Origin of the sequence: Gorillibacterium sp. CAU 1737, from assembly GCF_039888655.1 — a bacterium.
GTDB lineage: Bacteria > Bacillota > Bacilli > Paenibacillales > NBRC-103111 > Gorillibacterium.
This window is the reverse complement of the sequence record NZ_JBDQQO010000003.1, coordinates 230,687-288,105: the sequence shown is the minus strand read 5'-3', so window position 1 is coordinate 288,105 and position 57,419 is coordinate 230,687. Positions and strand designations below refer to the sequence as shown.

General features: G+C 56.2%; 50 protein-coding genes and 1 riboswitch (2 of these 51 running past the window's edge). Of the genes, 24 read left to right on the top strand and 26 right to left on the bottom strand.

From position 1 onward, the window contains the following. The 6 genes from AAFN83_RS08695 to AAFN83_RS08670 all read left to right on the top strand — a co-directional run. A protein-coding gene (locus tag AAFN83_RS08695; RefSeq protein WP_347768600.1) for a methionine ABC transporter ATP-binding protein crosses the window boundary here: on the top strand, positions 1–942 show its 3' portion. It extends 72 nt beyond the left edge of the window; 942 of the gene's 1,014 nt are visible here — the last part of the coding sequence; its start codon lies off the left edge, out of view; the stop codon is at positions 940–942. Then, a complete protein-coding gene (locus AAFN83_RS08690) occupies positions 939–1,631 on the top strand; it encodes a methionine ABC transporter permease (RefSeq protein ID WP_481810493.1) in 693 nt (230 codons plus the stop codon). Before AAFN83_RS08695 ends, AAFN83_RS08690 begins: the two co-directional genes overlap by 4 nt. A gap of 86 nt (positions 1,632–1,717) precedes the next feature. Next, positions 1,718–2,506, top strand: a complete 789-nt coding sequence (locus tag AAFN83_RS08685) for a MetQ/NlpA family ABC transporter substrate-binding protein (protein WP_347768599.1) — start codon at positions 1,718–1,720, stop codon at positions 2,504–2,506. A 377-nt stretch (positions 2,507–2,883) separates the two neighbouring features. Then, positions 2,884–3,066 (top strand): hypothetical protein, encoded by a 183-nt coding sequence (locus AAFN83_RS08680; protein WP_347768598.1) that lies wholly within the window; start codon positions 2,884–2,886, stop codon positions 3,064–3,066. A 428-nt stretch (positions 3,067–3,494) separates the two neighbouring features. Continuing rightward, on the top strand, positions 3,495–4,109 hold the full coding sequence (gene udk, locus AAFN83_RS08675) for a uridine kinase (protein WP_347768597.1): 615 nt from the start codon (positions 3,495–3,497) through the stop codon (positions 4,107–4,109). Positions 4,110–4,375: 266 nt separating this feature from the next. Continuing rightward, positions 4,376–10,630 carry a 5'-nucleotidase C-terminal domain-containing protein gene (locus AAFN83_RS08670; RefSeq protein ID WP_347768596.1) on the top strand — a complete coding sequence of 2,085 codons (6,255 nt, stop codon included), beginning with the start codon at positions 4,376–4,378 and terminating at the stop codon, positions 10,628–10,630. 173 nt (positions 10,631–10,803) lie between these two features. Here AAFN83_RS08670 and AAFN83_RS08665 read toward each other — a convergent pair whose 3' ends face one another. The 3 genes from AAFN83_RS08665 to AAFN83_RS08655 all read right to left on the bottom strand — a co-directional run bounded on the left by AAFN83_RS08665 (position 10,804) and on the right by AAFN83_RS08655 (position 12,695). Continuing rightward, entirely contained in the window at positions 10,804–11,208 is a 405-nt protein-coding gene (locus AAFN83_RS08665; RefSeq protein WP_347768595.1) for a DUF2500 domain-containing protein, read from the bottom strand. Positions 11,209–11,307: 99 nt separating this feature from the next. Next, a complete protein-coding gene (locus tag AAFN83_RS08660; protein ID WP_481810497.1) occupies positions 11,308–12,198 on the bottom strand; it encodes an SPFH domain-containing protein in 891 nt (296 codons plus the stop codon). A 68-nt stretch (positions 12,199–12,266) separates the two neighbouring features. Beyond that, positions 12,267–12,695, bottom strand: coding sequence for an NfeD family protein (locus AAFN83_RS08655; protein WP_347768593.1), 429 nt, complete (start codon positions 12,693–12,695; stop codon positions 12,267–12,269). A 137-nt stretch (positions 12,696–12,832) separates the two neighbouring features. Between AAFN83_RS08655 and AAFN83_RS08650 the strand changes: the two genes are divergently transcribed. Then, on the top strand, positions 12,833–13,171 hold the full coding sequence (locus tag AAFN83_RS08650) for a L,D-transpeptidase (RefSeq protein ID WP_347768592.1): 339 nt from the start codon (positions 12,833–12,835) through the stop codon (positions 13,169–13,171). Between the two features lie 30 nt (positions 13,172–13,201). Here AAFN83_RS08650 and AAFN83_RS08645 read toward each other — a convergent pair whose 3' ends face one another. Then, on the bottom strand, positions 13,202–13,735 hold the full coding sequence (locus tag AAFN83_RS08645; RefSeq protein WP_347768591.1) for a VanZ family protein: 534 nt from the start codon (positions 13,733–13,735) through the stop codon (positions 13,202–13,204). Positions 13,736–13,903: 168 nt separating this feature from the next. Between AAFN83_RS08645 and AAFN83_RS08640 the strand changes: the two genes are divergently transcribed. Next, positions 13,904–14,125: a DUF378 domain-containing protein gene (locus tag AAFN83_RS08640; protein WP_347768590.1), complete on the top strand. Its 222-nt coding sequence runs from the start codon at positions 13,904–13,906 to the stop codon at positions 14,123–14,125. Positions 14,126–14,293: 168 nt separating this feature from the next. Here AAFN83_RS08640 and AAFN83_RS08635 read toward each other — a convergent pair whose 3' ends face one another. Further along, positions 14,294–14,755, bottom strand: coding sequence for a hypothetical protein (locus tag AAFN83_RS08635; RefSeq protein WP_347768589.1), 462 nt, complete (start codon positions 14,753–14,755; stop codon positions 14,294–14,296). Positions 14,756–14,910: 155 nt separating this feature from the next. Beyond that, complete coding sequence (gene lepB / locus AAFN83_RS08630) at positions 14,911–15,465, bottom strand: signal peptidase I (protein WP_347768588.1); 555 nt, start codon at positions 15,463–15,465, stop codon at positions 14,911–14,913. 230 nt (positions 15,466–15,695) lie between these two features. On the opposite strand from lepB, the gene AAFN83_RS08625 reads away from it, so the two are divergent. The 4 genes from AAFN83_RS08625 to AAFN83_RS08610 all read left to right on the top strand — a co-directional run bounded on the left by AAFN83_RS08625 (position 15,696) and on the right by AAFN83_RS08610 (position 20,140). Continuing rightward, complete coding sequence (locus AAFN83_RS08625; RefSeq protein WP_347768587.1) at positions 15,696–17,279, top strand: glycosyltransferase; 1,584 nt, start codon at positions 15,696–15,698, stop codon at positions 17,277–17,279. Next, the gene (locus tag AAFN83_RS08620; protein WP_347768586.1) at positions 17,276–18,274 is read left to right on the top strand and encodes a polysaccharide pyruvyl transferase family protein; all 999 of its coding nucleotides are present in this window, start codon (positions 17,276–17,278) and stop codon (positions 18,272–18,274) included. The genes AAFN83_RS08625 and AAFN83_RS08620 overlap by 4 nt, the downstream gene beginning before the upstream one ends. Before the next feature lie 273 nt (positions 18,275–18,547). Beyond that, positions 18,548–19,642, top strand: coding sequence for a glycosyltransferase family 2 protein (locus AAFN83_RS08615; RefSeq protein WP_347768585.1), 1,095 nt, complete (start codon positions 18,548–18,550; stop codon positions 19,640–19,642). Between the two features lie 156 nt (positions 19,643–19,798). Further along, positions 19,799–20,140: a hypothetical protein gene (locus AAFN83_RS08610; protein WP_347768584.1), complete on the top strand. Its 342-nt coding sequence runs from the start codon at positions 19,799–19,801 to the stop codon at positions 20,138–20,140. Positions 20,141–20,337: 197 nt separating this feature from the next. Here AAFN83_RS08610 and AAFN83_RS08605 read toward each other — a convergent pair whose 3' ends face one another. Together AAFN83_RS08605 and AAFN83_RS08600 are read right to left on the bottom strand one after the other, a co-directional pair. Beyond that, positions 20,338–20,997 carry a hypothetical protein gene (locus AAFN83_RS08605; protein WP_347768583.1) on the bottom strand — a complete coding sequence of 220 codons (660 nt, stop codon included), beginning with the start codon at positions 20,995–20,997 and terminating at the stop codon, positions 20,338–20,340. A 71-nt stretch (positions 20,998–21,068) separates the two neighbouring features. Next, a complete protein-coding gene (locus AAFN83_RS08600; RefSeq protein ID WP_347768582.1) occupies positions 21,069–22,262 on the bottom strand; it encodes an MFS transporter in 1,194 nt (397 codons plus the stop codon). A gap of 193 nt (positions 22,263–22,455) precedes the next feature. Between AAFN83_RS08600 and AAFN83_RS08595 the strand changes: the two genes are divergently transcribed. Genes AAFN83_RS08595 through AAFN83_RS08585 form a run of 3 tightly spaced genes read left to right on the top strand, consistent with a single transcriptional unit; the run spans position 22,456 to position 24,345 of the window. Beyond that, a complete protein-coding gene (locus AAFN83_RS08595; RefSeq protein WP_347768581.1) occupies positions 22,456–22,836 on the top strand; it encodes a GntR family transcriptional regulator in 381 nt (126 codons plus the stop codon). Next, the gene (locus AAFN83_RS08590) at positions 22,833–23,699 is read left to right on the top strand and encodes an ABC transporter ATP-binding protein (protein WP_347768580.1); all 867 of its coding nucleotides are present in this window, start codon (positions 22,833–22,835) and stop codon (positions 23,697–23,699) included. Before AAFN83_RS08595 ends, AAFN83_RS08590 begins: the two co-directional genes overlap by 4 nt. Then, positions 23,692–24,345 carry an ABC-2 transporter permease gene (locus AAFN83_RS08585; RefSeq protein ID WP_347768579.1) on the top strand — a complete coding sequence of 218 codons (654 nt, stop codon included), beginning with the start codon at positions 23,692–23,694 and terminating at the stop codon, positions 24,343–24,345. The genes AAFN83_RS08590 and AAFN83_RS08585 overlap by 8 nt, the downstream gene beginning before the upstream one ends. An 86-nt stretch (positions 24,346–24,431) precedes the next feature. Here AAFN83_RS08585 and AAFN83_RS08580 read toward each other — a convergent pair whose 3' ends face one another. Continuing rightward, positions 24,432–27,185 (bottom strand): S-layer homology domain-containing protein, encoded by a 2,754-nt coding sequence (locus AAFN83_RS08580; RefSeq protein WP_347768578.1) that lies wholly within the window; start codon positions 27,183–27,185, stop codon positions 24,432–24,434. 353 nt (positions 27,186–27,538) lie between these two features. Then, entirely contained in the window at positions 27,539–28,213 is a 675-nt protein-coding gene (locus AAFN83_RS08575) for a uracil-DNA glycosylase (RefSeq protein ID WP_347768577.1), read from the bottom strand. Positions 28,214–28,431: 218 nt separating this feature from the next. Next, positions 28,432–28,533: riboswitch (purine riboswitch) on the top strand. Positions 28,534–28,667: 134 nt separating this feature from the next. Here AAFN83_RS08575 and AAFN83_RS08570 point away from each other — a divergent pair. Together AAFN83_RS08570 and AAFN83_RS08565 are read left to right on the top strand one after the other, a co-directional pair. Further along, on the top strand, positions 28,668–29,240 hold the full coding sequence (locus AAFN83_RS08570) for a xanthine phosphoribosyltransferase (RefSeq protein WP_347768576.1): 573 nt from the start codon (positions 28,668–28,670) through the stop codon (positions 29,238–29,240). A 23-nt stretch (positions 29,241–29,263) separates the two neighbouring features. Further along, the gene (locus AAFN83_RS08565; protein ID WP_347768575.1) at positions 29,264–30,580 is read left to right on the top strand and encodes a nucleobase:cation symporter-2 family protein; all 1,317 of its coding nucleotides are present in this window, start codon (positions 29,264–29,266) and stop codon (positions 30,578–30,580) included. A 237-nt stretch (positions 30,581–30,817) separates the two neighbouring features. Here the strand turns inward: AAFN83_RS08565 and AAFN83_RS08560 are convergent, their stop codons facing one another. Both AAFN83_RS08560 and AAFN83_RS08555 read right to left on the bottom strand, forming a co-directional pair. Next, positions 30,818–31,507 carry a metal-dependent hydrolase gene (locus AAFN83_RS08560; RefSeq protein WP_347768574.1) on the bottom strand — a complete coding sequence of 230 codons (690 nt, stop codon included), beginning with the start codon at positions 31,505–31,507 and terminating at the stop codon, positions 30,818–30,820. A 280-nt stretch (positions 31,508–31,787) separates the two neighbouring features. Further along, positions 31,788–32,552 (bottom strand): sulfite exporter TauE/SafE family protein, encoded by a 765-nt coding sequence (locus AAFN83_RS08555; protein WP_347768573.1) that lies wholly within the window; start codon positions 32,550–32,552, stop codon positions 31,788–31,790. Positions 32,553–32,951: 399 nt separating this feature from the next. On the opposite strand from AAFN83_RS08555, the gene AAFN83_RS08550 reads away from it, so the two are divergent. Next, the gene (locus tag AAFN83_RS08550) at positions 32,952–33,620 is read left to right on the top strand and encodes a DNA-binding response regulator (RefSeq protein ID WP_347768572.1); all 669 of its coding nucleotides are present in this window, start codon (positions 32,952–32,954) and stop codon (positions 33,618–33,620) included. Positions 33,621–34,153: 533 nt separating this feature from the next. Here the strand turns inward: AAFN83_RS08550 and pflA are convergent. The 3 genes from pflA to mobA form a co-directional block, all read right to left on the bottom strand. Then, entirely contained in the window at positions 34,154–34,978 is an 825-nt protein-coding gene (gene pflA / locus AAFN83_RS08545; RefSeq protein ID WP_347768571.1) for a pyruvate formate-lyase-activating protein, read from the bottom strand. A gap of 246 nt (positions 34,979–35,224) precedes the next feature. Next, on the bottom strand, positions 35,225–37,489 hold the full coding sequence (pflB, locus tag AAFN83_RS08540) for a formate C-acetyltransferase (RefSeq protein WP_347768570.1): 2,265 nt from the start codon (positions 37,487–37,489) through the stop codon (positions 35,225–35,227). A gap of 1,025 nt (positions 37,490–38,514) precedes the next feature. Beyond that, positions 38,515–39,153, bottom strand: a complete 639-nt coding sequence (gene mobA / locus AAFN83_RS08535) for a molybdenum cofactor guanylyltransferase (RefSeq protein ID WP_347768569.1) — start codon at positions 39,151–39,153, stop codon at positions 38,515–38,517. Between the two features lie 201 nt (positions 39,154–39,354). Here mobA and AAFN83_RS08530 point away from each other — a divergent pair, with 201 nt between their 5' ends. Next, positions 39,355–40,080, top strand: coding sequence for a Crp/Fnr family transcriptional regulator (locus tag AAFN83_RS08530; RefSeq protein WP_347768568.1), 726 nt, complete (start codon positions 39,355–39,357; stop codon positions 40,078–40,080). 310 nt (positions 40,081–40,390) lie between these two features. Here the strand turns inward: AAFN83_RS08530 and AAFN83_RS08525 are convergent, their stop codons facing one another. After that, entirely contained in the window at positions 40,391–41,218 is an 828-nt protein-coding gene (locus AAFN83_RS08525) for a formate/nitrite transporter family protein (protein ID WP_347768567.1), read from the bottom strand. A 299-nt stretch (positions 41,219–41,517) separates the two neighbouring features. Next, on the bottom strand, positions 41,518–42,873 hold the full coding sequence (locus AAFN83_RS08520; RefSeq protein ID WP_347768566.1) for a protoglobin domain-containing protein: 1,356 nt from the start codon (positions 42,871–42,873) through the stop codon (positions 41,518–41,520). Positions 42,874–43,228: 355 nt separating this feature from the next. Between AAFN83_RS08520 and AAFN83_RS08515 the strand changes: the two genes are divergently transcribed. Beyond that, on the top strand, positions 43,229–44,185 hold the full coding sequence (locus AAFN83_RS08515; RefSeq protein ID WP_347768565.1) for a polysaccharide deacetylase family protein: 957 nt from the start codon (positions 43,229–43,231) through the stop codon (positions 44,183–44,185). Positions 44,186–44,275: 90 nt separating this feature from the next. Here the strand turns inward: AAFN83_RS08515 and AAFN83_RS08510 are convergent, their stop codons facing one another. Genes AAFN83_RS08510 through AAFN83_RS08495 form a run of 4 tightly spaced genes read right to left on the bottom strand, consistent with a single transcriptional unit; the run spans position 44,276 to position 49,182 of the window. Then, on the bottom strand, positions 44,276–45,013 hold the full coding sequence (locus AAFN83_RS08510) for a hypothetical protein (RefSeq protein ID WP_347768564.1): 738 nt from the start codon (positions 45,011–45,013) through the stop codon (positions 44,276–44,278). Continuing rightward, positions 45,010–45,618: a hypothetical protein gene (locus tag AAFN83_RS08505; RefSeq protein WP_347768563.1), complete on the bottom strand. Its 609-nt coding sequence runs from the start codon at positions 45,616–45,618 to the stop codon at positions 45,010–45,012. The genes AAFN83_RS08510 and AAFN83_RS08505 overlap by 4 nt, the downstream gene beginning before the upstream one ends. Then, a complete protein-coding gene (gene pilM, locus AAFN83_RS08500; protein WP_347768562.1) occupies positions 45,615–46,802 on the bottom strand; it encodes a type IV pilus biogenesis protein PilM in 1,188 nt (395 codons plus the stop codon). Before pilM ends, AAFN83_RS08505 begins: the two co-directional genes overlap by 4 nt. Positions 46,803–46,821: 19 nt before the next feature. Further along, positions 46,822–49,182, bottom strand: a complete 2,361-nt coding sequence (locus AAFN83_RS08495) for a hypothetical protein (protein WP_347768561.1) — start codon at positions 49,180–49,182, stop codon at positions 46,822–46,824. Between the two features lie 79 nt (positions 49,183–49,261). On the opposite strand from AAFN83_RS08495, the gene AAFN83_RS08490 reads away from it, so the two are divergent. Then, complete coding sequence (locus tag AAFN83_RS08490) at positions 49,262–49,729, top strand: type IV pilus modification PilV family protein (protein WP_347768560.1); 468 nt, start codon at positions 49,262–49,264, stop codon at positions 49,727–49,729. A 13-nt stretch (positions 49,730–49,742) separates the two neighbouring features. Further along, a complete protein-coding gene (locus AAFN83_RS08485) occupies positions 49,743–50,234 on the top strand; it encodes a type II secretion system protein (RefSeq protein WP_347768559.1) in 492 nt (163 codons plus the stop codon). A gap of 10 nt (positions 50,235–50,244) precedes the next feature. Here the strand turns inward: AAFN83_RS08485 and AAFN83_RS08480 are convergent, their stop codons facing one another. From AAFN83_RS08480 to AAFN83_RS08460, 5 genes are read right to left on the bottom strand one after another with little or no spacing between them, the layout of a single operon-like run. Next, complete coding sequence (locus AAFN83_RS08480) at positions 50,245–50,994, bottom strand: prepilin peptidase (protein WP_347768558.1); 750 nt, start codon at positions 50,992–50,994, stop codon at positions 50,245–50,247. 42 nt (positions 50,995–51,036) lie between these two features. Further along, the gene (locus AAFN83_RS08475) at positions 51,037–51,444 is read right to left on the bottom strand and encodes a prepilin-type N-terminal cleavage/methylation domain-containing protein (RefSeq protein WP_347768557.1); all 408 of its coding nucleotides are present in this window, start codon (positions 51,442–51,444) and stop codon (positions 51,037–51,039) included. A gap of 51 nt (positions 51,445–51,495) precedes the next feature. Then, a complete protein-coding gene (locus tag AAFN83_RS08470; protein ID WP_481810492.1) occupies positions 51,496–52,719 on the bottom strand; it encodes a type II secretion system F family protein in 1,224 nt (407 codons plus the stop codon). Positions 52,720–52,753: 34 nt separating this feature from the next. Beyond that, positions 52,754–53,860 carry a type IV pilus twitching motility protein PilT gene (locus tag AAFN83_RS08465; protein WP_347768555.1) on the bottom strand — a complete coding sequence of 369 codons (1,107 nt, stop codon included), beginning with the start codon at positions 53,858–53,860 and terminating at the stop codon, positions 52,754–52,756. A gap of 40 nt (positions 53,861–53,900) precedes the next feature. Continuing rightward, positions 53,901–55,568, bottom strand: coding sequence for a GspE/PulE family protein (locus AAFN83_RS08460; protein ID WP_347768554.1), 1,668 nt, complete (start codon positions 55,566–55,568; stop codon positions 53,901–53,903). Positions 55,569–56,094: 526 nt separating this feature from the next. Between AAFN83_RS08460 and AAFN83_RS08455 the strand changes: the two genes are divergently transcribed. After that, positions 56,095–56,451 carry a helix-turn-helix domain-containing protein gene (locus AAFN83_RS08455; RefSeq protein ID WP_347768553.1) on the top strand — a complete coding sequence of 119 codons (357 nt, stop codon included), beginning with the start codon at positions 56,095–56,097 and terminating at the stop codon, positions 56,449–56,451. Positions 56,452–56,697: 246 nt separating this feature from the next. Further along, positions 56,698–57,419, top strand: partial view of a cache domain-containing sensor histidine kinase gene (locus tag AAFN83_RS08450; protein WP_347768552.1) — the 5' end (the start) only. The gene runs 1,078 nt beyond the window's last position; the window shows 722 of its 1,800 coding nt (coding positions 1–722); it begins with the start codon at positions 56,698–56,700; the stop codon falls past the right edge of the window.

Genomic DNA, 57,419 nt, shown 5'->3' with positions numbered 1-57,419 from the left:
AATCTGGCGATTGAGCCTGGAGAAATCTTCGGCATCATCGGCCACTCGGGCGCCGGCAAGAGCACGCTCGTGCGATGTATCAATCTCCTCGAGCGGCCGACTGGGGGGCGGGTGATCGTCGGAGAGACTGATCTCACCACCCTGACCGCGAAGGAGCTGCAGCAGGAGCGCCGCAAGATCGGCATGATCTTCCAGCATTTCAACCTGCTCTCCTCCGCCACCGTCCAGGACAACATCGCCTTCCCGCTTCGCCTCGCGAAGCGCCCGAAGGAGGAAGTTGACCGGCGTGTGAGCGAGCTGATCCAGCTCGTCGGCCTCGAGGAGCATCGAACCAAATTCCCGGCCCAGCTGTCCGGCGGACAAAAGCAGCGGGTCGGCATCGCTCGGGCGCTTGCCGCAGATCCGAAGGTGCTCTTGTGCGACGAAGCCACCTCGGCTCTCGATCCGCAGACCACCGCCTCGATCCTCGCCCTGCTGCGGGACATCAACCGCCGCTTCGGCCTCACCATCGTGCTCATCACGCACGAGATGCAGGTCATCCGGGCGGTGTGCGACCGGCTCGCCGTCATCGAGAGCGGGCAAATCGTCGAGACCGGACGAGTGCTCGACGTGTTCCTGAAGCCGCAGCATCCGACGACCCGCGAGTTCATCGAGCAGGTCGAAGATTCAGCGGAGCTTCGGGAGGTGCTGAAGCACGAGAAAGCCGCGGGAACGCGGAACATCGTGCGCATCACCTTCATCGGCGAGAAGACCTACGAGCCGGTTCTCTATGAGAGCATGCGCGAGGCGGACGTCTCCTTTGCCATCCTGCAAGGAACGATTTCCCGCATGAAGGATACGCCGTACGGTCAGCTGGTCGTCGAGCTGAACGGCACAACGGAGCAGGTTGAAGAAGCCATCCGGCTCCTTCTTGCCCGCGGAGTGGAGGTGGAGCGCTTATGACAACCGGATTCCTCTCGGTCGGACTGGCGATTACCTTCTCGAACATTCCTTGGCCGCAGATTGGCGAGGGACTTGTCGCCACTCTACTCATGCTGCTCTTCTCGCTTCTCTTTACCATCCTGCTCGGCCTGCCTCTCGGAATTTTTCTCTTCCTGACCTCACCGGGACAGTTTCTGGAGAACAAGCCCGTTTACGCCGTACTCTCCGTCGTCGTCAACATCTTGCGCTCGGTTCCCTTCATCATCCTGATGATCGTCATCTTCCCGGTCACCAAGTGGATCGTCGGAACAACCATCGACGTCCAGGGGGCCATTCCGCCGCTCGTCTTCGCCGCTGCCCCGTTCTTTGCGCGCCTCGTGGGGACCACGCTGCGCGAGGTGGACCGCGGCGTCATCGAAGCCTCGCAGGCCATGGGGGCGAGCCGTCTCCAGATCGTCCTGCGCGTGCTCTTGCCGGAAGCGCGTCCCGGTCTGATCGCCGCTGCAACCATCACCGCCGTCAACCTGGTGTCCTACACGGCCATGGCCGGTGCTGTCGGCGCAGGCGGTCTCGGCGACCTGGCGATTCGCTTCGGCTATTACGGCTTCAAGCCCGGCATCTTGATCGTAACCGTCGTCCTGATGGTCGCTCTCGTCCAATTGCTCCAGACCCTCGGAGACCGACTGGTTCGCCGCTACAGCCGCAAATAAGCAAGATGGGTTCTTTTGAAAACAAGGTTCAAAAGGTTCTTCCTATTAAATAGCTCTACAAAACAAATCATTTGGAGGGGTTCTACATGAAAAAATGGTTGGCACTCGGCGTTACCCTGGTTCTCGCGACAAGTTTGGCCGCCTGCGGCAAATCCGATAAGACGCTCAAGGTCGGAGCGACGGCGGTTCCGCATGCGGAGATCCTCGAACACATCAAGCCCGCCCTCGAAAAAGAAGGCATCAAGCTGGAAGTGAAGGTCTTCAATGACTATGTGCTTCCGAACACCCAAGTGGCCGAGAAGGAGCTGGACGCAAACTTCTTCCAACACGTTCCTTACCTCGAGCAGCAAAACAAGGAACGCAACCTGACCCTCGTCAACGTGGCCGGCGTCCACATCGAGCCGATCGGCCTCTACTCCAGCAAGATCAAGTCGCTTGACGAGCTGGCAGACGGCGCCACCATCGCCGTTCCCAACGATCCGAGTAACTTCAGCCGCGCGCTTCTTCTGATCGCCAAAGCCGGTCTGATTGAGCTGAAGGATGGCGTTGGCTACTCCGCTACGGAAGCCGACATCACCGTGAACAAGAAAAACCTGACCTTCAAGGCGCTGGACGCCGGCATGATCCCGCGTACGCTCAGCGAAGTGGATGCCGCCGTCATCAACACCAACTACGCTCTCGAAGCCAAGCTGTCTCCGTCCAAGGACGCCCTGGTGCTGGAAGACAAAGATTCGCCTTACGTGAACATCCTCGTTTCCCGTGAAGACAACAAGGACTCCGACGCCATCCAAAAGCTGGCCAAGATCCTCAACTCCGAAGACGTGAAGAAGTTCATCCAAGAGAAATACGGCGAAGCCATCGTTCCCGCATTCTGAGTTAGCACCCAAAAGCCACCCCTCATTTCTGAAATGAGCGGGTGGCTTTTTCACTAGCTATTCTCAGAGAGACGAGACTTGGGGGCTCCGCTATGACGCTCTTTTTCGCCGTGATGTCGCTCGGCTATAGCCTAAAATAGCTGATCTTCAAGCGATTGCATCACAGCGATTCGACCGTTCCACGGGCTTGCAAACACGCTCTAGGTCATTTTCTTAATTTTCGCACAAATCCTCCACGGTCAGAATCAAATATGATACAATAGGGCCTAACGGTTTGAAAATGCCGGTTTCGGTTTAATGATTTCTAAGTCTGCCTTGCTTTGTATATCTTAGAGATACAGGCTTCATAAACTGCGACTCATGGGGAGGAAACCGTAGTGGCCAAGAAAACCGATGAAGTAAAGGAAAGCCTGATTGAACTCGCCCGCATTTATCAGCCGAAAGACGCCCGGGCCTTCGTGAACGATTTCGTTCGCAAGTACCGGATCACCAAAGGATACGAGGATGAACTCACCCAGCTCGTAAAAACGGAGATGAGCAAGCTTCGCATTCCCGTTTAAGAAGCCGGCAAGGGCCTCCCGATCGGGAGCATGCACGCCTCATCACCAACATTACAAAACCAACAAAACCGGGAGCATCAGGCGACAAGCCGTGATGCCGTCCCGGTCTTTTTTTGTTTTGTCGCGGTACGGCTCCCCTCTCCTATCCAGCAGCGGTTGTGCCGAGGGCCTTCCCCGATTTTTCCCCTTGTTCAGCTTGGTTATGTCCAATTTTCGACAGCGGCCGTGAAGCTTGCTGCAAAAGCTTTCCTTATATTGTCCCGCTTCCCTCCGCTATGTTACAATTTGAGTCATGCATGGACCTTTACAGCGCGTTTACACGCCGCTGATTTTTGCCTGCGAACGGACCGCAAGCTCCTTCCGGCATGAAGAAACTCGTCCAACCGGTTCGATACCCGGTTTCATACCAAGCTCTTAGGAGGATTTACGTGCTTATTATTGGAATTGCCGGCGGGACCGGATCGGGAAAAACAACCGTCGCCCGCTCGATCATTGAGAGGCTCGGGGAAGACAACGTCGCCTTGATCTCGCAGGACAATTATTACAATGACGGCTCCGCTCTCACCTTCGAGGAACGGACCCATATCAACTACGACCATCCGGATTCCTTTGACAATACCCTTCTGATCCAACAGCTGCTGGAGCTGAGGGCGGGGGTCCCCATCGATATGCCGACGTATGATTTTACGACCCATACGCGGTCTTCCCGCACGGAGCGCATCGAGGATCGTCCCGTCATCATCCTGGAAGGGATGCACGTCCTGGTGGACAAGGAGCTTCGCGATATGCTCGACATCAAGATTTTCGTCGATACGGAATCCGACGTCCGCATTCTCCGCCGCATTCTTCGCGACATCAACGAGCGCGGCCGGACGCTCGAATCCGTGCATGAGCAATACATGCATTCCGTGAAGCCGATGCACGATGCCTTCGTCGAACCGTCCAAGAAATATTCCGACATCATCATCCCCGAAGGCGGGGAAAATGAGATTGGGATTTCCTTCATCACAGCCCGCATCGAGCGTTACCTGTCCGACTTGTAGCCGATGCGAACCACATGGTTCGCCGGCTTGACCTTCGGTTAACCTGACTTCTCTTATTCTTAAGCGCCTCTCTGCATAGAGCGGGCATGCAACCCCCATGACGGCCGATTGGCCGGAATCCGGTTGCGTGCTCACTTCAGGCAGGAGGCGTTTTTTGACTTTTTGGTATCTTTAGATGTTCTTCACATTCCGTTGCCTCTCTCCTAACAATGCTTTAGTATACTGGACGAGCACATATCTGGATAATAAAGGAGAGAACGCGAAGAATGAAATTCGTTTGGCACAAGACGAAGAAGCCTCTCAGCTTGATGCTTGCTGTAGCCCTGCTCGCCAGTTCCCTGCTGCCTTACGGCTTGTCCAGGGTCCTCGCTTTACCGGACGGTCAGCAAGTGGTCATCAGCCAGCTTTACGGCGGCGGCGGCAACAGCGGAGCCGTCTACAAGAACGACTTCATCGAACTCTATAATCCTACTGATTCCGACATCAGCCTCGACGGGTGGAAGGTCTACTACGGATCCGCTAGCAAGAGCGGCGGCTTTACTCAATCCACAGACCTGACCGGAACCATTAAGGCCGGCAGCTATTACTTGATCAAGGAAGTCGGCAATGCCACAGCAAACGGTGCCGATCTGCCGGTCGCTCCCGATGCCGCCGGTTCGCTCGATTTGAGCGGAACGAAGGGCAAGGTTTCCCTGCGCAATGCGGCCGATTCCCTCATTGACCTGGTTGGGTATGGAACCATCACCGGCGGCGTAGACGGCGTGGACTTCGAAGCCGCTTCGGGCCCCGGCCTCGGCAACTCCACCGCCGCCATTCGCGGCGAGGCTGCCGTTGCAGGTGCTCCAGCCGGAAATCGCGGCCTGGATACCGACAACAACAGCACCGATTTCACGGCCGGAACCCCTTCGCCGCGGAATAGCAGCTATGTGCCGGAGCCTTCCAACAAGGCCGCAGCCGTCACGGCTGACCCGCAGCCGAACCGTTGGCCGGCCGGGACTTCCATCTCGCTCAGCTCCTCCACGGTCGGTTCGGTCGTCTATGCCAATACCGGCAACGGGTTCATCAAATATGACGCCCCTCTCACGCTGAACGGCTCCGTGACGATCGCAACCTATGCGGCCGCGCCGGGGTTTGTCAACAGCAACACGTCCAATCTTTCCTACAGCCTTCTGGAGAAAACCACGGTAGCGGAGGCACGAGCGTTTCAGGATGAAATCAACGTCTGGACCGAAGGGGTCATCACCCACAAGAACGGTGCTAAAACCTACATTCAAGACGGCACCGCCGGTCTTCTCCTGTACGGATTCCCGGATTTTGCCCAGGTGGGAGACCGCGTAGAAGTACAAGGCACCCTTGATTATTTCAACAACCTTCAAGAAATCAAGGTGCAGAACGATCTTGCCGCACCGAAAGTAACGCAAGCTGGCGTCGGAGCCCCGGCTCCTAAGAAAGTCAGTGCTGCCGATCTTGCCCCTGCCAAGGGCGAGAGCGTAGAGAGCCAGCTCGTCTATCTGGAGAACGTCACCATCAAGGAGAAGAACGGCTCGAACGTAACCGCCGAGGAAAACGGTCAATCGTTCATCATTTACTCCTCCCTCCCTGCCCTTCAGCCGGGAGCGACCTTCAGCAAAATCATTGGAGTGGTTGAGCAATACAACACGAACTATCAATTCATTCCGCTGAATGAAGGCTCCTTGATCAAGGACACCTTCTCCGTCATCGCAACACCCGGCTCCGGTGTGATCGTAACCGGCAACTCCGTTGCCCTGACGAGCCCAACCGTAGGAGCCGCCATTCACTACACCGTAGACGGAACCAATCCTACGGTGAACAGCCCGGTGTACAGCACCCCAATCGTCATCACGAAGAACATCACCCTCAAGGCCATCGCGGTGCTGGGGCAAGAAGTCAGCTCGGTGTACAGCTTCTCCTACGAAGCAGTCCCCTCTGAACTGAAGATCTTCGACATTCAGGGAGAGACCCACAACTCGAAATTCGCCGGTCAACAAGTGAAGGCCATTAAAGGCATCGTAACCCAATATGCCTACACCTTCGCTACCGGCGCCTACAAAGGCTTTTACATGCAGGATGCCATCGGTGATGGCAACGTCAACACATCCGATGCCATTCTCGTCTATTCCACAGACGAAGCCAAGAAACCCGCTATCGGCGATCTGGTTTCCGTCGACGGCAGTGTAACGGAATACAACGAGGGCAGCGGTGACAACCTGACCACCACTCAGCTTGTTCCCACTACCTTCTCCGTCCTCTCTCAAAAGAACGATCTGCCCGCACCGATCGTTCTCGGCAAGAATGGACGACCCCTTCCTTCTTCGATTATCGACAATGACAGCTTTGGCAAGTTCGATCCGCAAGAGGATGCCATCGACTTCTTCGAATCGCTCGAAGGAATGCGCGTGCAGTTGCCGAAGCCGACCATTCTCAGTCCCTATTGGACGAGCGGCTCGGGCAGCAGCCTGCTCTACAACATCGCCACCCGCGTCGACAATGGCGCTGGAGACCTGATCTCTCCCGCTGGAGGCCTCGTGCTGAAGGGGGAAGACAACCTGAACCCGCAGCGACTCATCATCTCGTACGGCAACCCGGGTCAAGAAGTGAACACCGGCGATACCTTTAGCGCCGATGTGAACGGAGTTATCGGCTACAATAACGGGGCCTTCAAGGTTATTCCGGCCGCCGGCTCCCTGCCATCCATTCAGGAAGGCTCCTGGAAGCCGGAAACCCTCACGCTGAAACCGGATGCCGCCAAGCTGCTCATCGCCAGCTACAACATCGAGAATTTCAGCGCGGCAACAAGCCCTGACAAGATCAATAAGCTGGGGATTTCCATCGCACAAAACATGAGCAAACCCGACATCATCGGCCTGGTGGAAATGCAGGACAACAACGGAGAGAAGGACAACGGCGTTGTGGACGCCGATCAAGGCGCCGCCGCTCTCATTGCCGCCATCAAAGCCGCCGGCGGTCCGGAGTACCTCTACACGGACATCGCCCCGGTGAACAATCAAGACGGTGGGGCGCCGGGAGGCAACATCCGTGTCGGCTTCCTGTACAATCCCGCTCGCGTCTCCCTGGCGGAAGCCGTGAGCGGCACCAAGGGAACGGCAACCACAGCCGTCGCTTATGACGCCGCCCAAGACAAGCTCACGATGAACCCGGGCCGCATCGATCCGACGAACTCCGCCTTCAACAGCTCGCGCAAGCCGCTCGCGGCCCAGTTTGTCTTCCAAGGCGAGAAGGTCATCGTCATTGCGAACCACTTCAATTCCAAATCGGGCGACACGAAGCCCTTCGGCATCCTTCAACCGCCTACGCTCGCAAGCGAGCAGCAGCGCCATGAAATCGCCAAGGTCGTGAACGGATTCGTCAAAGGCATTCTGGACGCGAATCCAAACGCGAATATCGTGGCTCTCGGCGATCTGAACGACTTCCAGTTCACCGATACGGCCAAGCTTTTGAAAGGAAACGAATTGAACAATCTGATTGACAAGCTGCCGGCCAATGAACGCTACACTTACACGTACGACGGCAACTCTCAGGTACTCGATCATATTCTCGTCAGCCGGAACCTGACGGCTCTGTCCGAAGTGGACGTCGTCCATTTGAACGCCGACTTCGCCCCTTCCAAGGGACGGGTATCGGATCATGATCCCGTTGTCGCCCAGATCGACCTGAAGCATGAGGACGGCTTCCCGCTCACGATTCTGCACACCAACGACACGCATGCCAATCTGGATACGACCAACTCTCCGAACAACATCCTGCGTCGGGTTACGGCCATCAAGCAGGAAAAAACATGGGGAACGCCGCTCCTGCTTGATGCGGGGGATGTCTTCTCCGGCACGCTCTATTTCAACAAATATGATGGTCTCGCCGATCTCGAATTCATGAACCTGGTCGGATATGACGCCATGACCTTTGGTAACCACGAGTTTGACAAGGGTTCTCAAGTGTTGGATACCTTTATGAACAAGGCCAAGTTCCCGTTCGTCTCCTCGAACGTCAATTTCTCGGCAGACGAATTGCTGAGCAAGCGGGTGACGAACGAAATCACGAACACCGCTCAGGCGGGCCGCATCTATCCCGCCATCATCAAGAACGTACAGGGTGAATCCATCGGCATCTTCGGGCTCACCACGGAGGATACGGCGAACATCTCTTCTCCGGGAGCCGTCACCTTCGAGGATCATGTGAAGAAGGCCAAGGAAACCGTCGCCGCTCTGCAGGCGAAGGGCATCAACAAGATCATCGCCGTGAGCCACCTCGGCTACGATGTCGACCTGAACCTCGCCAAGCAGGTGGAAGGCATCGACATCATCGTAGGCGGTCATACCCACACGAAACTGGATGAGGCAGTCGTGGACAACAGCCATGCCGCTCCTACCCTCATCGTGCAAACCGGGGAAAAGGGCTTGTTCCTCGGCAAACTGAATGTCCGCTTTGATGAGAACGGCGATCTGCTTGACTGGGATGAAACGCTCATCTCCATCGATCAGAAATCAGACGGCAAAACGTACGATATTCCAGAGGATGCAGAAGCCAAAACCATTCTCGATACGAAATACAAGCCAGGCATCGTCGAAATGTCCTCCCAGGTCGTCGGACAATCCGACATCGTCCTGGATGGCCTGCGTGAGAATGTGCGGACCAAGGAAACCAATCTCGGCAACTTGATCGCCGACGGCATGCTGAGTGCAGCCCAGGAAGCGAAGTCCGGTGCCGTGATCGCCCTGCAGAATGGCGGGGGCATCCGCGCCTCGATTGATGCAGGTCCCGTCACCCAAGGGGAAGTGCTGACCGTCCTCCCGTTCAACAACGATCTGGTCACCATCTCGGTAACCGGTCAGGAGCTGAAGGACGCCCTGGAAAACGGGGTCTCCAAGATCCCTGCAGCCGACGGACGCTTCCCGCATGTAGCCGGCATGCGATTCTACTATGATTCGACCAAGGCAGCGGGCAGCCGCATTCAGCGCATCGAAGTGAAGGAAGACGGCGTTTACCGCCCGCTCGACCTCGCGAAGACGTATGTGCTCGCCACCAATGCCTTCACGGCCCAAGGCGGGGATTTCTATGACTCCTTCGCCAAAGCCTACAAAGACGGGCGAGTGAACCTGTTGTACCTGCCCGATTATGAGGTCTTCACCCGCTACCTGGTTAAGCTGGGCAAGGTAACCGCAGCCAACAGCGGAGTGGAAGGCCGGATCGTGGACCTGAAGGGCAATCCGTTGCCTTCCACCAGCCCGTCGCCGACCAGCAACCCGACTTCACCTGTTTCAACTCCATCGCCGACGGCAACTCCGACGCCAACGCCGACTGCGACTCCGTCCGCACCGGTTGTCGTGAGCCTGACGCCTGAAGTCATCACTACCCAGGGCAAGCAAGTTGCAGCGGTCACCGTGTCGGAAAAGCAAGTGAAGGACGCCCTCGCTGGCAAAAAGACCACCCAGCTTGAGCTGAACGTTGCGAACAGCCCGTCTGCGGATGAGGTGAAGGTTACTGTCGATCGTGCAGCCCTCGCCGCTCTCTCGGCGCATACCGGCCTCACGACGCTCGTCTTCACGACACCGCTCGGCGATTATCATCTGCCGCTTGCTCAGCTCGCCGCATCGGGGGTCTCGCCGGATGGAAGGATTAGTCTCACGTTCACCGTCAGCTCCCAATCGGCAGCCATCACCCAAGCGAAGCAAGCTGGAAAAACGGTCCTGGCCGCAGCCGACTTCCAGGTGACGGTTACGGGGGAAGACGGGAAGGTGACCGAGCTGACCCGCTTCAACCAATACGTAGAGCGGGCATTGAAAGCGAGCGGAACCTCGGGCAGTCTGGCTGTCGTTCGTGCCGAGCTGAAGGCGAACGGCACGCTCACCCTGGAGCCGGTTCCGTTCCGCACCGAGAACGGACTCATCCGTATTTACAGCCGCAGCAACAGCACGTACCTTGCCCTTCAAAGCAGCGCGTCCTTCTCCGATCTGACCGGTCACTGGTCCAAATCGGAAGTTGAATCGCTCGCCGCACGCTTGATTGTACAGGGCAAGAGCAGCACGAGCTTTGACCCGAACGCAGCCTTGACGCGTGCGGAGTTCTCCGCGATGCTTGTCCGCGCCTTCGGTCTCACCGCTTCCGGCGAGGCTCCTCGCTTCTCCGATGTGGCGGCAAGCGATTGGTATTCGGCTTCCGTCCAGGCAACTGCTGAAGCAGGCATCGTCTCCGGATATGAGAACGGAACGTTCCGCCCGAACGCTCGAATCAGCCGGGCGGAGATGGCCACCATGACGCATCGGGCTATGGCCCTTGCCGTATACTCCGGCAAGGCAAGCAGTACCTCCTTCCAGGACGGCGCCGCCATCCCGGCATGGGCATCCGATGCAGTCAAGGAGTTGTCCGCTCTCGGTTTGGTGAAGGGGGATACGGAAGCCCGCTTCCGTCCTCAAGCCACTGCCACCCGGGCAGAAGCCGCAGCCCTTGTGAAGCGGATGCTCGATCTTCTGAGCTTCGACTTCTAATCCGCAGCCACCGCATCATGATTCATCCGATTCATCCCTATTCAAACAAGGCGCCTCTCCCGCTTGCGGGAAAGGCGCCTTGTCTTTTGTTGAATCAAACCATGCCGGCTTTTGTTACCGGGCGATCCATTCCTTCGAAATCGCTTCGCTATCGTACCAAACGGTCTCTTCGCTTATAAGTACCGCCGGAAGCTATGGTATCGGGTTCCCTGAAGCGTCAAATCTCCCGTATCGCCTTCTACCAACAGCCCAAATTCCTGTCCGTTCACTTGAAATTCAATCCGCTCCCCGTTCTCCATTTCAAAGGTGAGGTAGTAGCTCGTCGACCCATGCCCCCCCATCGGACCGGCCCCATCCGGGTCGGACCGATGGGAATAATCCGTCCGCTTCGTGAGCAGCCGTGCGCGAGTCGTTATCACCGGCATGCGATTGTTGCGGGACCAGGTGCTGATCCCTTTTCCCGCGCTGAACAAAATCAATCCGAACACGATCACAAATCCTGCTATGACAATGACAGGAATAAGAGTGAACATCATTCCGCCAAAACCTCCAGGCCCGTCAAATCCTCCAAAGCCCATCTCTCTTCCTCCTATACCAAAGGCCAGACCCCGTTCAAAGGGATCTGGCCTGATGGTGGATCTTGCTGTACGTTCCCCCCGTTGCCTTACGATACCGTCTTATTTGCCGGCTTCCTTGCCTGCCTTCGCTTTGAACACTTCGCCGATAGCTCCCATGCTGCCAAGCGTGTCCATGGCTCCCGTCGGGATGAACACCTTGTTCGCCGGTCCCTTGGCGATTTCATTCAAGGACTCGAACGATTTGTACGCGAGGACGTTTTCGTCCAGACCGGCCTGCTTCAGCATCTCGATCCGTGCCTTCTCGGCCTCGGCTACCGACTGAATAGCAGATGCTTGCCCAAGGGCTTCCAGCTCTTGTGCCTTGCGAAGACCTTCCGCTTGCCGAATGCGCGCTTCGCGCTCCCCTTCGGCCTTCAGGATCTTGCTCTGCTTGTCGCCTTCTGCCCGCAGGATCATATCCTGCTTGGCGGCTTCCGCTTCCAGCACGATGGCCCGCTTGCTCCGTTCCGCCTTCATCTGCTTATCCATCGCTTCTTGAATATCAATGGGCGGCTTGATGTCCACGACTTCGACGCGCTCGATGCGCACGCCCCACTTTTCCGTCGCTTCGTCGAGGGCTACGCGCATTTCCGACGAAATCTTTTCCCGACCGGAGAGCGTCTCGTCGAGCTCCATCTTCCCGATAATCTGACGTAGCGTCGCGGTGGTGATGTTACGCACCCCGGAGACGTAGTCGAGAATGCCGTAGGTGGCTTGTTCCGGTCCTACCACTTGATAGAAGATGATGTTGTCGATCTGCACCTGCACGTTATCCTTGGTGATGACCGTCTGCGGCGGAACATTCGCCTGTTGAATCCGCAGGTCGTGATACGTGCGAACCTGCTCGATGACTGGAATCAGGATATTCAGACCCGGCGTCAGCAGCCGGTGGAATTTCCCGAGGCGCTCCACTACCCCTACGCGTTGTTGCGGAACGACCTTAATTGTCATGCCGACGATGACGACTACCAGGAGGATGACCACTCCAATAATGACCAAGCTTACGTTATCTCCCATTCTTATACGCCTCCCCATTTTTGAACTTCGACTACCGTGCTGCCCCGATGAACAATGATGATCGGTTCTCCCGCTGCGAGCGGCTGATCCGACCGGGCGCTCCACGTTTCGTTGCCAACCCGAACGATCCCGAGCCCGTTCTCCCCGGTCCCTTCCAGCACTACCCCTTGCTTGCCAACGAGATCATCGATGGCATCCCGGAATCCCCGCGATGAACGGAACCTCTTCGTAAGCGGTTTCGTGAACACCGTAAGCCCCACGGCCGTTATGCCGGCCAACAAGACCTGCACCAGGTAGAAGTCTGGCAGCACCAGTGCCACCAATCCACCCACGAGCGCCCCTACGCCAAGCCAGAGCAGATAAAACGTCAGACTGAAGATTTCAGCCACCAACAAGCACACCGCAATCACCAACCAGATGACCCAACCCATCTCCATCACCTCCGCTGAATGCTTATACTGGATTCATACGCGATTGCCTGCAAAAAGTATCAAAAACTTTCCCCGCACGCCTATTTTCAGTTCGGCATACCGTAAGAGGAAGATCTATACGGAAGGGGTACGTCCCTATGCCAAACCGAAGAATCATCGTCGATCTTTCGGATCGGATGCTCTACTTGCTGGAAGACAACATCGTCCTACGCGGCTATCCGGTCGGAATCGGCCGCATGGTCACCCAAACCCCGGTGGGCGAGTTCACCATCGTGAACAAGCACCCCAATCCCGGAGGACCGTTTGGGGTATTCTGGATGGGCCTCTCCAAGCCGCACTACGGCATTCACGGTACCAATGATCCCTCTTCGATCGGACACTTGGTCTCCCACGGCTGCATTCGGATGTACAATACCGATGTGCTGCAGTTGGCCTCTCAAGTGACGATCGGCACCCCGGTCACCATACGGCCTTAGGGGGAAAGGGGTACCAGCGCTGCTAAGCATTCAGCGAGCGGTACGACGCCTGCGCCGAGCTTGTGCGATAATGCTTCCCAGTGTGTAGAGAAGCACCCCGGCGAGCGCTCCTGTCCCATCGATCAGGACGTCCTGCACGAGCGGCGTTCGATCCCCGGTAAAGTACTGATGGATTTCATCCGACGCCGCATAGGCAAGCCCGACGGCTACAGGGAGCAGCAAGAGAACGAAGCGGGAGCGGACAAGCGGGGCAATCGCCCAAGACAGAAGCAAAGCCAGGCCGGCGTATGCGCCAAAATGAGCTCCCTTCCGAATAAAAAATTCGACAAACGCGGGAGCCCCCAGCGCGTCAACGCTGATTTCTTTACCCGCATAGGAAAAGCGGATTTCGGAAAAGTGGTTCTCCACCACCTGGTCGGGGAGCCACCGATGAATTTCGGGCTGAAGGTTTTGCTTGTGATAAGGCTGACTGGAGGAATAAAAGATCATCCCCATCCAGGCGAACACCAGGAAAAAACGTAACCACCGAATGCCCGGTTTTCGGGCGGATGAGCGCGGGTTCAATGGAGCCACTCCTTTCCCGTTCCCCATCCTTATTGTACCTTATGGCCACTCCGGGGAGAAGACGCTTTTCTCGGGAATGGCCGGAAGCATCATGCATAGAAACTGGCGGATGACTCATACTGATAGCGGAAGACATGCTTAAGACAGCCATAAGGAGGTAATCGTTCGATGAAAAGCTTGAACGTGCTCGCCCTGACCCTTCTCATCATCGGCGGCCTGAACTGGCTCTTGGTGGGCTTGTTCCAGTGGGATCTGGTGGGCGGCTTGACCGGAGGCATGGACAGCACCTTGGCTCGGGTCATCTTTGTCATCGTGGGGTTGGCGGCTATCTACAGCTTCGTTCTCTACGGAAAAGTTGCCGAGGATGATCGGACAGAAGTTCGCCATTAATCCCAAGCAAGTTGTCAGTTTTACGAAAAAGGAAAAGACAGAACGGACAAGCCTCTTTTTCGGGCTTCGTTCGCTCTGTCTTTTTCTATGCAGGAGAAGGCGATTTTCCCCATAAAAAGGCAGTCCGCCGACTGCCTCTGGTTGCTTGTATTCCATTAGAACGCCCTCTTAACCGAAGACCTCTACATATCCTCCGCTTTCCCGGATGATTCGGACCACATCGCGGTACACTTTATCCTTCACCGTAGCCGCCATCACGTAGCGGAGGCTGGAGCGATCACCGTCGAAATAGGTGTCCTCCGCATCCTCTACTCGCCCTCCGGCCTCCCGATCCTGCCCGATCGAGGTGCGCTCCCCCTCATCATAGGCGTCCAGGGCAAGGGAGGTGACAGCCGCTCTTCCCGTCGTATCGACCGGTCCTGCAGAGCCGGCCGCATAACCGCCTACAGATCCCGGCGTTCCACCAGCCTGCATTCCTGCTGCGTAGGGGATCAGCAGTCGCGTCTCTCCCCCCAGGTTTTCGGGCAGCTCAGATACTTCCAGATATTCCGCGCCGTACGCCTGGATTTTGGTGTTGGCGGACAAGGCATCACTCTCTGTTTGAAAATAGGCTTGTATTTTCTTGGTCATCGCGCGCGTTCCCCTTTCCTCGAAATCAGATTGGCAGAGGCTTCTCGGAATCAGCCCCTCATACCCTTACCTTACCCTCGAAATCTTCGGTTCACACATTTGGGGTTCCCCTTTCGTTCGAAGGAGTCGGCGCATGCTTACGATCGGGATGAAGCTTACTCGACCGCCTCTTGCTGAAGGGTGGCACTCGCGGTCTGCATGGTCGAAAAATCGCTAAACGGATAAAATCGGCAAACGACTTTTCCGATGAGCTGGTCGCGCGGAACAAACGGATCTTCCCACAAATGAGAATCGTAACTGATGTTCCGGTTGTCGCCAAGCATGAAGTAATGCCCGGAAGGAACGGTGACCGGCCCGAAGGTGTAGGTCATCTCTTCCTGCAGGTAAGGCTCGTTCCATTGCTCCCCGTTGCGGTAAAGGGACCCTTCCTTCACCTCGATCGTATCCCCGGGCAAGCCGATCAGCCGTTTGATGAAGCGCTCCTTCTCTTTCTCGGGAACCGGAGGGTAGAACACGACGATGTCTCCGAATTCAAAACGAGTGAGGGGAACGAGCTTCTCGATCAGAAAACGGTCGTTTTCCTGAATGGTCGGCAGCATCGATCCCGTGGGAACGACAATTCCCTCCGCCACATACGTCTTCACTCCGATCCCAAAGAGGACGGCAGCGACGAAGCAGAGAAGCAGGCTTTTCCAACGGATGAACCGCATGCGGACATTCCTCCTGTCCATCAGGCTTTTGACGACTCCTTTACTCCCTTCATACCCGGAGCCGTTTGCAGCAAAACAGGTAGGAAGAACCAATTTTCGGTTTTTCGGCACATTTTGGGGAAGGATGCAGGCACGATGGCCGCTTCGGGTCGGCGGTTCGAGCCATACGCTAAACCATCCGGCCTGCAAGGTGAATCCTGCGGCCGGACCTATGTGAAAGGAGCGCCTCTATGGGAACGATACTTTATCCCCCAACCCTGGATTGGTCCTACATGACCCAGCGGCCTCAGCAGCTGATGCGGCAGTTTGCCCGGGACGGGCACTCCGTTCTCTTCTACAACAAGCAGGCTCAAGATGGACAGGTGATCGAGTACCCGGAGCCCGGCATCGCGGTCATTCGACATGCCCAAGCTTTTGAGGACGAGCTGATCGCTCATCTCCCCCGGGAAAGCCGATTGTTCTGGACATCCTGGAGCCGCCGTCTTCCCCAGGCTCGCCGCGTCCATGCCGATTATACGGTTTACGACTGCGTCGACGACTTTCCAGACTGGGACGAGGAGGAGCGGCAATACGCGGCCAATGCCGACTTAATCGTCTGCACGGCGGCCCATCTCGAAACCAAAATGCGACATCTGCTCCCCAAGCACCCGCTCTGTCTTGTCCCGAACGGCTGCGATCACGAGCATTTTGCCGCGGTGCTGACCGGAACCCATCGGAGAGCGGAAGAAGCCGCCTGCGAAGAAGTCTGGCAGCGGGTAGCCAACCATCCGGGACCGGTGATCGGCTATATCGGCGCCTGGGCGCCTTGGGTGAATGAGGAGTGGATTCGCTCGGCGGCAGCGATCATGCCGGAAGCGCTGTTCTACATTGCCGGACCTTCGCTTCGCGAGGAGACGGGGCCGCTCGGCCCGAATGTCGTCATGCTGGGCTACCGGAGCTACGACGAATTGCCCGCTCTGCTCGCCATGACGCAGGTGTGCATCATTCCGTTTCACCTGAACCGCATCACGCAGAGCACCAACCCGGTTAAGGTGTACGAATACCTTGCGGCGGGGAAGCCGGTTGTCTCGTCCGCTCTGCCGGAGGTGCTGCCGCTGCAGCCCTATGTTGCCACGGCGGCATCCGAGGAGGATTTTGTTCGCTTGCTGAAAAAAGCCTGCGTAGGAAAACCCACGCAAAGCCAGGAAAGAGCAGAGAGATCCGCCTACGCGAAAGCCTTCTCGTGGCAGGAGAGATATCGTACAGCGGCAGAGGCTCTCGATCGGCACTGTGCCGGCTGGAGACAGTCCTCCCGCCTTCCGGTGGAGGAATGGGCGGCGTACTTCACCAAGCAAGTGCCTCTTCGCTTCCGCACGGTTAATTCGTATTACGCCGATGTCTGCCTCGTGCAGGACCCACCCTACATTGGCCATCCTCCCGGGGGAGAATACTCCACCTTCCTGCTTGTGGACAGCCGATTCTTCCAAGGAAACGGCGCGCTTCGCCGGGCCTATCTGGAATTCGAGGCGGCCGTTCCCGCAGGCGGGGCGCCGGAATCCTTGCCGACTGTCAAGCTGGCCTGGGCGGACGCCTCCGTCCCATTGGAACGTCTCACCGATCGGTCGAAGCCGGAGAGCCGCTCGCTTGGAACCCTCCCGCTCAAACGCAGCGCAGATGACAGCCTCGTGCTGGACATTACCTCCCTCCTCGACGCGCTTCCCAAACAAGGACGGTACCTGCTTCAGCTGTCTGCGGACATCTCCTATCCGTTCCGGATGGATCATCCCCAGTTCACCCTGCTGCGGCAATGGAAAACCAAGGAGGAGAGGGCATGAGAATTGCAGCCTGCGGCTATTATGGAATGGGCAACTTTGGCGACGAGCTGTTCCTGCTCACTTATCGCCAGCAGCTGGCCGGACACGAAGTCTTCGCCTGGCACCCTTCATTTGATCCGGCTGCGGTCGATGCCGTCCTTATCGGCGGCGGCGATCTGATCGTCCCCTATTCCTTCGCCAGCTATTACTTCCCGTCGGTGCTTCAAGCAAAACCGACCTGGGTGTTCGGCGTAGGCATCGTTGATGCTTACCCGGAGGCAACCTGGCCCGAGCGAGAGGTGGACCGCTACCGAAGGCGGTTGTCCGGGGCTCATGGCATCTGGCTTCGGGATGAGCGTTCGGCCGCCATTGCGGAACGAATTCGCCTTCATTCCCGCATCCGCACCATCCCGGACCCGGTCTTTGCCTATCGCGGGGCTTCCCTTCCGATCCGCCCCTTCTCGACACGCCCTTCCCTCGGGGTATGCGTGCATGCCTATTCCGGTTTTCCCCTGGAAAGCCTGGGCGCAACCCTGGGCCGGCTCTCCGCGGAAGGTTTCCACATTCTGCTTCTTCCTGCGGTAAATCACAGCGCCAATATCTATGCGGATTATGGCGTATGTACGGCGCTGCTGGACCGCATTCTGCGCGAGCCTGGAGCATCCGCGACGGTCTTCAAGCCGGAGTATGAGCTGGAGCTGATCTATGCGGCGATCCAGCGCTGCGACTTCCTGCTCAGCTTCAAGCTCCATCCGACGCTCGCCGCTCTGCGCGGAGGGGTGCCTGCCTTCTGCGTGAGCAAGCAGGGCAAGGTAAAAAGCCTGCTGAGCCGGTTCGGGCTCGAGGATTTCCTTGAGCCGGACGAGAGTGCGGCAGGCCGCATCGAAGCCGGTCTGCGGCGGCTCCTTGCCGAAGGGAAGACCCGCCTGCAGGCCGCAGCCCCGCTCCTGCGACAGACCGAGCGGGAAGCGGAGGCGGCTTTTGCCGAGCTGCGCCGGGAGATCGAGGCAGAGTGACCTGACCTCACGCGACATCCACACGCTGGCACAGCATGCTACAGGAGAGAAAACGACATTTCCTGGGAAATGATCCAGCGCTCGACTGCAATCGGTGTCGGTGTCGAGGGAAGGTATGCCGCGTATGGAAGCAGCTGAGGTTGTCGATTCGGGAGGCTGTGGATACGGAAAGCCATTGAGATTCAGCCCCCTTCTTCTCCTCTTTCGACGATCGTCTGCCGAAACATAGGGAACGGGTAAAGGCTCCCCACACTCGAAAAAGGAGGTACCCGCATGTTGTTCGTCATTCTGCCGACTCGAACCGACGCCGGATTCGGAACGGAGCGAGAAGCTTATGCCCTCGGCTTGGCTTCCCGCGTCGTTCGCCTTCCCGAGGAAGCCCTCCGGGAGGGAAGGGTGACGCAAGCTTTGTCCGCTCTTCTCGCCGCCCACGATGAGCTTCACCTGCTCTATGCAGGCACAACGGTTAAGGCCGCGAATGAGCGCTCGATCGTTCGGCTGAATCGTACCTCCTTCGGGGAGCTCTCTCCCTTCGCACGAGATGTGCTGGATGCCACCCCGCGCCGGGAGTGGCTTCTCCCGGTTCTCGCCGAGCTGCTCCGCCCGCCGACCTCTGATGCCGGTTCCTGCGACACCGGCCGGCCTGCCGTCACCATCGCGCTCTGTGTGCACAACGATGCGCGCTATCTGCCGTGGGCGATCTACTCCGTGCAGCGGCAGACGGACCCGGGCTGGGAGCTGCTCCTTGTCGATGATGGATCATCGCCGTCGCAGGCTCCCCAGCTTCCTCGTCTGCCGCGGGATTCGCGCATTCGCTTGCTCCGCCTTCCCCTTAATCGGGGGAAGGCGCACGCGTTGAATGCGGCTCTAGCTCATGCCGCCGGCGACTGGCTGCTCGAGCTCGACGCCGATGATTGGCTGCCGCCCGACGCCCTGGCGCAGCTCCTCTCTGCAGCTCGGGGGCATGGGCTCCGCCCTCTCCGCCGCGCTGAGCCGCAGGCCGTTGTCGCCGGTCATCGGCTGTGGCGCGAGACCTCGCGCGGCGAGCTCATGCCGCAGCCGGGCTGGAGCCGGCCGGCGTCCCAGGAAGGCGGTTGGCACGCCTTCCTGGAGCAAGGCGCGGTCACCGCTCCTCGCTTGTTTCGAACATCCGCCCTCCGCTCGCTTGGAGGATGGCGGACGGATGACCCCAGCGAGGGGAGGCTCTACGAGGACCAGCAGATGCTCGCCCGCTTCCTTCATGCGAGCCTGCCAATTCTCCCCATGGATGCTCCCCTTTATCATCGAAGGCTGCGCAGGGGAAGTACGAGCCAAACGGCTAAAGCCAAGGCTAGCTATGCCGCCTGGAAGGCAGAATGGCGGCCTTGATTCCTTGCAGGAGTTCCGCCCGCCTCTACCAACAAACGGCATGCCACGGAAGGAAATCCCTCCTTTGCATGCCGTTCTTTAGTCATCAAATGTCAGAAACTCGTGTGGATGAGTTCGAATGTAGGTTCGAATGCGGAACAAAGTGGAAGGGGCCTGTTGGCGGAATCGATCATGCAAGGAGCCTATCGCCCCCCGAAGCTTAACATTTCGCCCCAATTCCTCCCTTGTCACCTGAAACCCATCCAGGCTCGTCGGGTGATGGAACGCAACCAATATGCTCTTTACTTCACCAAGAAGCGCCTGCATCTCCTCGTCCTCGAAATCGTGAAGGCCAGCCATAACCGCCCTCCATCTTTGGGGCTGAGCTACAAAATAGGCGCTCCACCAGTAAAATTCCTCGAAAGACTGGATGGCATGAAGGAAGTAGACTTGAAACGAAAACAAGCCCTGCTGTCCCTTTGTCAGATCCCTAAAAAAAGCCTTCATCCCATCGGATGAGGAAATGCTCGAAGAGTCCGTCATTCGCCTTTTGTATTCTTCAATCAAAGGGGCAAAGCACACCGATTCCAACTTCTCCAGCGGGAGCAAGTCCCACTCATTCCGGTTTTGTTTGGGCAGCAAAAGAAAAGAGTCCCTCCTTTTCTCCAGTATACCGGAAAAAGGAAAAAGGGACTTCTTTTCCATAGAACGGCCAACTACTCCGCTAGACCACGAACAAACTGAATGGCATGAAGCGGAATCAGGATTTTCACATCGGAAGGGGCATAGCCGCCGGTATCGGAAGCTACGGTCATGAAGCCGTCTGCTGCTTCCAGCAAGGTACCGCTGTAGAACGAATCGGCGAGAAAGACCTCAACCTCTCGGCCCGATTGTTTGTCGAGTGCCTCGATAAGCCTTGGCGGGGCCGCTATCCTATGCAAAGCCTCACCTGACCGTCGCAGACTCTCCTCCGGCCCATCGGAAGGGGGTGTGACGGAATCGATTGCTGCATACGGAACGTAGACCTCGTCCCCCATCGTTTCGCGAAGAAGAACGTAATCCTCCCCAGCAAACAAGAGTGTGCCCTCAAGCGGTCCTGAACCGGTGTAGAGCGTCCACTTCTTGCCTTCTCCATCTCGAAACAGGCGTTGCAGCGCTTCAGCCGACGTCAGGCCCTCTACGGCGACCTCCAGCCTCCGTACCCGAGCGTTCGTCTCCCGGAGGCGCTGGTCTTGCCGCGCAAGCTCTTTTTCCACCGCCGCGAGGCGTTCCTCAACCCGTCCCTGCCATTCGAACCACTCCCGCCAGAAACGGCGTGACAGAATGAACCAGAGACAGAACGGACGACAACGGCCTCTCGCTCGCGCCTTTGACATTGTTCATCCCTCCTTCTCTTCATTCCTCTCATTTTATGAGGAAGAGAAGGAGCAAGAGACGGCTGATGAAATCAGCCGGACGCCTTTTCTAAGGCCGTGGCTCGGGTTTCCCTCCCAAAGAGCACCAGGACCACAACGCCAATTCCGAGCACGATGGCAAAGAGGCTGAAGATTGCCCCATAGGAATACGCTCGGCTCACAAGAACCCCGACCAGGTACGGAGCGATGGCGCTGCCGATTCGGCCGAAGCCGGAGGCAAAGCCCGCCCCCGAGGCGCGCACCTCATCCGGGTAATTCTCCGGGGTGTACGCATACAAAGCGCCCCAGGCTCCCAGGTTGAAGAAGGACAGGAGGGCCCCCCAGGTGAGGAGGGCTGCGGTGGAGGTGCTTTCGCCGAAGAAGACGGCGCAGACCGCCGTGAACGCTAGAAAGAGCGCGAGCGTAGGACGGCGTCCCCAGCGTTCCACCAGCCAGGCGGCGACAAAGTAGCCGGGCAGTTGCGCCAGCGTCATGAGCATGACGTATTTGAAGCTGTTGATCGTGGTGAACCCTTTGCCGACCAGCACCGACGGAAGCCACAGGAACATGCCGTAGTACGAAAAGGCGATGGAAAACCAGACGGTCCAGAGCACAGCGGTGCGGCGGCCATGCTCGCGGAAGAGAGAGCGAAGCGGAACCTTCGGATGAAGCTTCGGCTGCCGGGTCTCCGGAATCGTTCGCCGGATGAGCACAGCGTAAGCAATCGGAAGAGAGCCGACGATGACGGCCGCTCGCCAGCCGTAGTCCGGCATAACGAAATAGGCGAGGATGGCCGCGGCCATCCAGCCTCCTGCCCAGAAGCTTTCCAAGAGCACGACAGCCTGTCCCTTCTTGTCGGGCGGCGCCAGCTCATTGACCAATGTGGACGCGACAGGCAGCTCGGCTCCGAGCCCGATGCCCATGATGAGACGGCAGGCCAGCATGAACGCAAGGCCCGGTGAAAAGGCGCTCGCGAAGCTTGCCGCCCCAAACAGAATGAGCGTGATCAGAAAGATCGGTCGGCGTCCCAGCCGATCAGCCAAAACTCCGCCAAGCGGCGCGCCGATTGCCATCCCGGCGGTCGTGAATGTACCGAGCAGCCCTTTTTCAGCAGGGGTGAGGCCCCACTCGGTCGTAAGCTGGACAAGAATAAACGACAGCAAGCCGACATCCATCGCATCGAACAACCAGCCGAAGCCGGCGGACCAGAATACTTTTTTGTAGGCGGGGGATGGTGCAGTCTTCACTAGAGGTTCCTCCCTTGAGCATCGATGCAAATTGGCTTTTCTCCCCACTATAGCGTGCGTTTGGCCAAAACTCCAGCAGCCCCTTGATAAGAAGGCGCCGACTTACTCGCTCGACGAGGAAAAAGGAGGATTGACAGGCTTCATTTAATGTATATATTATATATATACAATATAATCATTAAGCAGGTGAACCATGAACATCGTCTTGTCGCATACGAGCGGGGAGCCCTTTTACTTGCAGATTGTCGAGCAGCTTCGCCGACAGATCTTGACCGGGGTGCTGCTACCGGGTGCCGGTTTGCCCTCTATCCGCCAGTTGGCCAAAGATCTGCAAATCAGCGTCATCACGACAAAGAGAGCTTATGAGGAATTGGAAAAGGAAGGCTTCATCGATTCAAAGGTAGGCCGCGGCTCTTTTGTGGCAGGGGTGAGTGCAGAAGCCCTGCGAGAAGAGAGAGTGAAACGGCTGGAACAGGACCTGCTTCAGCTCGTTGAAGAAGCCCGCGCCATCCGAATCTCTTATCCCGAGCTGCGGGACATGCTGCGGCTTTATTACGAGGAGGATGAATCATGACCGCCATCGACATTCAGGACCTGACAAAACGCTACGATCGCTTTACGCTCCACCCCGTTTCCTTTACCGTTCCCAAGGGCTACATCACCGGATTAATCGGCCCGAATGGAGCGGGCAAGAGCACGATCATCAAGGCAATGCTTGGACTCGTGCGTCCCGACAGCGGACAGATCCGGTTTGATGGCCGTTCTTTTCCACAGGAGGAGAGGGCCATTAAGGAACAGATTGGCTTTGTCTCGGATGAAAATCACTTCTACGAGCAGCTGACCGTCGCGGAGCTGAAGCGGAACTTCGCCCCCTTCTACCCGGAGTGGAGCGATGCCGACTTTGCGCGATACGCTAACCTCTTCGAGCTGGACCTCAAGAAGAGGATCAAGGACCTGTCCAAGGGAACTCGCATGAAAGTGTCGCTTGCGCTTGCTCTCTCCCACAACGCCCGGCTGCTTATCATGGACGAGCCCACTGGCGGCCTCGATCCTGTTTTCCGCAGAGAGCTGCTCGATCTGCTGAGCGACTTTATCCAGGATGGAGAGCGCTCCGTGCTGTTCTCCACGCACATCACGACCGACCTGGATCGGGTCGCCGATTACATCATCTGCATGAACCGAGGGCGGCTCGTCTTCAGCGAAAGCAAGGAATCGATTCTGGAGCGCTATGTTCTCGTACGGGGAAGCAACGAACTGCTCGACCGCGACGTGCGGCAGGAATTCATCGGCCTTCGGGAAACGGAAGTCGGCTTTGAGGCGCTTCATGCCGATCGCAGGCGGGCGACCGAGCTATTTCGAAACGCCGCCATTCTAGAGAACCCAACACTGGAAGATATCCTCTACTACACAGCGAAAGGAGAGGTTCTGCTTGGGTAACCTCATCCTCAAGGACTTACGCGTCCATAGCAAAATCGGCGCCCTCTTGCTCGTTTGGGCGCTTGGGTTCCTCCTGTTTCTTGGTGCCAAAGGGTTGATGGGTTTCACCGTCGGCTACTACGTCCCCTTGTTCTTCACCATCATCATCGTTTCCGCCGAATTCAAAAACCAAAACCTGCTGTTTATAAACAGCCTGCCCGTAACCCGCCGCGATATCGTGAACAGCAAATTTGCCATCGCCTTGGCTACGAGCATCCTCGGTGTCGTTCTGTCGATCGGAATTTCCCTGATGCAAAAAGGCGGAGAGGCGTCCATGCCGCTTGAATGGACAATTGCCCTCACCCTTCTCGTCTTCAGCCTGTGCCTGTTGACCTTATCTCTTTATCTACCCATGGTGTTTTGGCTTGGAGAAAAAGCCTTACTCTTCGTCAGCGTCCTGATCAGCGCTCTCTTCATTTTCCTAACAAGCAGTTTCAAGGACTTGTCCGGTTGGATCGGTACATATGCAGATTCGGCAGCGCCATCCACTCTGGCCACCCTGCTTCGCTTCCCCGGCATGCTGCTCTTGCCGGCCCTCTCGCTTGGGACCCTGTTTATCGCCTGGCTCATCTCTGCACGAGTATTGGAGAAGAAGGATTTGGGGTAGGGGGACAAGAAGGCTATAACGAAAGAGGCATTCCTGTATAGGAATGCCTCTGCTAATGTACTATAATTTCACCATTTCAGTACGCCTCACTGATGGTTTGATACGGTTACATCCAAAGTTGCTGCAGCTTTGCCGGGAGACTTCACCGTGATGTGAATGACATCGCCAGTTTTAAAGTCATAATAGGGGTCGTCACCTATCTGAATGTTCCTCTCCAGCTTGTCGTAGGCGAGTAACCAAACCATTTTATATTGGCCCCAAGTGATCAAGATTATATCACCTGGTTGTGTCGCAATCGTAAAGTCAGAAATACCAGGGTAGATTTTAGCGGATCCAACGAAAGTGATCGGGCTGGTCTGCCCGCTGTTCTTTTTCACCGGAATCTCAAACTCCACAGCATGCTTCCCCTCCTCCGTTGCAATCACTTTGATCCAAGGGCTGCCTGCAGGAATGGGCACTGAAAGGGGCATTCCGATGCTATATTTACCAGTCTTAAAGGTACCAAGCAGAAGTCCATTAGCATCGTAGACTTCTAGTGAAGTGTTAAGCGCCTGAATCGGAAGATAGAAATCCCCTTCATACACGGTTCCCGTTACAGTCGGAATAGCCGATGATTCCGCATGCGCCTGTACCTCAATCACAAGAGGAACGCTCGACTCATGTCCGTTCTTCTGGGTCACCAGAATCAGTTTGTCCCCTTCTTGCAGCACATCAGACAAATTCGCTTTTACAACTCCGCCCACTGAGTTGTAGAAGGACCCGTGAGTGTATGTTTTCGGTGCAGAGCCCAGATGGTAAATCAGCAACACGCTTCCTTCTTCCACCTGAGCGGTTAAGGTAGAGTCGCCTTCATATACTGCTTGAGCTACCGATGGCTGAGCTACTCGATTTGCGGGCAGAGGAGCCACTTGAATAAGGAAGGGGTCACTCAATTGTTTGCCTGGAATGTAAGCGTACAAATAAACTTTGGAGCCTGGCTTGAGTGTTCTGTACGTATTTAGCTCAACAGTGCGATGTTCCCCTCCTTTAGGGCTGTAACCAAAGTAGCTGTTTCCGTCCTCTGTAGTCATGTATAGGGCCGCATCCTGGATCGTATCCACTTGAATGATCGGTGAATCAAAACGTATCATACTTGAGGTAGACGGGGCTTCTATTTTTCCACTGGCAGCCAAAACGGTTACTTGCTTGACAACAGGCGCCTTGCCCGGTTGTTGCGCTGCAATCTCAATCGTTTCACCTGCTTTTAGGTTGACGAAGGGTTGAAAGAAGATCCCCCCTTCATTTTCCCATGTAGAGAAAGTGGAAGTTTTAATGCGATAGCTCATGCCCTTAAGCTCTTTCAGATTCAAATATGCAGGACCTTCATAAACTGAATCTTTCAGGAATTCGTCAGGACCTTTCTCAGTTAGAGGTGATTTCACGATAATCTTGACCGGATCACTGCCGACCCATCCTGATGCTCTAGCAGTAACTTGGAGAACATCCCCCTCTTCAACATCCGAATAGACAATGGCGCGGAAAGAGCCGTCTGGATCGCCATTTCCATACCCAAGGAAGTTACCTTGCTCGTCCTCAATGCTTATAGAGGTATACGGCATCGATTTTCCAGTCAGCAAGAAGTCGCCACCATGAACATCGAATACAACCGGTATCGGTGTTTTTTCCTTTTCGTTATCAGAGCCGCTGAGCACCGGTACAAGCAGGGATTTGCTTTCATTTCCACCGTCTCTTTGTGCGGTAACTTCCAAAGTACTGGAAGGAGTCACTACTGTATTCTCAAGGTTGAGAGAAACCGCAAAAATGCCGTTATATTCGGATTCGCCCGAACCCAGCAGCTCCTTGTTATAATAAACGCGGATCGTCGCATGTCCATCAGCGAGGCCTCTGATATATGTGGAACCCGCTTTATATTGATCCACAAAGTAAGGCGCATTCACGGTGGCATCACCAGACCCTTGCGTTGGAGCGGGAGTAGGGTTCGTTGAGTCCGTCGGCGTCGGCGTGGGTGTCGAGCCGGATGTCGGGGTTGGCGTCGCTACTGGAGGAATGTACCCGCCTCCACCGCCGCCGCTAACTGGAGTAGGGGTCGGCGTCGCGCTCGGCGTTGGCGCAACGCTCGGCCACGCTGATGGGTTACCCTCTTCCTTCACAATCTTTGCCGCTTGCTCCACGTACTCTTCTTTGTTCACATAGAAGCTGTATGTCAGCTTGGCTAGCGCTTGCCGTTCAGCTTTGGCAGCCGGTTCGAAGTACAGCTTGCCGTCCTTCTCAACCCCTTGGATGAAACCCAGCTTCGCAGCAAGGCGAACCGCCGGCAGTGCCCAGGACGAGATTTTGCCTGCATCTGCGAACGCAGCTTCTCCTTGAAGCGCTTGTGCAGACTGTTCCAGTCCCATTGCCCTTATGTAGAACACTGCCAGTGCTTCACGCGAGACTTGCTCGTTCGGAGAAAAACTCGTTGCCGAAGTGCCTTTGGTAATGCCCGAAGCAACCATTGCTCCGACATATCCCTTGTACCAGGCATTTGCCGGGATATCCTTGAAGGGTGCTGCGGCTTCTGGGTTCGGCTTCAGTCCAAGCGCCAGTGTCAGCACCTTGGCCATCTCCGCCCGTGTCGACCCTGCGGTCGGGTTGAATTGGCCTGCTCCATCGCCCGACAGAATACCGAGTTTGACCAATTCCTCTATCTCTGTCTTGGCATAGGATTTTTCTACATCCGTGAAGCTTGCTGCCGCAGCCGTTGCAGCCGATGCCTGCGATACAGCTCCTGCAAACGGGCTTACCGCTAATGCCAATGCCAGCAGGCCGGCCATTGTCTTTTTACGCATCCATGCGTCCATTCTTTCTGCCTCCCATGATCTTACTCTCTCGTTTTTTTGTAGAGATGCTTTGTGACGATCTTTCTTCCGATTATCCCTCTTCTCAGTTGAAATCTAGGAAAAGCTTCCTAATTATACCTCGCCTGTCCCTCCTAATAAATACCTAATTTCGCTATTTTGCGCAGGTATTCCTCATCGGTATGGTGCTCGTATTCATTCCCGTGTGCTTATTACGCAAGCACCTTCCGAAAAGACCTTTTTTCTTACCGAGATCCCTATCCGCTGTGAAGGGGGAGTTCTTACCGTTATCTCCTGCAACAAAAAAGCCCTCCACCACCACGCGATGATTCGCATGGAAAGCGGAAGGCCTTGGGTTACAGCTGCGGCAGTTGCCAATCGATAGGCTCTTGGCCAGTTTCCCGGAGAAACTCGTTCGCTCGGGAAAAGGGACGGCTCCCGAAAAAGCCTCGATGAGCAGAGAGCGGACTTGGGTGCGGGGAGCGGATGACGTAGTGCCGGTTCTGATCGATCATCGGCAGCTTGCTCTGCGCCGGGCTGCCCCACAGCAGGAAGACAATCGGGCGGCTCTGGGCGTTTACCGTCTCGATTACCCGATCGGTGAATCGCTCCCACCCTTTGCCCTTGTGGGAATTGGCTTCTCCTGCCCGGACAGTGAGCACCGTATTGAGAAGGAGAACCCCCTGCTCCGCCCAATGGGTCAAGTGCCCGTGATTGGGGATGCGGCAGCCCAGGTCTTGATGAAGCTCTTGCAGCATGTTGCGCAAGGAGGGAGGCACCGGGACCTTCGGCTTCACGGAAAAGCTCAGGCCATGCGCCTGCCCCGGCCCGTGATAAGGGTCCTGGCCGAGGATAACCGCCTTCACCCGATGAAGCGGCGTCGTGTGCAAGGCATTGAATATATTATACATATCTGGATATATCGTTTGAGTCCGATATTCTTCCGCCAAAAAGGCCCGAAGCTCCTTGTAGTAAGGCTGTTCAAATTCGCGCTCAAGCGGCGCGGCCCAATCGTTTTGCAGGATTGCCATCGCCAGTCCTTCCTTTATCCCATAGTCGTGGTCGGCGTATCCGCCTCTATTCTCCTATTCTATCGATGTGCGTTCGTTCCTTCAACTCCAGGCGGTACGAGATTCCGGTTCCGTTCATGGTTTGGTAACAGACTCCTTGGGAAAAGGCCTTTTCAGAAAACGAAAGCTGGGCTATAATACTCCCATGCCTTGGGAGGATCGTCCTTACGATCCGGCCTGGCTCTCAATCGAATATCGCTCGTATAATAGCGGGAATATGGCCCGCAAGTCTCTACCTGATCACCGAAAATGATCGGACTACGAGTGCCGGACGCCTTCCCCTTTTGTGCTGTACGCTGGGAAGGGATCATTTGCCGCACATCCGTTAGACCGCTCTCTTTTTCATTTGGGGAGGCGGTCTTTTTTATGGCTTCAACCACGGCTTCAAACCAACCAGAGATACAGGGGGACTCACATGCAATTGCTTAAGGACAAGATCGCACAGGAAGGAATTGTGCTGTCGGATCAAGTGTTGAAGGTAGACGCCTTTCTCAACCACCAAGTTGACCCGCAGTTGATGATGGAGATCGGCAAGGAGTTTGTCGCGCGTTTCGCGGGGGTCTCGTTTACCAAGGTGTTGACGCTGGAATCATCCGGCATCGCTCCCGCCGTCATGACCGCTCTCGTGCTCGGCGTGCCGCTCATCTTCGCTCGCAAGCGGAAGTCGCTCACGCTTACGGAAGACATCCTCGTGGAAAAGGTGTACTCGTTCACGAAGCAGGAAACGAATGAGGTTACGGTTTCGAACCGCTTCCTCGTACCTGGCGACCGTGTACTCGTCATCGACGATTTCCTCGCCCGTGGCGAAGCGGCGCTCGGTCTGGCCCGCATCGTCGAGAAGGCCGGGGCAGACGTTTCCGGCATCGGGATCGTCATCGAGAAATCGTTCCAGGACGGTGCTAGCAAGCTAGCAGAGGCCGGCTATCGTGTCGAATCGCTTGCCCGCATCGCCTCCCTCACGGATGGCCGCGTCACGTTCGCCCACTAATTCTTAGGAGAGTGCACCCTTTCATGCGTAACCCGTTCAAGCTGTTCTCGCTCGGCCTCCAGCACGTTCTCGCCATGTATGCCGGCGCCGTTGTCGTGCCCCTCATCGTGGCAAGCTCCATCGGCCTCACCGGCGAGCAAACCGCCTACCTGATCGCCATCGACCTGCTCACCTGCGGGCTCGCCACCCTGCTCCAGGTGTGGAAAAACAAGTTCTTCGGCATCGGCCTTCCGGTCGTGCTCGGCTGTACGTTCACTGCCGTCGGCCCGATGATCTCCATCGGCTCCAAGTTCGGGATGGGCGCCATCTACGGTGCCATTATCGTATCCGGCATTCTTATCTTCCTGTTTGCCCCGCTCTTCGGCAGGATCATCCGCTTCTTCCCGCCGGTCGTCACCGGCTCCGTCGTGACCATCATCGGGATCAGCCTGATCCCGGTTGCCATCACCGACATGGGCGGCGGCAGCAGCGCCGGGGAAGCCTTCGGCGACCTGTCCAACCTGGGCCTCGCCTTCGGCGTGCTCGTGCTCATTTTGCTGCTGAACCGCTTTGCGACGGGCTTCCTTCGTTCGATCTCCGTCCTGATCGGCCTCGTGGCGGGAACCATTGCCGCCTGGTTCATGGGCAAGGTTGACTTTTCCTCAGTGGCGGACGCTTCCTGGTTCCATTTCGTGAAGCCGTTCTACTTCGGAACGCCGGAATTCCATCCATCCGCCATCATCATCATGACGCTCGTGGCCATTGTCAGCGTTGTGGAATCGACCGGGGTGTTCATCGCCCTCGGCAAGATCTGCGACAAGGAGATTACCCCGGCCGACCTTACCAAAGGCTACCGGGCGGAAGGGCTCGCCAGCATTCTCGGCGGGATCTTCAACGCCTTCCCGTACACCACGTTCTCGCAAAATGTCGGCCTCGTGCAGATGACCAAGGTCAAGTCGCGCGACGTCATCGTGATGGCAGGCAGCTTGCTCGTCCTCCTCGGCCTTCTGCCGAAGGTAGCGGCAGCGACCACCGTCATTCCGTCCCCGGTGCTCGGCGGCGCCATGATCGCCCTGTTCGGCATGGTCATGTCCTCCGGTATTCGCATGCTGAGCGACGTTGACCTCAGCAACCACGAAAACCTGCTGATCATCGCCATCTCGGTCGGCATCGGCATGGGTGTCTCCGTTAACCCCGAGCTGTTCGGCAAGCTGCCGGAAAACCTTCAAGTGTTGGCCGACAGCGGTATTGTAGCCGGCAGCATCACCGCGGTGCTGCTGAACATCCTCTTCAACATGACCCGGCGCAAAAAGAATCCCCTCGACGCATCCCGGGAGAAAACGAACACAGAAGTCGCGTAAGCCATGTGTATCAACGGCAATGGCTTAACAGCCACCGGATGATTCCTTCATGCCACTAAAGACTTCCATTATTGAAGGCAACTTCAAAAAGAAGACAAGCCCCTTTCACCTGTCGCACATGCTGCGCGTTGGGTGAAGGGGCTTTTTGGTGCTGGCCGGTAATAGGCTCGCTCCAGATCGAGCATTCGATCCGATTTCGCGTGCGGCTATTCCCGTTCGTCTGCTGCCGGACTTCCCTTACAGAGCCCATTCCTCGCCGGGCTGTAGGATTTTGCCGCGAATGTCCCGCTCGCGGAGCATGCCCAGGAAGTCCTCTGGGTTTTGCCGAATGGGCGGGAAGGTATTGAAGTGGATAGGAACCACAATTTTTGCCTTCAACCATTCCGCCGCAACCGCTGCATCCTCGGGCCCCATCGTGAAGTGATCGCCGATCGGAAGGAACGCCACATCGATATTGTGCCGCTCCCCGATCAGCCTCATGTCGCCGAATAGCGCTGTATCTCCAGCATGCAGGATCGTACGTCCGTCCATCTCGATGAGGAAGCCTGCCGGCATTCCCATGTAAACAGGAAGCCCGTCTTCTCCCGTTACGCTGGAGCTGTGGAAGGCTTGGACCATTTTGAAGCTGGCAAAGGGCGTTCGGTAGGTGCCGCCCAGGTTCATCCCCACCGTCTTGGCTCCGCTCTGTCCGATATAACCCGCAAGCTCTGGAGTGGCTACCACCTCCGCTTCACACCGCTTGGCAATATCGGCCGCATCTGCGATATGATCGCCGTGCCCATGCGTAAGCAAGACGTAGTCCACGTGAATGTCCTTCGCTTCAACCGTGGCCATTCCATTTCCAGATAGGAAAGGATCGATGATCACGGAACGCCCGTTGCCATCGGTCAGTTGCACGCAAGCATGCCCGTGAAAGCGAATGTTCATACAGGTATCTCCTCCTTCTAAGGTAAGAACTCCTTCCTTTTTACCCAACTTTCACGGCGAATGCAAGTTTAGGCCCTCCATATTGCCCATCCTTGATCTACCCCAACTTGATCTACCCCATATCGACTCTCTCCGGCCTAATCCCCTCATACTTGCACCTGCCATGAGTATCCTCTCTTCGTTTCCTCTTCATCCTGCGTGGCGTATCCCCTCGTCTATTGCCAAAAAAGGCACCGTCCTACATCGGACAGCGCCTGCTTGTATGGTTGTATTTCTTCTATTATTGAAGGAAATCCCACAGTTGCTTGGCAATCAGCAGAGCACTCATGCTGAGAAAGAGCGGGCGAACAAACCGCGTTCCTTTCTTAATGGCGAGTTGGCTGCCGACAAGGGAGCCGAGCACCATGGAGATTCCCATGGCGAACCCAATCGAATAATCAATGGATTGAAAAAGGGCAAACATGGACAAGCTCGCGAGACCGCTGCACAGGTTGAGCACCTTGGCGTTGCCCGCTGCGCCGACAAAATCAAAGCCGATCAGCAAGAACGCGAAGATGAGAAACGAGCCTGTTCCCGGTCCGAAAAAGCCGTCATAGCCGCCGAGCACAAAGGCCGCCGCCGTGATGCCAAGCGCTGTTTTGGAGGTCAACCCGGCGTAGGTCCGCTTGTCCCCCATTTGTTTACGCGTAAGTGTAAAGATCGTAACAGCAAACAGCATGACAATCATCATCGGCCTCAGGAATCCAGACGGCACCCAATGGAGCACAATGGTCCCGAGTGCGCCGCCCGCTATCGAAAAGCCGACCAGTCGCTTGACCAACGCCTTGTCCACTCGTCCCGACTTCACGAAGGAAAGGGTGCTCGTCAGGCTGGACATGGCCGAGGCCAGCTTGTTCGTTCCCAGCACCAGATGCGGCGGAATCCCCGTCGCCATCAGGACGGGCAAGGAAATCATCCCTCCGCCGCCTACTACCGAATCCACAAACGCCGCAACAAACCCACCCGCCATGATAAACAGCAACATTTCAAACGACAGCCCGCCCACGATAAGATGCCCCCGATAGTATGTATGTAGGATTCTCGAGTTTCCGACAGCCTAGCAGCGATCTCTCTCTGGTCGCCTTTCACTCTGTCCACTCGTTTTGTTCATCCCCACTATACACCCCTCAAACCTGACATAATGTGATACAGATCATTATTTTTAATAAATGTGATAAGTTTTTTGTATAGGTTAAGTGGAAGCTGATTTGCTATGCTGATGGCAGGTGAAGCACACCGTTTTCGTTCCCTTAAATCGAGGGAAGAAGCGGTGTGCTTTTTGATTTTGGTGGGGGAACTTGCAATTCACATCAAGAGCTAAAGCCGCTGTGCAGGATGATCAAGCCTTATAGGGGAAAGCTCTGCGCTTTTTTAGATCAATTTAGAGGAGGGGTTATGAAAGTTGATGGAGCGAATGATTGAAGAGTGGATGGAGCTGCATAGCCGCGGTCGGAGTGGTGAGTCGTTGCGCCGTCTTGTGGAAGGCCATGGGCATGCGGAGAGGGCCTTCGTTCAACAGGTTTGGTTACCTGCCGTTGGACATCTGGATCACCTTGTCCCCGAATACGAAATACACGACTTTCGTGATGGAGTGCGGTATCTGGACTTTGCCTACCTCCGTCCTCCTTACCGCGTTTGTCTTGAAGTGGATGGATATGGGCCGCATTCACGCGATTTGTCCCGTTGGCAATTTGCTGATCAGCTAACCAGGCAGAATCATCTCATTCTGGACGGCTGGAAGGTCCTTCGGTTTTCCTATGACGAAGTAAAAGAACGCCCTCGTCGTTGCCAGCAGTTGATCCACCAAATGCTTGGCAATTGGTATCAAGATTACGATCGCAAGGAGACGTGGAAAGCCCTCGGATTGAAGCAGCGCGAGATTTTGCAAAGAGCTGCCGAGCGGGATACTTTTCGAATCCAGGATGCGTCGGATTGGACGCATACGGAGAGGCAACATGCCCGCAGGCTGCTGCTTGAACTTTGCAGCAAAGGCTATTTGGAAGCGGCATCGGGTAACCGACGGACCACAAGCTACCGATTGGTTCGAAAGGGAATGGATCTGCTTAACGTGTGACCCGTCCTCGTTGGTTATTGTGGAAATAACGATTTGCCAAATCCTTATTCCTTCAAATCCCCTTTCCTATTGTCTATTAAGGATATGCCATACCGTTATTTCGAATCGTCCAGGGGATTTCGCCTCTTTTTGTGCAAATAAGGATACCGGATATCCTTATTCCGCTTGATTTTTAGCAGAATTGCTGATTAAGGATTTGAAAAATCGTTATTTCTCTATGGCATTGGCACACGGCTGGAGGATACGGGGGTATCGCAGTCCAGGCGCGATCCGAGCGCATTCCAGGCACGGGTCCGGGCGCAGTCAGCACTCGGTCCGCATACCGCACAGCGTGGCTGCATCGCTCGCTTCGCTCAGCTCCTGCTCACAAAAATAAAGGGGCAACCGCGCGATTCGCGGTTACCCCTTCATGGCTTTGGTTGTGGTCCTGCTTGGCCTGCAGCTTTTCGCCACAGCCTTGACGGCCTTTGCTTCTGCTTCTGCTTCCGCACATGCTTCAGCTCAAGTCCGCCTTCGGCCTTCCTGCGTTCCGCTCACTTCGTGCAGCCTTCGGCTTCGGGCTCAGTCGACGGGGAAGCCTTCGGCTTGCGATCCGCTCCGACGGCGATCGCGGCCGGGGCTTGCTTGCCGTTCTTGCCCTCTTCGATCCCTTGATCGATGAGGCGCTTCGCACGGTCGACTTCTTCCTCCGTCGGCTCCCGGAAGTCGGCTCCCGGATAAGCCTTGCCCATCTGCTCCCACTTGAAAACTCCGAGGGAGTGGTACGGCAGGATATCAATCTTCTCGACATTATCCAGGCTGCCGATGAAGCGGCCCAGGTTCAGCAGATCCTCTTCGTCATCATTGATGCCGGGAATGAAGACGTGGCGAATCCATACCTTCTTGTTGATGTCGGACAGGTAACGGGCGAACCGCAGCGTGCGGTCGTTCGGCTGGGCCGTGAGGGAGATGTGCTTGTCTCGGTCAATATGCTTGATGTCCAGCAGCACAAGATCCGTCACTTCCAGAAGCCCCGTTACATGACTCGGCTCGCAGAAGCCGTTGGAGTCGAGAGTCGTATGCAGGTTCCAACGCCGCTTCACTTCACGGAACAATCGTTCGACGAATCCGGCTTGCAGCGTCGGCTCTCCGCCGGTTACGGTCAGCCCGCCATTGGAACGGCGGTAGTAGTTCAGGTAAGGAGCGATTTCGTCCACCATCTCGTCGACGGTGACCTCGCGCCCTCCCTTCATCTCCCACGTGTCCGGGTTGTGGCAGTACTGGCACTGCAAAGCACAGCCTTGCGTAAACAGCACAAAGCGAATGCCGGGTCCATCGACGGTTCCAAAAGTCTCTACGGAGTGAATACGTCCTTGCATCGTGATCACTTCTCCTTCCAGGCGGCATGCGCAAGGGGTAAGGGTTCTGTAACTCGCATGAAGCCGATCGTTCAAAAATCCGGGGCCTCGAAAATCGGCGGGACGTGATCCCGGTTCCTTTTTTCAGGGGCCCCAGCTTGAGTTAAATGTTCAGGTCAGTCGATTCGGAGAAGCTCATGCGAACGAAGCGTCGTAGCAACAGCAGACAGGCGGTTCGTCCGGCAGAGGCTGCCGAAATCGGAAGTCTTACATGGAGCGGTGGAACGTCCGGTTGATGACATCCAATTGTTGTTCGCGGGTCAGCTTGATGAAGTTAACAGCGTAGCCCGATACGCGAACGGTCAATTGAGGATAGTTTTCCGGGTGGTCCATCGCGTCAATCAGTTGCTCACGATCGAACACGTTGACGTTCAAGTGGTGACCATGGGAGGCCATGTAGCCGTCCAGCATGGAAGCCAGGTTGCTGACGCGTTGGTCGAGGTCCTTGCCGAGCGCCTTCGGAATGATCGAGAAGGTGTTCGAGATCCCGTCCATGCTGTGTTCGTACGGAAGCTTGGCGACGGATTCCAGGGAAGCGAGAGCGCCCTTCTTGTCGCGGCCGTGCATCGGGTTAGCGCCCGGTGCGAACGGTTCGCCGGCTTTACGGCCGTCCGGGGTCGTCCCCGTCTTCTTACCGTACACGACGTTCGAGGTGATCGTCAAGACGGACATCGTGTGCATCGCGTTGCGGTAGGTCGGGTGCTTGCGGATCATGTTCATGAACGTTTCTACCAGCTCGACGGCAATTTCATCGACGCGTTCGTCGTTGTTGCCGTATTGCGGATATTCGCCTTCGATCTTGAAGTCAATGGCGATGCCCTTCTCGTTGCGGATCGGGGTTACCTTGGCGTACTTGATCGCGGACAGGGAGTCAGCTGCAACCGACAGGCCGGCGATACCGGTTGCCATCGTACGCAGGATGTCCTTGTCATGCAGAGCCATTTCGATCCGTTCGTAGCTGTATTTGTCATGCATGAAGTGGATGATGTTCAAGGTGTTGACGTACAGGCCGGCGAGCCATTCCATCATTTCCTTGTACTTCGGCATTACTTCTTCATAGGTCAGCACTTCAGAAGTAACCGGTTGGAAGTGCGGGCCCACTTGGACTTGCAGCTTCTCGTCTACACCGCCGTTGATGGCGTACAGGAGAGCCTTCGCCAGGTTAGCGCGAGCGCCGAAGAATTGCATTTGCTTCCCGATCCGCATAGCGGATACGCAGCAAGCGATGCCGTAGTCGTCTCCGTAGAAGCCGCGCATCAGGTCGTCGTTCTCATATTGAATGGAAGACGTTTCGATGGAGACCTTGGAGCAGAACTTCTTGAAGCCTTCCGGCAGTTGGGTCGACCAGAGCACCGTCAGGTTCGGTTCCGGAGCCGGGCCCAGGTTGTACAGGGTGTGCAGGAAGCGGAAGGAGTTCTTCGTGACGCGAGTTTCCCCGTTCAGGGACATCCCGCCGATGGACTCCGTTACCCACGTGGGGTCACCGCTGAACAGCTCGTTGTAGTCCGGAGTACGAAGGAACTTGACGATCCGCAGCTTCATGACGAAATGGTCGGCAATTTCTTGCGCTTCCTTCTCGGTGAGCGTGCCTTCATCCAGGTCGCGTTGTACGTAGATGTCAAGGAAGGACGATACGCGGCCCAGGCTCATGGCAGCTCCGTTTTGTTCCTTGATGGCAGCCAGGTAGCCGAAGTATACCCATTGGAAGGCTTCCTTCGCCGTGCGAGCCGGTTGAGAGATATCAAAGCCGTGCATTTGGCCGAGCTTCTTCAGTTCGTTCAGGGCACGGAATTGTTCGGAGATTTCTTCACGCAGGCGGATGATGTCTTCCGTCATCGTACCGACTTCGAGAAGGGCGTGCTCGCGTTGTTTGTCCTTCATGAGGCGGTCAACGCCGTACAGAGCTACGCGACGATAGTCACCAATGATACGGCCGCGGCCGTAAGCATCAGGCAGACCCGTGATGACGCCGGCTTTACGAGCGTTGCGCATTTCCGGGGTGTAGGCATCAAATACCCCTTGGTTGTGCGTCTTGCGGATGTTCGTGAAGATGTCGATGACTTCTTGCGGAAGCTCGAAGCCGTATGCTTTGCAGGAATCGATCACCATGCGGATCCCGCCGAACGGTTGAATGGAGCGCTTGAACGGTTCGTCGGTTTGCAGGCCTACGATTTGTTCCTTTTCCTTATCAATGTAGCCAGGACCGTGAGAAAGGATGGTAGCGGGCGTGTTGACGTCCACATCCAATACTCCGCCGGCTTCGCGTTCTTTCTTGGTCAGCTCGGAGATTTCCTTCCAGAGCGCCGTCGTATTATCCGTCGGGCCTTCCAGGAAGGCATCGTCACCATAGTAAGGGGTGATGTTGCGGCTGATGAAGTCGTTGACATCGATGTGCTTCATCCAGGTGCCGCTAAGGAAGCTTCTCCACGGACTCACGTTTGATTTCAGTACGTCTTTTTCTTGAATCGACATGATCTTGCACCTCCAAAAAGATTTCCTGCTCTCGCAGGGGGAACACGTTGACAACCTGCTTCGAGAATCAAGCTCCAAGACGGGATGAAGGAGGTCTTGAACAAGGATCTGTCGGCCTATCCTCGCCTCGTCTTAGGGTTCCATCAATAGGGGAAGGGCTATGATCGATAGCCTCACCTAAAGCGTACCCGAACAATCAGCAGGCGCTTCAGGCGGATCCGGCATCAGTTGAGCGGTTCTATCCGCCCTGTTTCATAAATGCCGTTGTGTGTTTCTTTTGTGTCCCCTTGTTGATCTATGGTTCCATTCTAAAACTTTGTGCAAATAATCACAGTGATCTTCGTCACCATTTTCAGAAAAAAATGCAGCGGTCAACGCCCCCAGAAAAGCGCACTATATCCCGGAAGAATTGGCTTCCTGTCCAACAAAACCCTGTGTCCCTTTTCCATATCTTACCCAATTCACCCTGTTGTGTCACCCCAAACTATGATTTATGTCTCATTTTTTTGAGAAGCGTGTCAGCTTGCTGTTGAAAAATACTGCATTGGTGTTTCACCTGAAAGTTCAGACAATTCAAACGAAGAATTTCACTCTTCACTCCATCCCCTCTCCATCATCAAATCCCCCCTCCTTCCTTGTCCAAAAATCAGGGTCTCCTCCTCCTGATCCTCCTTCACGAAAGGAGCTTCCGCCTCTATAAAGTCAATTCAACTCGCTATCCAAGTTTTCATTTTGCAGCCCGTTTCGGCTTCATCGGGTGAATTCCTTCTCACATGTGCGCTTCATCACATTGAGTTTCATTCTCATTTTCCATAAAAGCGGCTCCATTCCGCAGAGAATTCCCTCTTTCGGAGATGAATTTCACTCCTTGTTCTTGAATTCCTACATGTTAAATAAGGATTATTATTGCAATTCGTCCAACTCCGATCCAGCCTCTTGCTTCTATATGAGAAATGTCTCTGGGACAGACAAATAAAAAAACTCCCTGTTCAAGGGAGTTTCATCGTTCATTTGAAGGGATCGGGTCAAATGCAGCTCGCTTCCGATTGCACAGAATGCTCATGCTGCAGGTAATTCAAATGCATCGCTTGATGGTACGCTTCGGTTGTATTAATCCGTGTCACAAAATGCGGCTCTACATCCTGACTGCGGAAAAACAGTTCATCGAGGGTCTTTATCCGGAGGCCTTCCCCCAGATCGACAAGCTCGGTAAGCCCCTTGTCCAATGCAGTCGAGACATGGGACAAGCAGCGTTTATGGTAGATGCCGTGCAGCACATGGCTTTCGTTGCCATAACGAGGAATGACCGCTTCCGTGTCCGGCTCCATTTGGGCATTCATCAATTGAGCGGCTCTAGCCGACAAAAAGGGCATATCGCTTCCGACAACCCACAAGCGATCCGACGTGCTGAGCGACAAGGCGGCATACATGGCGCCGAACTGCCCTTTGCCAGGAAAATAATCCGTTATGATTCGTACGGAGTTTCCCAGGATCGGCAGGTATTGCTTAGGCTCGCTTGTGACCACAATAACCTCGCGGCACAGGCTCTTCAGCACTCGCACTTGCCGTTGAATCAAGATTTCCCCGCAAAAGGGAAGCAGCGCCTTGGAATGAACGCCTGTTTTGCGACCGGAGTCGCCCGCCAGGATTACACCTGTAAGCATATGGAAAATCCTCCTTCCACCCGGGCTCATTCGTTCTCCGTTGGTATCATTATCAAGCATACCAAACCCATTAAGCTGTTACATTTATCACAATCTTTTTTTCGCCAAAATCCTTGTCGGTCAATGACTTACTTCACACAGTATTCCCTTTCATTTGGGATATACTATGGAATAATGGTTTCATTTAGGGGGAAAAATCCATTGACTGACACCCAAACGAGCCTCGAACAGGTTCTCCCGGGAAATACCTCTGTCTTTTCCGAAGACACTTTAGCCATTCTCCGGGAAATCATGTACGAGCAAAAATTCCCCGTCGGCTCTCGTCTCTATTGGGAAGGCGATACCGCTGATAAGCTCTACTATTTAAAATCCGGCCGCGTCAAGATCACCAAGTCAACCGACGAGGGCAAGGAACTCATCCTGTATATGCATCAAGCGGGAGACATGCTCGGACAGATCGATCCCTTTCACAACTCTCGCCAAGCCTTCAGCGCATCCGCCATGGAAGACTGCACCGTCGGCATCCTGCAACAGAGCGATCTTGAAATCCTCATCTGGCAGCACGGCGAGCTGGCGATTGACTTCATGAAGTGGATGGGCCTCACCCATCGGGTTACCCAAGCCAAATTCCGCGACATGGTCATGTACGGCAAGCCTGGAGCGCTGTGCTCGACGCTGCTTCGTCTCGCCCATACGTACGGACGTCGAACGGACAACGGCGGGTATGTCATCACCAAGAAGCTGACTCACTCAGAGCTTTCCGATATGATCGGAGCAACCCGGGAAAGCGTAAATCGCATGCTGAACGATCTTCGCAAGAAAGACGCGGTTGATTACGAGAACGGTTACATCGTCGTAAGAGACGAGGAGTATCTTCAGTCTGTCTGCCATTGTGAATCTTGTCCCAATGCTGTCTGCCGCGTCTGATCGAGACGGCCTCTCTTTGCATAGGATATTCGATTGATAAGGAACCTTCATTCCCACTTTTTTGTGGCTTTGAGGGTTCTTTTTCAGTAATAGAAAGAGTGGTCATTTTTTCACTTGTCCCTCTCTTTATAAAGGAAAAGATGCGGGCAATCGCAACACCGACTATTATTTCATGTCCAACCCTGTCGATGAGTACTTCATTTAGAGAATGAATATGATTTTCCGACTACCAAGGAAATGGAATCGATAATAAAATCATAAAAAATGGGAGCTCCCCTTAGGAAGCCCCTTATCGGATAGTCCCCTCATGTCAGCCTTTGTGGGAATGGGTTCCTTTGCCGGTGGATGCGGAGAGCTTCTCCCGGTAGTTACGAATCGGAGAAATCAGCCAGTACGCGGTCCCGACGAAGAGTGCGCCCCCTACAATGTTACCGAGCGTCACGTAACCGAGATTGTGGAACATGCCGGATAGCGTTACGTTAGCCGGATGGTCCAGCAGCAAGGCAAGCGAGAGCGTCGTCATGTTGGCGATGCTGTGCTCGAAGCCGGACGAGATGAAGGCGAAAAGGCACCAGAAGATCAAAATGAGCTTGGCCGATTCACTCTTGGCCTTATGTGAGGTCCAGATGGCAAGGCAGACCAGCCAGTTACAGAGAATACCGCGGAAGAACAGCTCGTAGCCGGGAAGCGTCATTTTCTTCACCGCGAGCACCATCAGCTGATGTTCCGGAGCGATTCCCTTGAATAGGCCGGCACCGAAGACGAGGGCTGCAAAGACGAAGGCGCCCATGAAGTTGCCGAGCCAGCACCATACCCAGTTCTTGATGGTATCCCATACGCTTGTTGCGCCGGAATACGTACTGATTGTAAAAGCCATGTTGTTGCCGGTGAACAATTCAGCGCCGGCAAAGACGACGAGCGTCAGCGCGACACCGAAGGACAGCCCCATGATCAGGTACGTAAATGGGGAATGGACGGCATAGAGCGGCGCCGATACGGAGAACATCAAGATGACGGCCACTCCGACATAAGCACCGGCCAGTCCTGACGAGATCAGGTAGCGCAGCGGGTGATTGTCGAGAAACTTCTTCTTCTTCAGGGCGTACTCGATGATGTGTTCATTGTCTTCCGTGTACATCTCTCTCATCTCCATCAAACAGGCGGTTTCCCGCCCTTTATCGTGTCAGGGTCAAATAACATTCCCTAGTATAGGGGCAAATGCGAAGTGCAGAAGTGAAATCCATCACATATTTAAAAAGCTGTCCTAGAAAAGTCATAGATTCGTCGCGAGTGACGAATCCTTCCCACCCGCCAGCTCATCCTTGCCAAGAGGCGAAATCACGCACCAGGCATAGAAAAAAGGAGCTTTCGCTCCTTTTTAGGAATGAGGAATCTCACACCCTCCACCCGGGAAAACAAGCGGTGATTTCCGTGATTTTACAGCTCCTGCGTCGTGGCGTTGAGGGCTTCTGCATTCGTGGCGACCCGGTAAGAGGCTTGACCAATCTCCTCTATAATGCCGACGAGCGTGTCCATGTCCTTCTTGACGCTCGCAGCCGACTCCAGGCTCTCTTCCATCGAGCTCACAATCTCGACGAACGTCTTCTCCGTGCGCTCCGCCTCGGATTCTCCCTCCGTAACGAGCGCTCTCGTTTCTACGATCGCCTGCACAACATTCGAAGTATACTGGGACGTTTGGGTGACCAGCTCGGTGATCTCTTGAACCGCCTGCTTGGTATCGTCCGACAGCTTCTGAACCTCGCCTGCCACTACGGCAAATCCGCGCCCATGCTCCCCAGCCCGTGCGGCCTCAATGGAGGCGTTCAACGACAGCAGCTTGGTCTGCTCCGCGATGTCTTTCACGATCAGCACGATGTTGTGAATTTGCTTCGAGGAGCGGTTCAGCTGCTGAACCGTCTCTTCCATGTGATCCGCACTCTTGCGGATGGAGGAAATCCGTTGGCCGAGCGCTTGAAGGTCGCCTTGCCCCGATTCCGCCAGCTGGCGGCTGCCCTGGGATTGACCGACACTGAGCGACAACGAGCGATTTACCTCATTGCTCGTGGACACGAGCTCTTCCACGGAGGCGCTCGTCTGTTGGGTCAGTGCGGCAAGCTCCGAGCTGATGAGCGCCAGGTTGTGCTTCAGCTCTGTTTTGACCTTCTCATACTGCGACTCCCGCTCGCGAATATTCTCCTTCTCGTATGCATCAAGCACGACCTGCTGCTCAAAGTTAAACATCTTCTCGATGGTCGCCATCGCTTGCAGGCGGTCCGCTGAATGCTCCAGTACTTGAGCGAGGTGCTCCTTAAAGGAGGATTGAAGCTTCTCGAAGGCCGCGATGTACCATTTGGGCTCCAGCCCGATCTTATTGTGCATCATGGCGATGCGGAGACGTTTTTCCATGAAGGCCGGATTGATCTGTCCGTCCAGGATCTCCTGCAGATGGCGACGCATCGTTCCTTTCAGGCGGTCGACGGTGCTGTGGATCTGAATGATCTTTTTCAGCCGGGAGACCTTCATCAGCGCCCCGTAATAATCGTCGATGATCGCCTGCAGACGCGGTTCCATAAGGGGCTTAACCCGCTTCAGAACGGCCATATCCGCATCGGTCAGATTGATCATGTCGAGCCGCTGTACGATATCTTCGTCCAAAGCAGGATCAATGTTCCCCTTTTCACTTTCGATATGTGCAAATAGAGAGTCGACGCTGCCTTCGGAAGAAGGCAGCTGGCCAGTGAAACGCCGACGCAAGGCTTGCCAGGTTTGTTGGAACGGATTTTCTCTTGTCATGGATGGTTCTCCCCCTTGGATGAATAAGCCGTCACCTCGTCAAAGCCGCGCCGTTTGTCTAGCTCTCTGGTCTCTCTTGATTCTGCGTCGCTTCAAAAAGTAACTCACTAAAGAATTCTACGCCTCCATCCAATATCCTGCAAAATTTTGTCTATATTTCGACAGTTTTCGATTATATTTTTGATAATGATTATCAATACAAACTGATTTTCCTTCCCCTCTCCGAAACTTTCCCTTTCCCCCTCGCGTCTATCGGTATAGGATTAGAAGCAAGGCAAGTTTATCCAGGGCCGGTTGGCATGCCGCCCTGCACGAGAAGCATGCCAACCGGCTCCAGAAGATAAGGAGACTCCTAATGACTCAACCAACCAAGCGGAAGGCGTGCCTTTCGCGAATTCTCGCCGTGATCCTGCTCTGCACCCTGCTGGTCGGATTGTCCCCAACTGGAATAGCAGAGCATGTGCTTGCGGAGTCCGCCTCCTCGGCGGCCAACAAGATGTCTAATAGCTCCACTCATTCTCCCCTGTTAGTGAGCCAAGCGGGGACGGTTGCAGCCAGCAAGGTGCATTACACGAATAAAGTCGCCGTGCTCATGTACCATGACTTCAAAGAAGATGCGAAGGCCAAGGCCATCTCGCTGAAGGTTTTCCAAGAGCAGCTCACCACGCTCACCAAGAACGGATTCAAGTTTATTTCGATGGACGAATTCAAAGCCTTCAAGCTGAACAAGGGAAAGGTTCCCGCCAATGCGGTTCTTCTCACCTTTGATGACGGCTATGAGGATTTCTATACGGTCGCTTATCCCTATCTAAAAGAAAAGAAGATTCCGGCAACCAACTTCCTCATCGTCCGCTCAACGGATACCGGCAACCCGGGCGGCAATCCCCACATTACCTGGGATCAGATGAGAGAGATGCTCCCGAACAAGATGAGCTTCTACAGCCACACCTACAACCAGCACTTTTATATTCCAAACGGCGGTCCGGCTCTCACCAGCCGTTATCCTGCGGCGTCGGGCAAACGAGCGGAGACGTTGGCGGAATACCGCAAGCGGGTCACGGATGACCTGTCGCTCGCGAACAAGCGCATTCGCGATGAGCTCGGTACGAAGACCGATGTCTTCTCGTATCCTTATGGAGCGTATAACAAGGAGACCCAAACGATCTCCGCCAAGGTCGGCCATAAGCTGGACGTGACGATCAAGCCCGGCCTGAACGGCCCTGCCGGCACCCTGGTCTATCGAATCAACGCCGGGTACAAAAGCATCAGCGGCAACGACCTGATCACCAAAATCAAGGGGTACACGAAATAACCGTTCGATCCCCTCCGTTAGCTGCATCACTGGCGAAAGAGCCGCTGCCCACTGCCGGGCGGCGGCTCTTTTCTATACTTGGAAGGCTTGTTATTCCGCTAGAGACTTGTAAGCCTTGGAGAGGGTATAAGTTCGAAGGGAAAAGCTCAAGGCGTAAGCGTCGGTTCCTGCCCTCCAATTCGGCAGCTGGTAGAGCAGGGAAGCGATGTCTCCCTCCTGTTGATGCTTGATGCGATCAAGCTTGAAATCAGGGACTGCATAGAGCTTCTCCGTCTCATTCCACTCGTTCAGAAAAGCTTGCAGGCCGTCTATGTCTCCGTACACCGTCACTTGGTATCCCTGAGAATCGAGTGCTGCAGGAAGGATTTCGCGGTTGACGGCACTGCTGCTTGCCACCTGGCTGGATTCCGCAGAAGGCGGAACCGTGCTGGATGCCTCCGTTTCCCCCTTCGCCCCCGTTGATGCTGTTCCGGAAGCCGCCGGTTGGCCTTGCTCCAATTTGGCGAACAGCACCCCGGACTTGGCTGCCAGCTCCGTGATCTCCTCCGTCAGCGACGAGGTCGGCTGCTGGAGCGGGACGGCTGTCAGGAGAGCCGCGATCTGCTCCGCCGTTGCCTGCTGGACGATCGGCCTCCCGGCAAGCTCGTCCCGCTCCTTTCGTTTGTCCCCCAACTGATGGTGGGCTGTCTGATAGTCCTGCCAGGAGGGGTGTGTGAGAAACAAGGCGACCCCCAGGTTGACGAGAAACCCCAGGCCGATCAATAGAGCAAGAAGAAGGGACGCTTTGCGGCGGGCGGTGGCGTAGAGGCCGCGGAGCGGTTCGTTCATGGGCTCCCCGCCTTTCGAATTTCGGCGGCCGGAGGAAGGGAAATCTCCAAGGTCAGGGTGTAATAGTCCGCTTGTCCCGCCCCGACTTCCTCTCCATTCCCGCGAGAAGAGAGTTGTTCGCCTTGCTGCTCCTGCTTATGCTCCGCAACGCGAAGCGCCATCCGATCAAAGAAAGGGATGCTTTCCAGGCTGCGGATGCATGCCGTCAGCGCTTCCTCCGAATACAGAGCCGCAGACAGCGTCAATAGGCGCGCATCCGTAACGGAAAGCTGCTCCACCTGTCCTCGACCCTCAAGCGCGGCCCGGATCGGTTCAAGCACAGACAGCCAGTCCGGCTGCGCCCCTCTCGCCTCCCTCACTCCACTCATCCCCTGTTCATACAATTGGCTGATCGGAGTAAAGGTCGTGCTCTTCCACAACTGCCGAACGTCCGCGCTTACACTTTGGAGTTCAGCTTCCTCTGTCGAACGATTCATAGACCATAGATAGGCCAAGAAGAATTGGCTGAGCAAAAGGAGGATGGCCGCCAAGACGGTGACGAGGACGAGCAGATCGCGCCTCTTCACGATGTAGGGGACTTTGGGAAGCAGGTTGATCGGTTTCATGCGCCCTCCCCCCTCAAAGCGAGCCCGATCGGAACAGCAAACGCAGCTGTAGGCTCCCGCTCTGCGCTCCAAGCCGATTCCTTCCACTCCACCGCTCCATCGGCATAGCGATAGACCGTTCGATTCGTTCGAACTGCAAGGCTGTCCGCCAGCTCATCCATTCGATCCAGGCTGCCGGACAAGACGATTGCGGATACATCCATGTGACGGTTATCCAGCGTATATCGATAAAAGGTCAGCAGCCGCTCCAGCTCGGAGACAAGATCCTGGCATGCATTGGCGAAGGCATGGTCTGGACTGAACAAGCTGCTGAGCAGAACATTCGCTTGAAGAGAAGATACCGGCGGAGCGGCTTGAGCGAACGAAAGCTCCATGTTCCTCGTGAGGCGGATGACGCCGTGCTCAACAATCGTGAGATCGGTGGTGCGTTCGTTGACATCGATGAGGATCCAGGACGCTTCCCTGAGCGGCATGCAGGCCTCCTGCAAGCGCATGAGGGAGAAGGCTTTGATCTCAAAGCTTTGCGGAACGAGTCCCACCCGGTCGAGGAGCCGGACGTAGTCCTCCAGCATCTCCATCGGAGCGGCCACGACCAGCACCTCCGCGAGCAAGGGCTCTCCATGCTGCCCTAGTTCCCGAGCGGCAGCCGCTTCCTGGTGCCCCGAACGGCGGAACCAATGCGAGAGGGAGAGGTCCTTCGTCGCCAGGGCGCGAAATTTGCTCTTTTCAGACCTTCGCTCTCCCTGTGAGACGCCGGCTGCCGTCGTTGTCGGCGTTGCTCTTTTTTGCAAGCGAGTATAGTCGTAGTATGGACGGTCGAACGGCAGCTTGACCTGATGCGTCAGCTCATACCGGATCAGCTTGTCCAACTGACCATCCGGCACATCCGGGAGATGGATAACCTTCACCAGTACCGACTGGCTCGGAATGGCCATATGCACGCGGCGGGTTCCCCATTGCGTATCGGCCAGCAGGCCGCGCAGGGCCTCCTCCAGCTTGCCGGCATCCTGAAGTCGGCCGTCGTTCATGGTTCCCGCAGGAAGCTGCGCTGAAGCATGAGCCAGTACCTTCGGCCGCTCGGAGCGGTCGGCCGCAAGCTCGCACAGCTTCACTTCCTCCTCTGTAATCTCCATGCCGAGCAAGGTTTTCCCCGGCTTGATTCGGGTCCATAGAGACGATCTCATCTGTGTTTCCCCCCTTGGTCTATGGACGGGCCTGGACCATGCGTGTGCTCCATTTTGTGTTGGTGCGGGTGTGAATAATGGTGACCGTCTTCGTGGTTTCCGTCGTTTTGGGGGTATGGTGAATGTGGAAGAACCCCGAACCGCCGCTGTAATCCTGACCGTACCAATTCGCCATGTTAAAAGTCCCACCCGCATAAAAGCCGCCAAAGGTCGTGTTGTCTCGAATATTGTTGGAGATCGAGGCGTTCTTCAGCGCCGCCGCCATTCCCGTGACGGCAAGGCCTCGGATCTCGGTAAAGCTCAGGTCTCCGCCTGTCAGCATATCCCCTGCAATCCTCACCCCGGTAGAGCCGATGTGATTGCCGAACGCGAGGTCTCCCGCGGTGACCAGCGAGCCGCCAATGCTCAGGGAGTCCACGTTTTGTCGGAAGGTGATCGCCCCCTTGGCCAGGACGCTCCCGCCTGAGCTCCACTCGGTTACGGAATTGGCGACGACGAGCGGGCCGTCTGTAGCCATCGTCCCGCCCACCTGAAGCTTCACAATGGCGTTGCCAAACCGGATACCCGTCAGCGCCAGGATATCTCCCGCAATCTCCACCCTTTGGATGGTATTCGCAAATCGTACTTCTCCGAGCGTGAGAACCGATCCACCGACCGTGAATTGCTGGGTGACAGCATTCTCGACCGAAAAACCCTGCTTGGCGTAGATGCTCCCCTTCACCACCAGCTTGGGGGTCGTCTGAATGTGCAGCGTTCCGTCGAGGATCAAATCTCCGTCGATCTGCCAGTCATCTACGGTGTTGTTGAAATTCACATCGCTCCCGGCCAGCCAGGAGCCGCCAAGGCGCACATTTTTCAATTGGTTGGCGCCATTTCGAAAGATTCGACTGCTGAAATCGCCGGTTGCCCGGAAAGCGTTGACCGTGCTGTTGAAGGAAAAGGTGTTTCCTGCAATGATGGGCTGTCGATTCCCGCTTTCCGGCACACCTTTGAGATAATCCCCCATCTCACCCGACCAGGACGTAGTCCACTTTCCTGCGGATATCCGAGGAATAGAGGCGAAGGACAGGTTTCTACCCGCGCTAATCGCTCCGCTTACATCCAACCCGTCTGTAACCGTCGTGGTGTAGACCATGTCAGTGCCCGCAAGCAGGTCCCCGCCAACCGACACCCGCCCGAGGTCCGCAAACGTCATCGCTTTTTGGGACGAAAGGGCTCCGCCGACGGACAGTTCCGAGATGGGCTTCGAGAAAACCATCCCTTCTCCGGACAAGAAAGCCCCATCTACGATCAAAGAGGCGGCTTGTCCGATCTGAACCGTACCGTTCACGATTAAATCGCCCTTGATGTGAATGGTCCGGTAGTTGTTGGTGAAGGCGAGGTTTCCCTTCACAAGAACCGAACCCTCGATGATCAGATCGCCGCTCCCGCTCCCTCCGGCCACGAAATCGCCGCCGATTCTCGCTCCTCCGAGTAGCTTGGTGGTACTCCATTCCGGCAAGGTAAGCGTCCCCGCCACATCGAAGGATAACCCGTTCGCCAGCGTTCCAATGGAAGCATCCCGCGCAACCAGGGTGACATCGCCCTCCCACGCCAACCCGGCCGTTCCGTTGTAAGCATGAACCGGCTTGGTCTTCACGCTTGGGATGGCTTCTACCTCCGAAGGAATCGCTAGCGGAGGCAATGGGCTCAATAACGCCGTACCCGGCCAGTGGGCCATCCGCTCGTTTTGCCTGAGCGGATTTCGCTCTGCCAGGAAGGGGTCGGCGTACTCGTGGAACTCCTTGGCGTAATTCCCGGTGTAGGCATTGCAGATGTAGGGGGTGCACTGGCTCTCCGAGCTCGGCTTCGCCTGATTCGGAGGAGTGAAGATGTAATTGTAGCGCGGGTTGTTGATGACCACCCCGTGCTTGTTGTAGAAGACGTCGCCGTCTGTGCTCGTCACGGTCTCGGTCGTCGTGCTCGTGACCTGCTCGAAGCCGAGTGCGATCACTTGTCCCCGTTTTTGGTTGCCCTCGCCGCTCGTGGCGGCGAATTCGACGGAGGCGAGCGCTCCGGAAGCATCCTGCTCGGGACGGACGAAAAGGGTCGGAAACAGAACCGCCCGGTTGACTTCCTCGGCGAGAGTACGCGCATCGTCGCTGTTCAGGTAGCTTTTTCGAGCTTCTTCTACGCGAGCTGCTTCCTCGAAAATCCGCTTGTAGACAACCGCGCCGGATTCTGCCTCCAGAAAAGCCGCCTCTGTATGCCCGTCTGTCTTCGTCTGCAAGAACCCGGTATTCAAGCTCACGGCTAGCGGCAAAATCAGAAGAGCCAATAGCATCACGAAACCCAACACGAGCAGCATCGTGTAGCCGCGTTCGGATCGGGCGAATTTCATCGAATACCCCCTTTCCATAACCATCCAGATCTACTATAGTAATTCCATAGAACCATTTTGCAGAAGGGAGCCCTGACGTATGGCCCATGATCTCCGTCCCAATCAAAAGGGAATCACCCTGATCGAGGTTCTCGTCTCCATCACGATTCTCGCCATCGCCGTTCTGGCTGCGGTCTATGCTCTGCAGCAGAGCACCGCTTTCTCCAAAAGCAACGAGGCTCGGGAGACGAACGTACAGGTGGCGAGAACCGTCATGGAAGAGATCAAGGCGAAGCTCAAACAGGCCGACCCTGTGACGGTAGAGCTCTATGACCAGACGATCGACCTCACCCCGCTGAAGGGACTGGAGTCGGCTCAGCTTTCCTCCATCACCACGCCCCGCTCCTCCATTCGCATCGACATCGAAAGCCACAGGCCCGAGCAGTCGTTGTCCGTCAAAGGAATAGCTTATCCGGTAGGAGATTACTTTCGGTTGATCCAGGTTACCTGCACGAAGACGGCAACCGGAGAGACCTATAGCCTTAAAGCTTATGTAGAAAGCCGCTGAGGGAGGACCAGGCATGACGAGAACCCGGTTGAATGAAAAAGGCGTCACCCTCGTGGAAGCGTTGGCCGTGCTCGCGATTATCGGCTTTCTGTCGGGAACCATCCTCTTCCTCCTGCAGCAGACCAACGGCCAAACCGCTCAGTTGCAGAGACAGGAGCAAACGGCGAAGGAAGCGCGCTCGATCCTGAACCATATGGTCCAAGCCATCCGCAAGGAGCTGGCGGTAGCCACTTCGAACGCGGCAGGCGGGCAGCCGCTCAAGCTGGTGTACGGAGACGAAAAGGACGGGCACAGCCTGATCTACACCTTCGATTCAAGCACGCACAGTCTGGTTTATCAGGAAACCCAATCCGATGGAACCGTGCGGACCCTCACGCTATCCGACAAGGTGGACGGGGTTACGATTATCGTGGAAGGCTCCAAAATCTCCATCGAGCTGGTCCTGCTGGGAAAAGGGGGCAAGCCCTATCCGGCCGCCACCACGGCCTACCTGCCCGATCTCTGATGAGACTTCACTAAATGACGAGGCGCAAATAAGCATTCAACAACGCTTCTCCCCACAGATACGCAACCCAGGCACCGCCTGCGATAAAAGGTCCAAAGGGCACCGGTTCATCGGTTCCCTTTTTTTGTATGGCCCGCAGCGGCAAAAGAATGAGAAGGCCGAGCAAACTGGCCAGGAAAAGGCTGAGCAGCGTCAGCTTGATGCCGAGTGCAACGCCGAGCAGGAGGTACAGCTTGATGTCTCCGCCCCCCATCGACTCCCGACCGACAAACTTCTCGAAGACAAAGCCGGTGACAAGCAAAAATCCGCTTCCCCCAACCGAAGCGAGGGCGTAATCCCAGAAGGGAAGCGGATGCTCCACGAGACGAAGCAGCACGAGCAAGATCAGTCCGCCGAAGACCACCTCGTTCGGGATGATCATCTCGGCAAGATCCGTCTGCAGGATCACATAGAGCACGCTGAGCAGCACGAACGCGACGGCGGCCTCCAGCCGCCAGCCGACGGATACGGCTGTCCAGGCAAAGGCCAGCGCAAAGCCGGCGATTCCGAGCGGATACCGGATCGGCAGGGGCTCGCGCGGAGTCCCCTGCCCGTCCATCGCGACCGTACCGGCTGCAGCGTGTATCCTTCCGAACCGCTGCTTGGCGAAGCGGAGTCCGTGAGGGAGAGTCGATTCCAACAGCCGATCGGATAGGAGCGTCAGCATGCAGCCGAGCACAAGCCCGGGGAGAACCATGGTGAGAATAGTGAGAGCATTCACGGGCAGTCGGCCTTTCGGGGTTTAGTGGGTAACGAACTCTTCTTAGTCGGTAAGATCGTCAAATGGAACGCCCGTTCCTCCACCCGGCCCGGTGATTGCCAGCTTTACGTTATCTCCGGTGTTTGTCCCGCTCGTCACGGTAAACGTGATGGTGGTTACTTGATGTTGGGCCTTGTTCCATGTAGGGGGATTCAGATAACCAGCCGCTTGAAGAGCCGCTACAGATATCGTCGCTCCATTGGCAACTGTGTTATCCAATGCATAGCGAGTGGCCGCTTCCTTCACCAGCACCTGCGTGGCTTTGTCCGCGTTGACCTTCGACTTCTCAATCGCATTGCTGACCGCCGGGACGGCAATCGCCGCAATGATGCCGATGATCAGAACGACCGCGAGCAATTCGATCAAGGTGAGCCCCTTTTTGTTTCGAACCCTTCCCACTACAGCTTCCATATTCATTCTCCTCTATAAGAAATGGTTTTGTTGCCAAAGCGATCCCAAGCTCTAGTTCATCTCTTGCATCATTTTGAAGGTGGGCGTCATGACCGCGAGCACGATGATCCCGACGACCCCTGCGATGATCAGAATCATAAGCGGCTCCAGCAGGGACTTCAGCCGGTCGGCCATGGCATCCACATCGGCCTCATAGAAATCGGCCACCTTGTCGAGCATGCTGTCCAGGGAGCCGGTCTGTTCGCCGACCGCCATCATCTCCACGACCATCGGCGGAAACAAGCGGCTTCGGCGAAGCGGCTCGCTCATCGACTCGCCCTTCATGATGTCTTCTCTCAGCTTGCGAATCACGCTTCCGATCGCTTCATTGGCGACCACCTGGGAGACGAGCGTCAACGTCTCCAAGAGAGGGATCGCCGCGGCGAACAGGGAGCTGAAAGTTCGGCTGAACCGGGCGAGCGCCTGCTTGTGCCAGAGGGTACCGAAGACCGGTATTCTCAGTTTCCAGGCATCGAGCCGCTCTCTTCCGGCCTCCGATCTGCGAATAAGCAGGCTCATCCCCTTCGGAAGGAACAGGCAAGGAAGAACGACAAGCCCGTAGCGCTGCAGAAACTCGCTCACCGCGATGACCATCCGCGTCGGCAGCGGAAGCTCCACATTCATCGAGGCGAAGCTTGCCACAAACCGGGGAATGACGAAGATCATCATGAAGGTCACAACGAGCACCATCACCACCCCCATGATCATGGGATAGACCATCGCCGACTTAACCTTTTGCCGGGTATTGTGTTCTTTCTCGTAAAAGACCGCGAGTCGCTCCAGCATCCCGTCCAGGTTGCCGCCCGCCTCGCCAGCCTTCACCATGTTGACGAAGATCGGCCCGAAGATGCGGGGATACTCAGCCGCCGCCTCGGAGAACTGGGCACCGTCCTTCATCTTCTCCGCCATGCTCCCCAGCACCTGACGAAAGGGCTTGGTCGGCGCATGCTCGCTGAGCAGGCGCATCGCATCCACCAAGCTCACCCCCGATTTATACATCGTGGCGAGCTGGCGGCAGAACACGGTGAAATGCTCCAGGTTGACCTTCTGCCCGCCGAAGGAGAACTCCAGCTCCCGGGTGAGCAGGCTGTCCGCCTGGTCGTTCAGGCTCGTGAGCCACAAGCCTTGCCCGCGAAGCTGCTCGGCTGCCTGCTGCAGGCTTGGTGATTCCAGCACACCGTTCGCCGCCTTGCCGCTTGCTGTCACCGCTTTGTAGATGTATTTGGGCAACCGCATCCCCCCTTCGCGTAGTCTCTCTACTTCAATCGGTTTAACCGAAGGACGCACCGTCCGTCAGCCCAATCGAGGCGTTCCTCGCCGCCTCCTCGGTGACGGTCCCGGCCTGAACGAGCTCGCGCAGCGCCTGCTCCATTGTTTGCATGCCGCTCGATCGGCCGGTTTGCATCACCGACCGCAGCTGGTGAACCTTCTCGGATCGGATCAGGTTGGCGACCGCCGGCGTGTTGACGAGGACCTCGACGGCGGCCACTTTACCGGTTCCATCCACCTTCGGCAGCAGCCTCTGGGCCATGATGCCGAGCAGAACCGAGCTCAGCTGATAGCGGATCTGCTGCTGCTGGCCCGGCGGGAAGACATCGATGATCCGATCGATGCTCTGCGGAGCATCCGCCGTATGCAGCGTGGCGAGAACCAGGTGGCCGGTCTCGGCGGCAGTGATGGCCGTCGAGATCGTCTCCAGATCGCGCATTTCCCCAACGAGCACGACATCCGGGTCCTGGCGAAGCGCAGCGCGGAGGCCGCGGGCGAAGGAGCTCGTGTCGCGGCCGACCTCGCGCTGGTTGATGATGCTGTTCTTTGGCTCGTGCAGATACTCAATCGGGTCCTCCAGCGTCAGGATATGGTCGCGGCGGGTCCGGTTGATGTGATCCACGATCGCGGCGAGCGATGTCGATTTCCCGCTACCCGTTGGCCCTGTCACGAGCAGCAGCCCCTGCGGGCGTCCGGCGAACCACTCTGCGGCTTCGGGCAGTCCCAGTGCCGCAAGCCGGGGAACCCGATCGGGGATCACGCGGATGCTGAGCCCGGCATGGGAGCGCTGGCGGTATGTATTCACGCGGAAGCGGCCGACCCCCGAAATCCCGTAGGCAAAGTCCGCATCCCCGCTCTCTTCAAACAGCGCCCAGCCCTCCTCGCCAATCAATTGCCGGACCAAATTCTCCGTATCCTCCGGGCGAAGCAGCCTCGTCCCCAAGGGGCGCAGCTCCCCATGGATGCGAAGCATGATCGGGGAGCCTGCCGTGAGGTGCAGGTCTGATGCACCTGCCTCCACGGCCGCTTTCAGTAAATACTCGGCATGGCTATGGGCCTCCGCTGCCGTAGACTCTATGTTGAAGCCGTTTGGTTCATCCTTGATCATCGCCAATCATCCCATCTGCACAAATTCGTCAAGCTGCCCATCAATCGTCCCTTCCCGTCACCCGGAACACCTCGGTTAAGGTCGTCTGCCCTTCCGCCGCTTTGCGCAGGCCATCCTGCAGCAGGGTGACCATGCCGCGTTCGGCGGCATAGGCGGCGTATTCGTGATCCGGACGTTTTTGCAGGATCAGGCTGCGCAAGCCGCCATCGAGAGGAAGCACCTCATGGATAGCCAGCCTTCCTTTGTATCCAGTGCGGCCGCATTCCCCGCATCCCCGGCCGATGCTGAGCCGCGAGCCGTCCAACCCCAAGCGGTTCAGCTCCGCGGCCTCCTCCTCCGCCGGAACATACCGGACGGAGCAATGCGGGCACAGCTTGCGGACGAGCCGCTGCGCCACCACGCAGGTAACGGAGGACGAGATCAGGAAGGGCTCCACACCCATGTCCATCAGCCGGCTGATCGATCCGGCGGCACTGTTCGTGTGAAGGGTGCTGAGGACAAGATGGCCGGTCATGGCCGCGCGAACGGCGATTTCTGCTGTCTCGGCATCGCGGATCTCGCCTACCATCACGACGTTGGGGTCCTGGCGAAGGATGGAACGCAAGCCCTTGGCAAAGGTCAAGCCGGTGACCGGGTTCACCTGAACCTGATTAATGCCGGGCAGTTGGTACTCCACCGGATCCTCGATGGTGATGATGTTGACTCCATCACGGTTCAAGTGTGAGAGGGCCGAATAAAGGGTCGTCGTTTTGCCGCTTCCCGTCGGCCCCGTCAAGAGCACGACACCGTGCGCCTTCTCGATGGAGCGAACGAACTGCGTCCGGTTCCACTCGGAGAAGCCGAGCTTGTCCACCTCGGTCACCGACGCCGTCGAATCGAGCACCCGCATGACGATCTTCTCCCCGTGGATCGTCGGCAAGGTGGACACCCGGATGTCGATCCGGCGGTAGTCGATGACGAGCTCCACTCGACCATCCTGGGGAATGCGGCGCTCCGCCACATTCAGGTTGGCCATGATCTTGACGCGGGCTGCGATGACGGGCAGCATGCCGGTCGGCAGGGTCCGCTCATTGCGAAGCACGCCGTCGATCCGGTAGCGGATGCGCAGCCCGTCCTCCTGCGGATCGAAGTGGACATCGCTCGCATTCAGTTGGACCGCCTGCTGGATGATCTGATTGACGGTCTTCACAACCGGGGAATCATTGTCCTGCGCAGTCTGAAGCACTTCCTCCTCACGGGCCTGCATGCTTTGGGCAATCTGCTCAATGCTATCCTGAAGGCCGTAATAGCGTACGATTGCCCGAACCAGCTCCTCCTTGGAGGCGATAACCGGCTCCACCCGCATGCCCGTCAGAATCCGAATCTCGTCGATAGCGAAATAGTCCAGCGGGTCGGCCATGGCGAGCACGAGCTTGTTGCCGTCTACGCGGAGCGGCAGCACGCTGTGCTGCTCCGCTACCTTTTGCGGAATGAGCTGAACGACCCTCTGTTCAATCTTTTGCCGATAGATTTGGACATGGGGAATGCCCAACTGGAACTCGAGCACCTCGATAAATTGCTGCTGCGTGATGTACCCTCCGGTAATCAGCACATCGCCCAGCCGCATCTTCATTTCCTTTTGCTGCACAAGGGCCTGCCCCAGCTGTTCCTCTGTGATGGCCCCAGCCTCCAGAAGCAAATCTCCGATTCTTTTGCGGGTATAAGCCACACCTCACCACTCCCTCAAGAAGCCTTGGCAGATGATTCGAACAGGCGGCAAAGAGGCCTCTACAAGAATAGCCAGAGCAGCGCTAGGCCTCTGGACTTGATTCAATCGCCGCCTGTCGGCGTCGGACGCTGTCAGGGATTCCCGCAATCGACAGAGAGAGGGAGACCCAAGGATATAAATTCCTTCCATAATCGCCTGGTTATTACACCCATTAAACCATGGAAAAAAGGAGGCGGTCAACTCATAAAGTCCTACATTTTCTGCATTTTCGGGACTTCTATCCTACATTTTTCTCCTTTTTGTGCCAGTTATCGCTAGTTTATTTCCATTTCTTCGCAGGAAGGTCCTAATCATCCTCGTCTCCCTTTGACGGAGTTCATAGTCTTTCTTCAACAAAGCATTCGTTCCCGTCTCTGGATTGCCCTCTGCCGAAAAAAGCAGTATTCTGGTAAAGTAGCCGATCGTAGGTCTATTGGACTAGGAAAGAAGGAAGATTACCGCAGGATATAGAACGGGAGGACTGCGAGTGCAATATGGAAGTCGAATGGCTCAACTGCGCAGAGAGAGAGGAATGACCCAAGTGGAGCTGTCCGAGCTTGTCCGCTTGTCTCGGGCTTGTTTGTCTCATTACGAAAATGGCCGCCGTGAGCCGGACCTGGCTGCCCTGACCAAGCTTGCTGATTTTTTCGGCGTGACGGTCGACTATTTGGTAGGCCACACGGATAAGAGAGTCCCTCTTCAACCCGATCCGACGATGGACCCGATTGACCTTGGCAATTCAGCGAGCAGACTCTCCGTCGACGGGGTGGAACTCACGTGGGCAGAGCGGGATCGCCTGCTCGCCGGCATCCGCATGGAACGCAGTCGAGTGAGCAGAAGCTAAAGCAACACCAAATTTTTAAACGTCTCATGGATGGGTTGTTCTCGGAGCTGGACTTAGGCTTTCGCGCAGCCCTCTTTCTCGTTCCAGCAGCTCCACACGCCTCTTTTTGGAAGATTATGTTTATCGGAAACCCTATACAAAACTGACTTTTCTATAAAATAGAATACTTCCTGTCTTTCTTTATCTAGGCTTTGCTGGGAGCCTTTGCTACAATGTTAGAATAGATTTCGTCGCGGGGTGGCCGGGATGTACAAGAAAATGTCGATCTTCCTCCAGCTCATCATCGGCTTCTCCTTTGTCATCTTGATGACGGTGATTGCCATTGTCCTGCTCACTTACCGTTCCTCCTCGCAGGTCGTGCTGGAACGCTCCAACCAATACATTTTGGAATCCGTCAAACAGCTTCAAGGCAAGCTGGATGTGATCCTGCAGGAGCATGACAACCTGTCCTCCATGATCATCTTCAGCCCGATGATCCAGGAAGCGCTGCAGGACGCGTCTGCCGGAAAGCCCGCTCGCCACAGCGAAGCCGACATCGTCCGTTACTTGGACCAAGCCACCCGCAACATCAGCTATGACGTCCTCATCCGCATCTATGACAAGAAGGGAAGTCCCTTCTACGCCAACACCAGCTCGCTCGACCTCATCTGGGATTCGGAATCGCAGATCAAAGGAGCGTCGTGGTACCCGGCCATTCAGGAAAGCCGAGGCCGCATCGTCTGGCAGGCGGCAGACGGCTGGCTCAACAATTCCATTCCCATCGTTCTTGGGGCTCGGCAGATCAACGATTGGGAGAAGCTGAACGACATCGGCACTTTTTTTCTCGTTATCCCCATCCAGGTTCTCGACAACGCCGTGGGCCAATTTCATTTAGGAGCGAACGAGAAGATTCAGATTGTTGACCCGTACGGAACGATCATCTACTCTACCAATCCGCGAGATATCGGCGAGTACATGGACCCCGCGCT

Excerpts from the sequence above, each read along its gene's own strand:
- AAFN83_RS08690 (WP_481810493.1), top strand. The coding sequence starts at position 939 with ATGACAACCGGATTCCTCTCGGTCGGACTGGCGATTACCTTCTCGAAC.
- AAFN83_RS08685 (WP_347768599.1), top strand. The coding sequence starts at position 1,718 with ATGAAAAAATGGTTGGCACTCGGCGTTACCCTGGTTCTCGCGACAAGT.
- AAFN83_RS08670 (WP_347768596.1), top strand. The coding sequence starts at position 4,376 with ATGAAATTCGTTTGGCACAAGACGAAGAAGCCTCTCAGCTTGATGCTT.
- AAFN83_RS08665 (WP_347768595.1), bottom strand. The coding sequence starts at position 11,208 with ATGGGCTTTGGAGGATTTGACGGGCCTGGAGGTTTTGGCGGAATGATG.
- AAFN83_RS08660 (WP_481810497.1), bottom strand. The coding sequence starts at position 12,198 with ATGACAATTAAGGTCGTTCCGCAACAACGCGTAGGGGTAGTGGAGCGC.
- AAFN83_RS08655 (WP_347768593.1), bottom strand. The coding sequence starts at position 12,695 with ATGGGTTGGGTCATCTGGTTGGTGATTGCGGTGTGCTTGTTGGTGGCT.
- AAFN83_RS08650 (WP_347768592.1), top strand. The coding sequence starts at position 12,833 with ATGCCAAACCGAAGAATCATCGTCGATCTTTCGGATCGGATGCTCTAC.
- AAFN83_RS08640 (WP_347768590.1), top strand. The coding sequence starts at position 13,904 with ATGAAAAGCTTGAACGTGCTCGCCCTGACCCTTCTCATCATCGGCGGC.
- AAFN83_RS08635 (WP_347768589.1), bottom strand. The coding sequence starts at position 14,755 with ATGACCAAGAAAATACAAGCCTATTTTCAAACAGAGAGTGATGCCTTG.
- lepB (WP_347768588.1), bottom strand. The coding sequence starts at position 15,465 with ATGCGGTTCATCCGTTGGAAAAGCCTGCTTCTCTGCTTCGTCGCTGCC.
- AAFN83_RS08625 (WP_347768587.1), top strand. The coding sequence starts at position 15,696 with ATGGGAACGATACTTTATCCCCCAACCCTGGATTGGTCCTACATGACC.
- AAFN83_RS08620 (WP_347768586.1), top strand. The coding sequence starts at position 17,276 with ATGAGAATTGCAGCCTGCGGCTATTATGGAATGGGCAACTTTGGCGAC.
- AAFN83_RS08615 (WP_347768585.1), top strand. The coding sequence starts at position 18,548 with ATGTTGTTCGTCATTCTGCCGACTCGAACCGACGCCGGATTCGGAACG.
- AAFN83_RS08605 (WP_347768583.1), bottom strand. The coding sequence starts at position 20,997 with ATGTCAAAGGCGCGAGCGAGAGGCCGTTGTCGTCCGTTCTGTCTCTGG.
- AAFN83_RS08595 (WP_347768581.1), top strand. The coding sequence starts at position 22,456 with ATGAACATCGTCTTGTCGCATACGAGCGGGGAGCCCTTTTACTTGCAG.
- AAFN83_RS08590 (WP_347768580.1), top strand. The coding sequence starts at position 22,833 with ATGACCGCCATCGACATTCAGGACCTGACAAAACGCTACGATCGCTTT.
- AAFN83_RS08580 (WP_347768578.1), bottom strand. The coding sequence starts at position 27,185 with ATGGACGCATGGATGCGTAAAAAGACAATGGCCGGCCTGCTGGCATTG.
- AAFN83_RS08575 (WP_347768577.1), bottom strand. The coding sequence starts at position 28,213 with ATGGCAATCCTGCAAAACGATTGGGCCGCGCCGCTTGAGCGCGAATTT.
- AAFN83_RS08570 (WP_347768576.1), top strand. The coding sequence starts at position 28,668 with ATGCAATTGCTTAAGGACAAGATCGCACAGGAAGGAATTGTGCTGTCG.
- AAFN83_RS08565 (WP_347768575.1), top strand. The coding sequence starts at position 29,264 with ATGCGTAACCCGTTCAAGCTGTTCTCGCTCGGCCTCCAGCACGTTCTC.
- AAFN83_RS08560 (WP_347768574.1), bottom strand. The coding sequence starts at position 31,507 with ATGAACATTCGCTTTCACGGGCATGCTTGCGTGCAACTGACCGATGGC.
- AAFN83_RS08550 (WP_347768572.1), top strand. The coding sequence starts at position 32,952 with ATGGAGCGAATGATTGAAGAGTGGATGGAGCTGCATAGCCGCGGTCGG.
- pflA (WP_347768571.1), bottom strand. The coding sequence starts at position 34,978 with ATGCAAGGACGTATTCACTCCGTAGAGACTTTTGGAACCGTCGATGGA.
- pflB (WP_347768570.1), bottom strand. The coding sequence starts at position 37,489 with ATGTCGATTCAAGAAAAAGACGTACTGAAATCAAACGTGAGTCCGTGG.
- mobA (WP_347768569.1), bottom strand. The coding sequence starts at position 39,153 with ATGCTTACAGGTGTAATCCTGGCGGGCGACTCCGGTCGCAAAACAGGC.
- AAFN83_RS08525 (WP_347768567.1), bottom strand. The coding sequence starts at position 41,218 with ATGTACACGGAAGACAATGAACACATCATCGAGTACGCCCTGAAGAAG.
- AAFN83_RS08520 (WP_347768566.1), bottom strand. The coding sequence starts at position 42,873 with ATGACAAGAGAAAATCCGTTCCAACAAACCTGGCAAGCCTTGCGTCGG.
- AAFN83_RS08515 (WP_347768565.1), top strand. The coding sequence starts at position 43,229 with ATGACTCAACCAACCAAGCGGAAGGCGTGCCTTTCGCGAATTCTCGCC.
- AAFN83_RS08510 (WP_347768564.1), bottom strand. The coding sequence starts at position 45,013 with ATGAACGAACCGCTCCGCGGCCTCTACGCCACCGCCCGCCGCAAAGCG.
- AAFN83_RS08505 (WP_347768563.1), bottom strand. The coding sequence starts at position 45,618 with ATGAAACCGATCAACCTGCTTCCCAAAGTCCCCTACATCGTGAAGAGG.
- pilM (WP_347768562.1), bottom strand. The coding sequence starts at position 46,802 with ATGAGATCGTCTCTATGGACCCGAATCAAGCCGGGGAAAACCTTGCTC.
- AAFN83_RS08495 (WP_347768561.1), bottom strand. The coding sequence starts at position 49,182 with ATGAAATTCGCCCGATCCGAACGCGGCTACACGATGCTGCTCGTGTTG.
- AAFN83_RS08490 (WP_347768560.1), top strand. The coding sequence starts at position 49,262 with ATGGCCCATGATCTCCGTCCCAATCAAAAGGGAATCACCCTGATCGAG.
- AAFN83_RS08485 (WP_347768559.1), top strand. The coding sequence starts at position 49,743 with ATGACGAGAACCCGGTTGAATGAAAAAGGCGTCACCCTCGTGGAAGCG.
- AAFN83_RS08475 (WP_347768557.1), bottom strand. The coding sequence starts at position 51,444 with ATGGAAGCTGTAGTGGGAAGGGTTCGAAACAAAAAGGGGCTCACCTTG.
- AAFN83_RS08470 (WP_481810492.1), bottom strand. The coding sequence starts at position 52,719 with ATGCGGTTGCCCAAATACATCTACAAAGCGGTGACAGCAAGCGGCAAG.
- AAFN83_RS08465 (WP_347768555.1), bottom strand. The coding sequence starts at position 53,860 with ATGATCAAGGATGAACCAAACGGCTTCAACATAGAGTCTACGGCAGCG.